This window comes from Nonomuraea recticatena (genome assembly GCF_039533245.1).
In the GTDB taxonomy this organism is placed as follows: domain Bacteria; phylum Actinomycetota; class Actinomycetes; order Streptosporangiales; family Streptosporangiaceae; genus Nonomuraea; species Nonomuraea roseola.
In genome coordinates this window covers 55,177-111,576 of the sequence record NZ_BAAATE010000032.1, presented here as the reverse complement: position 1 = coordinate 111,576, position 56,400 = coordinate 55,177, and the positions used below count along the sequence as shown (strand labels likewise).

The window sequence follows — 56,400 nt, the reverse complement described above, 5'->3', positions numbered from 1 at the left end:
CCAGCAGCCCGTCGGCCTGCAGGCCGCGGGCGAACTTGTGCGCGGCGGCCATCGGGCCGCCGGTGTGGGAGCTCGACGGGCCGATACCGATCTTGAACAGGTCGAAGACGCCGATGCTCATCGCAGGTGTTCCGTCGCCGCGTCGAGCAGCCATGCGGCGAGGTAGGCGGCGAAGGAGGAACGGACGAGCACGAGAAACCCGTCCTGCTGGGGAAGCAGCACGACCTGGGTGCGCGCCAGCGTGGTCTGCGCGCACCGGCCGGGCCCGAAGACGCTCGGGTGCAGGTCGAGGGCGCAGCCGTGGGCCAGCACGTCGCGCGCCCGTGGCCCCGCGACCAGCAGCGTGGTGCGTTGAGCGGACACGTCCACCACCGACCCGCGCCCGTCGGCCACGGCCTTGCGCAGGAGCTCGTGCCTGAACCCCTCAGGACCGATCACCAGCCACTCGTCGGGGCCGAGCCAGGCCACGGTCAGCTCGCCCGAGCGGACGGCGGTGCCGGGCTCGGTGGGAAGCGGCGCGCCCAGGACGCCCGCGACCTCGTCGGCGGCCGGGCTCGCCGGGTCCACGCGCACGTTGACCTGTGTGAGGAAGGGAAGCTCCGCGAGGCGGAGCGCTCCGCTCGCCGAGGCGGTCTCGAACCGGCCGGCGAAGGCGGCGGCCGGGCTCCTGCGTTCAGCCATCGCGGCGTGCTCCTTCCGGGTCGTACAGGACATGGGAGGTGACGGTGACGGGGACGAGCACCCCGCCGACAGGCGCGTAGAGCCGCTCGCCCGCCCGGCCCTGCCCGCCGCTGACCAGGGCGAGCGCGAACGTGCGGCCGAGGGCGGCGCTGCGGTAGCTGGAGGTCACGTGGCCGAGCGTGGGCACGGGCGGCTCGGGCAGCTCGGCGCCGGCCACCAGGTGCGCGCCCTCGGGCAGCAGGAACCCTGGGTCCTCGGGCAGCAATCCCACGAGCTGCTTGCGGTCGGCCCTGGCGGTGTCGGCGCGTGCGAAGGAGCGCTTGCCGACGAAGTCGGGCTTCTTCTTCGACACCACCCAGGCCATGCCCAGGTCCTGGGGGGTGACCGTGCCGTCGGTGTCCTGCCCGACGATCGGGTACCCCTTCTCGGCGCGAAGGACGTGCATGGTCTCGGTCCCGTACGGTGTGACGAGCCCGGTGTCCATGATCGCGGTCCACAGGCGGTAGCCGTCCCACGAGGTCACGTTGATCTCGTAGGCCAGCTCGCCGGAGAAGCTGATCCTGCACACCCGCGCGGGAAGGCCCGCGACCTCGGCCTCCCTCCAGGTCATGAAGGGGAAGTCGGCGGCGCTCACCGCCAGGTCGGGGGCGAGCCCGGCCAGCACCTCACGCGAGCCTGGCCCGACCAGCGCGACGGTGGCCCACTGCTCGGTGACCGACGTGCAGTGCACGCGCAGCGTGGGCCACTCGGTCTGCAGCCACTCCTCCATCCAGTCGAGGACGGCCGCCGCGTTGCCGGTCGTCGTGGTGACCAGGAAGTGGTCCTCGGCCAGCCTGATGACGGTGCCGTCGTCGAAGACCATCCCGTCGGGCCTGCACATCACGCCGTAGCGGATCGCGCCGACGGCCAGCGAGCTCATCAGGTTGGTGTAGAGCCTGTCGAGAAGCTCGGCCGCGTCGGGGCCGATCACGTCGATCTTGCCGAGCGTGGAGGCGTCCATGGCCGCGACTCCCTCGCGGGCGGCCGCGCACTCACGCAGGACGGCCGCCTCCATGTCCTCGCCCTCGCGCGGGTAGTACCACGGGCGCTTCCACTGTCCGACGTTCTCGAACAGCGCGCCGTTGGCGACGTGCCACTCGTGCAGCGCGGTCACCCTGACCGGGTCGTGCAGGCTGCCACGGTCCCTGCCCGCCAGTGCGGCGAAGCTCACCGGCGCGTACGGCGCGCGGAAGGTGGTGCTGCCGAGCTCGCCCACGGAGGCGCCGAGGGCGTGCGCCACGATGGCCGTGGTGAGCAGGCCCGAGGTCTTGCCCTGGTCGTGGGCGGTGCCGGCGGTCGTGTAGCGCTTGATGTGCTCGACGGAGCGCAGGCCCGCTCCTGTCGCCCTCAGCACGTCGGCCACCGTCACGTCTCGCTGCGGGTCGACGAAGTGGGCGCCGTAGTCGGTCGCGGGAACCAGCCAGAAGGCCGCGCCAGGTGCCGTCGGCGTCTCCGTGGTGGCGCGTGGCGGGGTGTACCGCTCGCTCACGGCCGTGCCGAGCGCCGTCTCCAGCGCGCGATGGCCCGCTTCGGCGCCGTCGGTCAGGCAGCCGGTCAGCGTGAACACGCCCTTCGCCGCTCCCGCCGCCTCGACGGCCTGGCGGCAGGCGACGGGCACGATCGTGCCGAGCGCCTCGTCGTAGCGGAGCGTGCCGCCCGCCTGGCTGAACAGGTGCACGACCGGGTTCCAGCCGCCCGACACGAGCAGAAGGTCGGCGGCGAGCTCGCGCTCCCCCACCGCGGCCTCGGCCTCCGGCCGGAGCCGGCCGGCCAGGACGGAGGAGAGCTGCCCGTCACCCTGCGCGGCGGTCACCACGTGTCCTGTCAGCACCTCGATGCCGCGCTCGCGCAGCTCGGCCGCGCATGCCGCTCCGGGCGCGGGCCTGACGTAGACGATGGCGGCGATCTCGTCGCCCGCGTCGGCGAGGTCGAACGCGGCGGCGTAGGCGCTGTCGTTGGCGGTGAAGACCACGGCGCGCTCGCCTGGCAGCACGCCGTACCTGTTGGCGTAGGCGCGGGCCGAGCCGGCCAGCATCACGCCGGGCAGGTCGTTGCCGGCGAAGGCGATCGACCGCTCGTGCGCGCCGGTGGCCAGCACGACGCGCTTGGCGCGGATCCGCCAGACACGTTCGCGAGCCACGTCGGCGGGCGCGGCAGCCCCCAGGTGGTTGGTTCGCCGCTCGACGGCGACGACGTAGTTGTCGTCGTAGTAGCCGATCACGGTGGTCCTGCGCAGCACCCTCACCTCCGGCAGGCCGTCCAGCAGGGCGGTGGTCGCCGCGGCCCACTCGGCGCCGGGGATCACCTCCTGCGGCCCCAGCACGTCGTCGGGTTCGGACTCCGTGATGGTCTCGCGGGTGCCGAGCAGGCTGCCGCCCGGCTCTGAGCGCTCGTCGGCGAGGATCACCCGCGCGCCCGTGCCGGCCGCCGCCCTGGCGGCGGCCAGGCCCGCGGGGCCCGCGCCGACGACCAGGACGTCGCAGTGCGCGTGGACGGCGTCGTAGCGGGCGGGGTCGGGCTCGGTGGCCAGCCTGCCCTGGCCTGGAAGGCTGGTGGCGACCAGTCCTTCGTACAGCTCGGCGGTGGTGGCGGGCAGCATCGGCTCGGGGAAGGGCGCCTCGATCTGCACGACCGCGCTGGGCTCCTCCCCTCCTGCCGAGACGATCCCGCGGGGACGGCCGAGCTTGACGCTGGTCGCGACCTGGCGCACGCCGTTGGCCAGCAGCGCCGAGGCGAGGGTGTCGCCGGGGTGGCCGGTGTACTCGCTGCCGTCGAAGGTGAACCGCAGCGTGGTGCCGCGGTCGATGCGCCCGCCGTTCTCGCGCCTCATGAGGTCACCGGCCTTGCTTCGCCCACCCGGTAGACCGCGTGGATCTCGTTGGTCGCGGTGTCGCGCACGGCGTTGAACCAGCGGCGGCAGCCCGCGGAGTGGCTCCAGCGCTCGGCGAAGCGACCCTTGGGGTTGTCCCTGAAGAAAAGGTAGCGGGCCCACTCCTCGTCGGACAGCGCCGACGGGTCGTCCGGATAGGCGACGTGCGCCTGCCCGCCGTAATGGAACTCGGCCTCTTCGCGTGGGCCGCACCATGGGCATGGGATCAGCAGCATCGTGAGGTCCTCAGTGCGCGACCGCGGCGGCGCCGTGCTCGTCGACGAGCGCCCCGGTGGTGAATCGGTCAAGGGAGAAGGGGGCGTTGAGCGGGTGCGGCTCGTCGTTGGCCACCGTGTGGGCGAAGCACCAGCCCACTCCGGGGGTCGCCTTGAAGCCGCCGGTGCCCCAGCCGCAGTTGAGATACAGGTTCTCCACCGGGGTCAGGCCGACGATCGGCGAGGCGTCCGGCGAGACGTCCACGACCCCGCCCCAGGTCCGCAGGACGTGGGCGCGGGCGAAGACGGGGAACAGCTCGAGCGCGGCGGCCATCTGCCGTTCGATGATGTGGAAGGCGCCGCGCTGGCGGTAGGAGTTGGCCGCGTCGATGCCCGCGCCCATGACCAGCTCGCCCTTGTGCGCCTGGCTGACGTAGACGTGCACGGCGTTGGACATGACGACCGTCGGATGCACCGGCTCCAGCAGCTCGGAGACCAGCGCCTGCAGCGGGTGGCTCTGGATCGGCAGGTCGATGCCCGCGGTGGCGGCCACGACCGAGGTGTGCCCCGCCGCGCACAGCGCGACCCTGCCCGCCGCGATCGTCCCGCGCGTGGTCTCCACGCCGGTCACCCTGCCGTCGCGCACCTGGAGACCGGTGACCTCGCAGTGCTCGATGAACTCGACGCCGAGCGCCGCGGCCGCCCTGGCCAGGCCCCATGCCACGTGGTCGTGCTTGGCGATGCCCGCCCTGGGCTGGAAGGTGGCGCCCAGCACCGGGTAGCGCACGTCGGGCGAGATGTTGACGATCGGGCAGACCTCCTTCACCTGCTCGGGGTCGAGCCACTCGGCGTCGACGCCGTTGAGGTTGTTGGCGTGCACCCGCCGTACGCTGTCGCGCACGTCCTGGAGGCTGTGGGCCAGGTTGAGCACGCCGCGCTGGCTGAACAGCAGCGGGTAGTCGAGCTCCTCCTCCAGCCCCTCCCACAGCTTGAGCGCGTGCTCGTAGATCCCCGCGCTCTCGTCCCACAGGTAGTTGGACCTGATGATGGTGGTGTTGCGGGCCATGTTGCCGCCGGCCAGCCACCCCCGCTCCAGGACCGCGACATTGGTGATGCCGTGGTTCTTGGCCAGGTAGTAGGCGGTGGCCAGGCCGTGCCCGCCGCCGCCGACGATCACGACGTCGTAGGAGGACTTCGGCTCGGCGGCGCTCCACAGCCGGTCGGGGTGCTCGGGCAGGTCGGCGCCGGGTGTGCGCGGGCTCATCGGGCCTCTCCGTAGAGCGGGTGCTTGCCGGCCAGGGTCTCGACCCTGCCGCGAAGGAACGAGAGGTCGGCTCGCGGCGACAGCGCGGTGGCGATGATGTCGGCCACCTCGGTGAAGTCGGCGGCACCGAAGCCGCGGGTGGCGAGGGCGGGGGTGCCGATGCGCAGCCCGGAGGTGACCATGGGGGGCCGTGGGTCGAACGGCACGGCGTTGCGGTTCACCGTGATGCCGACCTCGTGCAGCCGGTCCTCGGCCTGCCTGCCGTCCAGGTCGGACTCGCGCAGGTCGACCAGGACGAGGTGCACGTCGGTGCCGCCGGTCAGCACCCGCACGCCCGAGGCGACCGCGTCGGGGGCCAGCAGTCGCTCGGCGAGGATGCGCGCCCCTTCCAGCGTGCGCCGCTGCCGGTCGCGGAACGCCTCCTCCGAAGCGATCTTGAAGGCGACGGCCTTGGCCGCGATGACGTGCTCCAGCGGGCCGCCCTGCTGCCCGGGGAAGACCGCCGAGTTGATCTTCTTGCTGAGCTCCTCGGTGGACAGGATGACCCCGCCCCTCGGGCCGCCGAGCGTCTTGTGCGTGGTGGTGGTGACGACGTGCGCGTGGGGCACGGGCGAGGGGTGCAGGCCCGCGGCCACCAGTCCGGCGAAGTGCGCCATGTCGACCATGAGGTAGGCGCCCACCTCGTCGGCGATGCGCCGGAAGGCCGCGAAGTCCAGCCGGCGGGGGTAGGCCGACCACCCGGCGATGATGAGCCTGGGCCGATGCTCGCGAGCCAGGCGCCCGACCTCCTCCATGTCCACCAGACCGTCGCTCTCGCGCACGTGGTAGGCGGCCACCTTGTACAGGCGTCCGGAGAAGTTGATGCGCATGCCGTGGGTGAGATGGCCGCCGTGGGCCAGGTCGAGCCCGAGGATGGTGTCGCCCGGCTCGATCAGCGCGGCCATCACGGCGGCGTTGGCCTGGGCGCCCGAGTGCGGCTGCACGTTGGCCGCCTCAGCGCCGAACAGCGCCTTGACCCTGTCGATGGCCAGCTGCTCGATCACGTCGACGTGTTCGCAGCCGCCGTAGTAGCGCCTGCCGGGGTAGCCCTCGGCGTACTTGTTGGTGAGGACGGAGCCCTGGGCCGCCATGACGGCGGCCGGGGCGAAGTTCTCCGAGGCGATCATCTCCAGCGTCGAGCGCTGCCGGGCGAGCTCGTCGCCGATGGCGGCGTGCACCTCCGGGTCCACCACGTCCAGCGGGGTGTCGATCATCTGGGGTCCTTTCTAACCGCGCAGGCGCTGCATCGCCGGGTCGAACAGGGGTTCCTCGGCGACCACGGCCCCGACCCTGCGGTCGAAGTAGCCGATGTCCACCGGTTGGCCGGGGGTCGCGAGCGCGGCCGGAAGCCACGCGTAGGCGATGCCCCTGCCGATCGTGTATCCGTAGGCGGCGCTGGTGACGTAGCCGACGGCGCGCTCGCCGTCGTAGACCGGCTCCCTGCCCATGACCACCTCGTCGGTGAGCAGGCAGGTGAGCCTGCGCTTCACCGACTCCTTGCGGGCCAGCAGGGCGTCGCGGCCGACGAAGTCGCCCTTGTCCAGCTTCACGGCGAAGCCGAGGCCCGCCTCGTAGGGGTCGTGCTCGTAGGTCATGTCGGTGCCGAAGGAGCGGTAGCCCTTCTCCAGGCGCAGGCTGGTGAAGGCGCCTCTGCCGCCGGCGAGGACGCCGTGGTCCTGGCCCGCCTCCCACAGGGAGTCCCAGAGTTTGAGTCCCATGTCGGCGGTGGTGTAGATCTCCCAGCCGAGCTCGCCGACGTAGGACAGGCGCAGCATCGTGACGGGCACGTTGCCGATGTAGGCGCGGGTGCCGCGGAAGTAGCGCAGGGCGGTCAGGTCGGTGGTGGTGAGCGGCTGGACCAGGTCGCGGGCGCGCGGGCCCCAGACGCCGACGCAGCAGGTGCCGGCGGTGAGGTCGCGCACCTGCACCGAGCCGTCGCGGGGGCGGTGCCGGTCGAACCAGTCGAGGTCGAGGTTGCCGTTCGCGCCGACCTGGAACTCCTCGGGACCGAGGCGGGCGACGGTGACGTCGCTGCGGATGCCTCCGTCGGTGTCGAGCAGGAGGCAGTACGTCACGGAGCCGACCGACTTGTCCACGTCGCCTGTGGTGAGGGACTGCAGGAAGGCGACGGCGCCGGGGCCGCTGACCTCCAGGCGCTTGAGCGCGGTCATGTCGTACATCGCGACGGACTCGCGGGTGGCCTGGGCCTCGGCGCCGACGATCGGGGACCAGTACTGTGCGGCCCAGTCGCCCGGAGTCGGGATGTCCCTTCCCTTGAGCAGCCCGGCGTTGCCGCCGTACCACTGAGGGCGCTCCCATCCCGCGGCCTCGAGGAAGATCGCGCCGAGCTCCTGCTGGCGGGGGTGGAAGGGGCTGGTGCGCAGCGGCCTGGGCTCCTCCATGGGCTGGAGGGGGTGGATGATGTCGTAGACCTCGACGTAGTTCTGGCAGCCCCTGGCCCGCACGTAGTCGGGGGCGAGCTGGTGCGGCTCGAACCTGTTGACGTCGCACTCGTGCAGGTCGAAGGTGGAGCAGTGGCCGTCGACCAGCCACTCGGCCATCGCCAGGCCGACGCCCGCCGAGTGGGTGACCCAGACCGCCTCGGCCACCCAGAACCCCTTGACCTGGGGTGACTCCCCCATCAGCGGCAGGTGGTCGGTGGTGAAGGAGAACAGCCCGTTGATGCCCTCCTCGACCTTGGCCGACCGGGTCGAGGGAAGCAGCTCCTGGGTCGCCGACCACGCGTCGGCGAAGTCGTCGGGGGTGAAGGTGAGCACCGAGGGCATCACCTCGGCGGCGTCGACCGACAGGATGTCGTCGGCGCTGATCGGCATCGGCCGGTGACCGTAGTAGCCGATGCCCAGGGTGTCGAAGCGCTCGCGGTAGTAGAGGTCGGCGTCCTGGTGGCGCAGGATGGGCCTGGTGGCCTCCTCGGTCTGTCCCGCCAGCTCCTGCACCTGCCCTGTCCAGGCGAGCTGGTGGGCCAGCGGCGTGAGGGGAAGGTTCATGCCCACCATGCGGGCGACCTTCGGCCCCCAGATGCCGGCGCAGCAGACGACGATGTCGGCGGCGATCTCGCCCTGGTCGGTCACCACCGAGGTGACCCTGCCGCCCTCGCTCCTGATGTCCAGGACCTCATGCCTGGGCAGCACCCGCACTCCGCGCTCCCGCGCTCTGGCGAGCTGCGCGTCGACCGCCCTGACCGCCTTGGCGAGGCCGTCGGTGGGCAGGAACAGGCCGCCGAGCACCTTGGATCCGTCGAGGAGGGAGTGCTTGGCCACGCACTCCTCGGGCGAGAGCAGGTGCGCCTCGATCCCCCACGCGGCCGCCCAGCCGTGCCTGCGGTGCAGTTCGGCGAGCCGTTCGGGGGTGGTGGCCACCTCGAGGCCGCCCACCTGGAGGAAGCTGTCGAGGGCGACGAACTTCTCGACCGTGTAGCGGGCCATCTCGGTCATGGTCTTCGAGCCGTTGGTCTGGAACACCAGGCCGGGGGCGTGGGAGGAGGAGCCGCCGGTGGCGGGTACGTCTCCCTGGTCGACCACGGTGACCTCGGTCCAGCCGCGGGCGGACAACTCGTCGGCCAGGGCCGCGCCGACCACGCCCGCCCCGATGATGACGACGCTCGGGCCCGTCATTAGCCACCTCCGTTGTTGCGACATATGCAACCAAAAGCGTTTTCCGCAACAAGCGTCGCTCGCTGCCTTCCGGGTGTCAATAGGTGTTCTGTCTTATTCCGTACGGCTTTGCGGCGCTTTAGAACGTTCCAATAGCCATCGCAACCCGGCCCGATCGCAGGCAGGTGCGATCGGGCCGGGGGTGCGTCAGCTCGCCGGCGGCAGCCAGGGCTTGATCTTGGCGGGGTTGTCGGCCACCCACTTGGCGGCGGCCTCCTCGGCCGTCATCTTGTCCTCGGCGATGTACTTCGCCACGAGGTTCTGGTCGTCGTTCGTCCAGGTGAAGTTCTTGACCAGCGTGTAGGCGGGACTGCCGGAGTCGGCGAACTTCTTGCTCACGATCTTGTCGAGATCGTAGGGCGGGTAGTCGCAGGCCACCTTGGCCGCGTCCGCGTCGCAGCCTTCGGTGTAGGCGGGCAGATTCACCTTGACCAGCTTGAGCTCCGACAGGAACCACTGCGGCTCGTAGAAGTAGCCGAGGACGGGCTTCTGCTGCTTCTCCGACTGGCGGAAGGCGGTGATGAGCGCGGCCTCACTGCCTGCGTAGACCACCTTGTAGTCGAGCTTGAGGTTCTTCACCAGGGCCGCGTCGTTGGTGACGAACGAGGGATCGCCGTCGAGCAGCTGGCCCTTGCCCTCGGACTCGGAGGTCTTGAACAGCGGGGCGTACTTGTTGAGGTTGTTCCAGTCGGTGATGTCGGGATACTTCTTGGCCATCCACGGCGCCACGTACCAGCCGATGACGCCCTTGTTGCCGGTCAGGCCGGCCGATACAGCCACCTTCTGATCCTCGATGTACTTCTTCTTGAGGTCGTCGTGGGCCCAGTTCTCCACGATCGCGTCGACCTCGCCGGTGGCGAAGCCCTGCCACGCCACCTCCTCCTTGAGGTCCTTCTTCACCACCTTGCAGCCGAGGTTCTTCTCCGCCACGTGCGCGATGACGGCGGCGTTCGCCTCGTATCCCACCCACGGGTTGATGGCCAGGTTGAACGTCCCGCAGTTCTTCCCCTCGCCCCCTGCCGCAGGCTGCTGGGCCTCCCCCACCTTCGCTCCTCCGCACGCGGTGAGCAGGAGACCGGTGCCGGTCACGAGCACGATCGCCCTGACCCTTCCACTCCTTGACAACGCCACCTGGTCCTCCTGAGTTCTCACTGGCCGGCTTTTCCGTTACTTGTGGGTGACACCGGCACTTGCCGGGTCACACCGCTACTTGTGGGTCACACCGCCGTGCGCGGCCACGTCGGCCCGCTGCGTGGCGGCGCGCATGACGCGGTCGAGCACGATGCCGAGCACGACGATCGCGAGCCCGGCGGCCAGCCCCTTGCCGCGGAGCTGGTGCTGGGAGAAGCCGGCCACCACGTCGTAACCGAGGGCTCCGGCTCCAACCAGGCCGCCGACGACCACCATCGACAGCACGTAGATCAGTCCCTGGCTGGCCGCCAGCGTCACACCGCTGCGCGCCATCGGGAGCTGGACTTTGGAGATGAGCTGCCACGTCCCCGTACCCGCCGAGATGGCGGCCTCCACGGTGGTGGGCGAGACCCGCCTGATGCCCTCGGCCACCAGCTTGATGGCGATGGGCGCGGCGAAGACGACGGCCGCGATGATCGCGGTGAACCGCGTCGGGCCGAACAGTCCGAGGATCGGCACCAGGTAGACGAAGGCGGGCATGGTCTGGCCCGCGTCGAGCACCGGTCTGAGGACCGTGTCGACCCTGTCGCTGCGGCCCATCCACACGCCCAGCACCACGCCGAGCACCATGACGAGGATCGTCGCGACGAGCGTCGAGGCCAGCGTCACCATGCTGTCCTGCCAGAGGCCGAGCAGCACCAGCACCAGCAGCCCCGCGGCGGTCACGAGAGCCGCGCGGACGCTGCCCACCAGCAGTGCGACGGCGACGGCGACGGCGAGGACGAGCCACCACGGTGAGGCGGTGAGCAGTTTCTCGAACGGGTTGAGCAGCGTGTTGGTGAGCACGTTCTTGAGCGCGTCGGTGTAGGCGGCGAGGTTGTCCTGCACCCACAGGCTTCCCGCGTCCGCGGCCTGGCGCACGTAGGAGCCGAGGTTGGCCTGGATCGGGAAGTCCGCGGCCCAGACGTAGGTGTAGGACAGGTAGCCGAGCACGGCCACGACGCCGAACGCGCCCGCCAGCTCCAGCCTGCGCCTCCTGGTGCCGCGCAGCCGGCCTGCCCGCCGGTCGGCCTCCACCCTCCTGCTGGCGGCGGAGGTCACCCTGTCCAGGACGACGGCCATGATGACGATGGCCAGGCCCGCGTTGAACGCGGTGCCCACGTCGAGGGTCTGCAACGCCTTCAGCACCGTCTTGCCCAGGCCGGGCGCGTCGATGAGCGCCGCGATGGTCGCCATGGACAGTGCCGCCATGATGGTCTGGTTGACGCCGACGATGATCGTCTGCTTGGCCATCGGCAGCCGCACGTGGCGCAGTGACTGCACCCCCGTGGCGCCCAGCGACGCCCCGGCCTCGAGCGTGTCGTGCGAGACCTGCCTGATGCCGTGGGAGGTGATGCGGATCGCCGGGGGGATGGCGTAGATCATCGTGGCGACCGTGGCGCTGGCAGGTCCGATGAGGAAGAAGAGCGTCAGCGGCGCCAGGTAGACGAACGTCGGCATCGTCTGCATGAAGTCGAGCACCGGCGTCACCAGCCGGTTGAACCGGTCGTTCAGCCCGGCCCACACCCCGAGCGGGATGCCGACGGCCAGAGAGAGCACCACCGCGGTCAGCGTGAGAGCGAGGGTGTCCATGCTCTCCTGCCACAGCCCCAGCACGCCGAAGGAGATCAGGCCCGCCGCGGTGAGCAGCGCCACCTTGCCGTTGCCCCACAGCCACGCGATGGCCGTGGCCAGCGCGACGACGCCGAGCCAGCCCAGGACGGGCAGCGGACGGCCGAAGGAGGGCTGGCTGATCAGCGCCTGGACGAAGGTCACCGCCTCGTCGAGGAAAAGCCTGACGTAGTTGATGAAGTACAGGAAGAACGGGTTGCTGTTGCGGCTGTCGTCGATGGCGTCCATGCCCTCGTTGAGCGAGGTGTGCAGGGGCGTCAGCTCGGCGCCGCCGAGGCCGAGCGTGTCACGTCCTTCGAAGACCGCCCAGCCGAGCACCCACAGAGCGAGCACCGCGAGGAGCAGGTATCTGCGGGCAGGCAGCCTGGCGGCCACCACCGCCACGGTGGTCATCGTTCCTGCCCTCCCGCGATCACCTCGAGGATCTCGGCGCTGGTGACGACTCCGAGCAGGTCGTCGCCTTCGATCACGCGGACCGGCCTGTCGGCCGACAGCACGGTGTGCACCGCGTCGCGGATGACGACGTCGGGGCCGAGCACGGGGCCGTCGAGCGACTCGTCCATCAGGGGTGGGCGCATGATCCAGCGCAGCGTCAGGACGTGCGAGCGGGGGACGTCGCTGACGAAGTCCCTGACGTAGTCGTCCGCGGGCGCGCCCACCACCTGGTCGGGCGTGCCGACCTGGACGAGCTCGCCGTCGCGCATGATGAGGATCCTGTCGCCGAGCTTGAGCGCCTCGCTGAGGTCGTGGGTGATGAAGACCATCGTCTTGCCGACCTCGTGGTGCAGGCGGATGACCTCGTTCTGCATCTCCCGCCTGATCAGCGGGTCGAGCGCGGAGAACGGCTCGTCGAACAGCAGCACCTCGGGGTCGGCGGCCAGCGCGCGGGCCAGTCCGACGCGCTGCTGCATGCCGCCTGACAGCTGGTCGGGGTAGGAGTTCTCGAAGCCGTTGAGCCCGACCAGGTCCACCACCTCACGGGCGCGGGCGTAGCGCTCCTGCTTGGGCACGCCGCGGATCTCCAGGCCGAAGGCCACGTTGTCCAGCACGCAGCGGTGCGGCAGCAGCCCGAAGTGCTGGAACACCATGGCCATGCGGTGCCTGCGCAGCTCGCGCAGCCTGCGGTCGTCGGCCTTGCGGATGTCCTCGCCGTCCAGGACGATCTCGCCCGCCGTCGGCTCGATCAGCCTGGTCAGGCAGCGGACGAGGGTGGACTTGCCCGAGCCCGACAGGCCCATGACGACGAACACCTCGCCTCGCCTGACGTCGAAGGAGACGTCGCGCACGGCGGCGACACAGCCGGTCTGCTCCTTGAGTTCCTTACGGCTGAGCGTGGTGCCGACGACTCCGTCGGCCTTGGGACCGAACACCTTCCACAGTCCCCTGACGGCGAGGACAGGTGGGGTGTCGGTGTCGAGCTGACGTGGTTCGGTCAGTGACGGCACGGTCATGGCCACCTCTTGGTCGTCGGAGCGTCAGTTCGCGGGGAACCACCGCTGGGGGCGCGGGCGGGTGTTCTGCCACACATGCTTGATCTCGCGGTACTCGTCCAGTCCGGTCGGGCCGAGCTCGCGGCCGATGCCCGACTGCTTGAAGCCGCCCCATTCGGCCTGGGGCACGTAGGGGTGGTAGTCGTTGATCCACACCGTGCCGTGGCGGAGCCGTCCCGCGACGCGCTGGGCCCTGCCCGCGTCCTGGGTCCAGACGGCGCCGGCCAGGCCGTACTCGGTGTCGTTGGCCAGGCGGATGGCCTCCTCCTCGCCGGTGAAGCGCTCGACGGTCAGCACGGGGCCGAAGGACTCCTCCCGCACCACGCGCATGCCCTGCTTGCAGTCGTCGAGGACGGTCGGCGGGTAGAAGTGGCCAGCGCCGTCCAGGCGGCGGCCCCCGCAGCGGAGGGTCGCCCCCTCGGCGAGCCCCGCGGCCACGTACTCCTCGACCTTCGCCAGGTGCGCGGCGGAGATGAGCGGGCCCGCCTGGGCATCGGGGTCGAAGGGGCCGCCGAGGCGGATCCGCTCCGCCCTCCTGACCACCTCGTCGACGAAGGCGTCGTGCAGGGAGTCCTCCACCAGGAGACGCGCGCCTGCCGAGCAGACCTGTCCCGAGTGCAGGAACACGGCGGTGAGGGCGAAGTCGACCGCGCTCTCGAAGTCCGCGTCGGCGAAGACGATGTTGGGGTTCTTGCCCCCGAGTTCGAGCGCGACGCGCTTCACGGTGGCCGACGCCGCCGCCATGATGCGCCGTCCCGTCGCCAGGCCGCCGGTGAACGACACCATGTCGACGTCGGGGTGCTCGGCCAGCGGCGCGCCCACCTCGGGTCCCGCGCCGAGCACGAGGTTGGCCACCCCCGCGGGCAGCCCTGCCTCCTCCAGCGCTCGGACCAGCAGGATCGCCGTGCTCGGGGTGAGCTCGCTGGGCTTGAGGACGAAGGTGTTGCCCGCGGCGAGCGCCGGCGCCACCTTCCACGTGGTCTGCAGCAGCGGGTAGTTCCACGGCGTGATCAGGCCGCAGACGCCGACGGGCTCGTGGACGATCCGGCTGATCGCGTCGGGGCGGCCGGTGTCGACGACCCGTCCCGCGTCCGTGCCGGCCACCCCTGCGAAGTAGCGCAGGCAGGCGACGGAGTCGTCGACGTCGTACTCGCTCTCGACGAGCCGCTTGCCCGTGTCGCCCGACTCGGCTCGGGCGAAGGCGTCGCGGTCGCGCTCCACCAGGTCGGCGACCGTGGACAGCAGGGCGCCCCGTTCCCTGGCGGGAGTGCCAGGCCACGGACCGCGGTCGAAGGCGTGCCTCGCGGCCCTGATCGCGGCCGTGGTGTCGGCCGCTGATGCTTCGGCGACCGTGGCCACGAGACTGCCGTCGGCGGGCGAGAGGATACTCCGCTGTCCGCCGGCGACCGGCTTGGTCCACGTGCCGCCGATGTAGAGATCGGTCATCGGCACACCTCTGATCGTTGCGTATGACGCAAGGCCATGCTCAATGGGGAACACAATTGACCCGTTACCCTCCGTTCGTCAAGGGTTTGGGGGAATCACTGGGTGAATCCATACGTTGTGATTCCGTTTATCCCGAGTCACCCCTCTTGACGAGCGGACGCTCGCGCGTCCACGCTGTTGCGTATACATCACCATTTTGCGTAATACGCAACACAAGGAGGTGTGATGTCCCCTCGTCCAGGCCCAGGCCGCGAGTTCATCCTCACCGTCTCCTGCTCGGACAAGCCAGGCATCGTGTACGCGGTGAGCAGCTTCCTCGTCCAGCACCGCGGTGACATGTTGCAGAGCAAGCAGTTCAACGACCGGCGCGGCGGCGGTTTCTTCATGCGCGTGCACTTCGCCGCCCATGACGGCCTGGAGGAGCTGCGCGAGGGCTTCGCCTACGTCGCCGAGTCGTTCCAGATGACCTGGCAGCTCAACGACGCGGCGACGCCCACCAGGGCGCTCGTCATGGTGTCGAAGTTCGGCCACTGCGTGAACGACCTGCTCTTCCGCAGGCAGGTGGGGGGCCTCAACATCGATGTCCCCGCGATCGTCTCCAACCATCCCGATCTGGAGCCGCTCGCGACCTCCTACGGCGTGCCCTTCCACCACGTCCCGGTCACCGCTGACGGCAAGGCGGAGGCCGAGGCCAAGGTGCTCGACCTGGTGGCCGAGTACGACGCGGACCTGGTGGTGCTGGCCCGCTACATGCAGATCCTCTCCGACGACATGTGCAAGCGCCTGGAAGGCCGGGCCATCAACATCCACCACTCGTTCCTGCCGGGCTTCAAGGGCGCCAAGCCGTACCACCAGGCCCACGAGCGGGGGGTGAAGCTCATCGGCGCCACCGCCCACTACGTCACGGCCGACCTCGACGAGGGGCCCATCATCGAGCAGGACGTGGCGAGGGTGGACCACGAACTCGACCCCGAGGACCTGGTCGCGGCCGGCCGCGACGTCGAGGCCCAGGTGCTGGCCAGGGCCGTCAAGTGGCACAGCGAGCAACGCGTGCTGCTCAATGGGGACAGGACCGTCGTCTTCCGCTGAGCCCGCCGCGTGAGGAGGCGGTGGGGGTGCCGGCCCCCACCGCCTTTCCTCATGCCCTGTGGCGGTAGAACTCCGTCGGCTCGGGCGGCAGCGGCGTGTTGCCGAGGATCAGGTCGGCCGCCTTCTCCGCCAGCATCATCACCGGCGCGTAGATGTTGCCGTTGGTGACGTACGGCATGACCGAGGCGTCCACCACCCTCAGCCCGTCGACGCCGTGCACCCGCATCGTCTCCGGGTCGGTCACCGACAGGTCGTCCACGCCCATCCTGGCCGTGCAGGACGGATGCAGGGCCGTCTCGCCGTCCTTGGCGACCCAGTCGAGGATCTCCTCGTCGCTCTCCACCGAGGGGCCCGGCGAGATCTCGCCCGTGCTGTAGGCGCCGAGCGCGGGCCGGCCCAGGATGTCGCGGGCCACCCTGACGGCCTCCACCCACTCCCGCCTGTCCTGCTCGGTCGACAGGTAGTTGAAGCGCAGGGCGGGGTGCTGCCGAGGGTCGGCGCTCTTGATCTTGACTGAGCCGCGCGCGTCGGAGTACATCGGCCCCACGTGCACCTGGTAGCCGTGCCCACCCGAGGGCGCCGAGCCGTCGTAGCGCACGGCGATGGGCAGGAAGTGGAACATCAGGTTGGGATAGTCGACCTCGTCGTTGCTCCTGACGAAGCCGCCCGCCTCGAAGTGGTTGGTCGCGCCGGGTCCGCTCCGCAGGAACAGCCACTGCGCGCCGATCCACGGGTGGCGCCACTTCTGCAGGTTCGGCTGCATGGAGACGGGCCTGCTACAGCCGTGCTGGATGTAGACCTCGAGATGGTCCTGGAGGTTCTCCCCCACGCCCGGCAGGTCGTGCACCACGTCGATGCCAAGGGCGCCCAGTTCCCGCGCGTTGCCGACGCCGGACAGCTGCAGGAGCTGCGGCGAGTTGATCGCGCCTCCGCACAGGATGACCTCGCCCGCCCTGACGGCTCCGCCGTCGTACTCCACGCCGACGGCGCGCCTGCCCTCGAAGACGACCCGCGTCACCAGCGTCCGCGTCCTGACGGTGAGGTTGGGGCGCTTCATGACGGGGTGCAGGTAGGCGCGGGCCGCGCTGAGCCTGCGGCCGCGCCTGATGTTGCGGTCGAAGCGGGCGAAGCCCTCCTGACGGTAGCCGTTGACGTCGTCGGTGAGCGGGTAGCCCGCCTGCTGCACGGCCTCGAAGAAGGCGTCGTAGAGCGGCGTGCTCGCCGGCCCCCGCTCCAGCGCCAGCGGCCCGTCGTGGCCGCGGAAGGGCGTGCCTGGATCGGCCAGGCAGTTCTCCATCCGCTTGAAGTACGGCAGGCAGTGGGCGTAGTCCCACGTCTTCATCCCCGGGTCGGCGCCCCACCGCTCGTAGTCGAGGGGGTTGCCGCGCTGGAAGATCATCCCGTTGATGCTGCTGGAACCGCCGAGCACCTTGCCGCGCGCGTGGTAGATGCGCCTGCCGTGCATGTGCGGCTCGGGCTCCGACTCGTACTTCCAGTCGTAGAGGCGGTTGCCGATCGGGAAGGGCAGGGCCGCGGGCATGTGGATGAAGACGTCCCACGGATAGTCAGGACGGCCGGCCTCGAGGACCAGCACCCGCGTGGCGGGGTCCGCGGAGAGCCGGTTGGCCAGGGCGCTGCCCGCCGAGCCGCCTCCGACGATGACGAAGTCGTAGTGCTGTGACGTCATGTTGCCTCGTCTCGCTCGCGCGTTTCACCGAATCGTAGCGTCCTGCGCATTGTGTTGCACTAGTCGCAACAGGAGATCTTTTGGGGATGAGTTCGACTCGGTTGCCTTCAGCACTTACAGTTTCGCTATGAGCAACGACTCGAGCAGCGGGGGCGTGCAGTCGGTCGATCGGGCGATCAGCGTGCTGGAGATCCTCTCGCGCCGGGGCGAAGCCGGGGTCAGCGAGGTGGCCGCCGAGATCGACGTCCACAAGTCGACCGCCTTCAGGCTGCTCGGCGCGCTCGAGGCGCGCGGCCTCGTCGAGCAGGCCGAGGACCGGGGCAAGTATCGCCTCGGTTTCGGCATCATCAGGCTGGCCGGCGGGGTCAGCACGCAGATGGACATCACCCAGCGCGCGCGGGCCGTCTGCCAGCGGCTGGCGGAGGCGATCGGCGAGACGGTGAACATCGCCGTGCTCCGCTCCTCCTACGCGATCAACCTCGACCAGGTCAGGGGTCCGTCCGCGGTCACCGCCTACAACTGGGTGGGCCAGGTGACGCCGCTCCACGCCACCTCCAGCGGCAAGGTGCTGCTGGCCCACCAGGAGGACGGGCAGCGCGCCAAGCTGCTGTCCGACGGGAAGCTGGAGAGCTTCACGCCCAGGACGATCACGGCGGTCGACGCGCTGGAGCGGCAGCTGGACGAGGCCCGCTCGACCGGCTACGCCTTCTGCCTGGAGGAGCTGGAGGAGGGCCTCAACGCCATGGCCGCGCCCATCCGCTCCTACCACGGAGAGGTCGTCGCGGCCGTCAGCGCCTCGGGGCCCGCCTACCGCTTCAGCGCCGAGCGCATGCACGAGCTGGCCCCCGTCCTCATCGACGGCGCCGAGGAGATCAGCCGCCGCCTCGGCTACGCGGGCTAGCCGGCCCGCTCCAGCCGTACCACCACGCTCTTGGACGTCGGGGTGTTGGACGTCTCGGCCACCGAGTCCAGCGGCACCAGCACGTTGGTCTCGGGGAAGTAGGCCGCGCAGCAGCCGCGCGCCGTCGGATAGGCGATCACCCTGAACCCCTCGGCCTTGCGCTCGCCGTCCGGCCACTCGCTGATCAGGTCCACCAGGTCGCCGTCGGCCAGATCGCGCTCGGCCAGATCGTCCGGATGCACGAAGACGACCCTGCGTCCCGCCTTCACCCCTCGGTAGCGGTCGTCGAGCCCGTAGATCGTGGTGTTGTACTGGTCGTGGCTCCTGACCGTCTGCAGCAGCAGCCGGCCTGGCGGGACCCGCAGCACCTCGAGCGCGTTGACGGTGAAGTTGGCCTTCCCCGTGGCGGTGGGAAACCTGCGCTCGTCCCTCGGCGCGTTGGGCAGCGCGAAGCCGCCTGGCGCGCGGGCGTTGAAGTCCTCGAAGCCGGGGATCACCCGCGACACCCGGTCCCTGATCGCGCCGTAGTCGTGCTCGAAGCCGGCCCACGGCACGTGCGGGTCGTCGCCGAACAGCGCGCCCGCCAGCCGGCAGACGATGGCCACCTCGGACAGCAGCTCGGCCGAGGCCGGTCTGAGCCGGCCCGTGGAGGCGTGCACCAGGCCCATCGAGTCCTCGACGGTCACGTAGCCGGCGGGGTCCCGCTCGGTACGGCCGAGCGTGGGCAGGATGAGCGCCTCCCTGCCGCACACCGCGTGCGAGCGGTTCAGCTTGGTGGAGATCTGCACGGTCAACCGGGTACGGCGCAGCGCCGCCTCGGTGACGTCGCTGTCGGGAGTGGCCCTGACGAAGTTGCCGCCCATCCCGACGAACACCTTGGCCGAACCGTCGCGCATGGCCCTGATCGCCTCCACGGTGTCGAGCCCGTGGTGGCCTGGCGGCGAGAACCCGAACTCCTTGCCCAGCGCGTCGAGGAACGCCTGTGACGGCTTCTCGTAGATGCCCATGGTCCTGTCGCCCTGGACGTTGGAGTGCCCGCGCACCGGGCAGACCCCTGCGCCGCTCCTGCCCACGTTGCCGCGCAGCAGCAGGAAGTTCACGACCTCCCTGATCGTGGCCACCGAGTTGCGGTGCTGCGTCAGCCCCATGGCCCAGCACACGACGACCGAACCCGCCGCCCGCACGTCCTCGGCCGTCGCCTCGAGCTCGGCCATGGACAGGCCGGTGGCCTCCAGCACCCGCTCCCAGTCGAGCGCGCGCAGGTGGCGCTCCCAGTCCTCGAAGCCGTGGGTGTGACGCTCGATGAACTCCTGGTCGGCGGAGTCGAGCAGGAGGAGGGACAGCGCCTGGAACAACGCCATGTCCCCGTTGAGGCGGATCTGCAGGAAGCGGTCGGCGAGCGCGGTGCCCCTGCCGAGACCGGAGGGCTTCTGCGGGTTCTTGAAGCGCAGCAGGCCCGCCTCGGGCAGCGGGTTGACCGCGACGATGCGGGCCCCTCCGCGCTTGGCCCGCTCCAGCGCCGTGAGCATGCGGGGGTGGTTGGTGCCGGGGTTCTGCCCCACGACGAAGATGAGCTCCGCCCTGTGCAGGTCCTCCAGCGACACCGTGCCCTTCCCGATGCCGAGCGTCTGGTTGAGCGCCGAGCCGCTCGACTCGTGGCACATGTTGGAGCAGTCGGGCAGGTTGTTGGTGCCGAAGCGGCGCACGAGCAGCTGGTAGACGAACGCGGCCTCGTTGGAGGTGCGGCCCGAGGTGTAGAAGACCGCCTCGTCGGGGCCGCCGAGCGCGCGCAGCTCCCTGGCGATGATCTCGAAGGCGGCCTCCCACGCGATCGGCACGTAGTGGTCGGAGCCCGCCGGCTTGTGCATGGGCTCGGTGAGCCTGCCCTGCTGGCCGAGCCAGTGGTCGCTGCGGACGGCCAGCTCGCCCACGGGGTGAGCGGCGAAGAACTCCCGCCCGACCCTTCGCGTGGTGGCCTCCTCCGCGACGGCCTTGGCGCCGTTCTCGCAGAACTCGACGGGACTGCGATGCTCACCCTCGGGCCAGGCGCAGCCGGGGCAGTCGAAGCCGCGTTTCTGGTTGACCTGGAGCAGGGTCAGCGCGGTGCGACCCACCCCCATCTGGCGATAGGCCGTCTCCATCGCGTGGGCCACGGCCGGCAGGCCGCCCGCCCAGTCCTTGGGCGGGACGACCCGCATGCCCTCGTCGCCGGCATCGTCGCGCGGCGCCTTTCGAACCACTGTCAGCCGATCCTGTCCTGTACCCATTCGTGGAAAGCGCCGATGTGGTGCTCGCTCGGCACGAGCACTCCTCCCCTGGCGTACGTGCGCGAACCCATCGCGGGCTGGCAGCGCTCGCACGCCTCGAAGTCCTGCTCGTTGACGCGGTGGAAGAGCTCGACGGACTTGTCGAGGTCCTTTCCGCTCGCCACCACGCCGGGAAGATAGAGCCAGTCACATTCGACGACGGTCCTGTCGACCGCCAAAGGAAACATACGATGCACGATGACATGATCGGGAACCAGGTTGATGAAAACCTGCGGCTTGATCGTGATCGCGTAGTAGCGCCGGTCCTGGTCCTCGCTCACGCCGGGGATGCGGTCGAGCCCCTCGGAGCCGTCCACGGTGAAGCCGCGGATCTCGTCACCGAACTCCGCGCCGTGCCCGACGAAGTACTGCGCCGCGTAGCCGTCGGCGAACTCGGGCAGCACCTCTGTCAGCTCCGGGTGGATCGTGGCGCAGTGGTAGCACTCCATGAAGTTCTCGATGATGAGCTTCCAGTTGGCCTTCACGTCGTAGACGATCCTGCGGCCGACCTCGAGCCCCGCCACGTCGTAGTTGTCGATCAGCTCCAGGGCGCCGAGCCGCTCGGTCACGGCGCCGAGCACGTCCTCCTCGAAGGAGGGCGGCTCGTCGGCCAGGCAGACCCACACGTAGCCGAGCCATTCACGGACGTGCACCTTGACCAGGCCGTACTCGACGCGGTCGAGATCGGCCATCTTGGTGAGGTTGGGCGCGGCGATCAGCTTGCCGTCGAGGTCGTAGGTCCATGCGTGGTACATGCACTGGAAGGCCCGCTTGACCTCGCCTGACTCCTCGGCGCACAACTGCGCGCCGCGGTGCCTGCAGACGTTGAAGAAGGCGCGTACCGTCTTGTCGCGCGCCCTGGTGACCAGGATGCTCTCGCCGCCCACCTGGACCGTTTTGAACGAGCCCGGCTTCGGCAGGTCGGACGAGCGCACCACGCAGAACCACATCGCCTCGAAGATGTTCTTCTGCTCCCGCGCGAACAGCTCCTGATCGGTGTAGTAGTGGCCGGGCAGGGTGGGGATCACGCTGGAGGTGGTGGCGGGGCTTGAGGTCGTCACGGGAGTACTCCTCTGGTACGGGCCGGGTCAGTGCCCTCGGCGGATCCAGTCCTCGAGCTGCGGAGCCTCGGCTCCGATGCTGGTGTCGTCGCCGTGGCCGGTGTGGACCACGGTCTCGGCCGGCAGCGTGAGCAGCCGGCTGATGGACGAGATGATCGTCGGGAAGTCGCTGTACGACCTGCCCGTCGCCCCGGGTCCGCCGCGGAAGAGCGTGTCGCCGGAGAACAGGACGCCCAGCTCGGGCACGTACAGGCAGACGGCGCCCGGAGCGTGCCCTGGAGTGTGAAGGACATGGACGGCGCTGTCGCCGATCCTGATGATCTGCCCGTCGGCCAGCGCGCGATCGGGTGTCGCGGCCGGGTGCGTGAGCTTCCACAGCACCGAGTCGTCAGGGTGCAGGTGGACCGGCGCGCCGGTGCGCGCGGCCAGCCTTGGTGCGGCGTTCACGTGGTCGTCGTGGGCGTGGGTGCACACGATGCCCACGAGCCTGCGCTCGCCGACGGCCGCCGCGATCGCATCCGCGTCGTGAGCCGCGTCGATGACCAGCACCTGGTCGTCGTCGCCGAGGAGCCACACGTTGTTGTCGACGTCCCACGTCTGGCCGTCCAGACTGAACGTCCCCGAGGTGACCAACCGCTCGACCCTCATCACAGTGCTCCCTGACCGGGCTCCGCCCGGCCAATGCCATGACGGATGTCCTCGCTACGCTGCGGATCCATCACAGTGCTCCCTTCACCGGGCACCGCCCGGCCAATGCTGTGACGGATGTCCTCGCTACGCTGCGGATCCATCACAGTGCTCCCTTCACCGGGCACCGCCCGGCCAATGCCATGACGGATGTCCTCGCTACGCTGCGGATCCATCACAGCACCACCACCGAGCGCAGGACGTCGCCGTGGTGCATCTTGGTGAAGGCGGCCTCGACGTCGTCGAGGGCGATGGTCTCGGTGACGAAGGCGTCCAGGTCGAAGCGGCCCTGCAGGTAGAGCGAGATCAGCAGGGGGAAGTCACGGCTCGGCAGGCAGTCGCCGTACCAGCTGGACTTCAGCGCGCCGCCGCGGCCGAAGACGTCGAGGAGCGGCAGCTCCAGCGTCATCTCCGGGGTGGGCACGCCCACGAGCACGGCGGTCCCCGCCAGGTCGCGGGCGTAGAAGGCCTGCTTGAAGGTCTCGGGACGCCCGACGGCGTCGATCACCACGTCGGCGCCGAACCCGCCGGTGAGCTCCCTCACGGCCTCGACGGGATCGCTCTCCTTCGCGTTCACCGTGTGGGTCGCGCCGAACCCGCGGGCCCAGTCGAGCTTCCGGTCGTCGACGTCCACCGCGATGATCGTGGTGGCTCCGACCAGCCGCGATCCCGCGATGGCCGCGTTGCCCACGCCGCCGCAGCCGATCACCGCGACCGAGTCGCCGCGGCTGACCGCGCCGGTGTTCACGGCGGCGCCGAGGCCGGCCATCACGCCGCAGCCGAGCAGCCCCGCCGCGGCGGGCGCGGCCGCGGGATCGACCTTGGTGCACTGCCCCGCGGCCACCAGCGTCTTCTCGGCGAAGGCGCCGATCCCGAGCGCGGGGCTGAGCGGCGTGCCGTCCTTCAGCGTCATCTTCTGCGTGGCGTTGTGGGTGGCGAAGCAGTACTGCGGGCGGCCCCGCAGGCAGGCGCGGCAGGAGCCGCACACCGCGCGCCAGTTGAGGATGACGAAGTCGCCGACGGCGACGTCCTTGACGTCGGGGCCGACGGCCTCCACCACGCCCGCCGCCTCGTGGCCGAGCAGGAAGGGGAAGTCGTCGCTGATGCCGCCCTCGCGGTAGTGCAGGTCGGTGTGGCAGACGCCGCACGCCTGCACCTTCACCAGCGCCTCGCCCGGTCCTGGGTCGGGGACCAGGATCGTCTCCAGGCTTACCGGCCTGCCCTTGCCCGTCGCGACCACGCCGCGTACTTCATGAGCCATGATTCACTCCTGTGTCAGCCGGCCTGGACCGGCGCGGTCTCCAAGTGGCGGCGCCATCGGGTGAACAGCCTGACCTGGTTGACTCCCAGCACCGCGACAGGACGCTCACCCTGCCGGTAGACGGCGAGGAAGCTGTGGCCGGCGAGGTCGCCCTCCTCCACGGTCACCGAGTCGGCGTGCTCGGCGTGCCCGATGAACTGGATCTTGATGTCGAACTGGTCGGACCAGAAGTAGGCGGGGCGGGCGGGCTCGGGGCGAGCCGTGCCGCCCGACAGCAGCGTCGCCGCCGCGACGGCGGCCCGCTGCCTGGCGCCGGTCCAGTGCTCGATCCTGTGGTGGCCGCCCTGCGCGGGATCGAACCAGGCCGCGCAGTCGCCGACCGCGACGACGCCGGGCACGCGGGTGCCGCCGCCCTCGTCGCAGAGCACGCCGTCGCCGAGCTCGAGGCCGCTTCCCTCCAGCCACGAGATGTTGGGGATCGCGCCGATCCCCACGACGACGACGTCGGCGGGCAGGTGGGCGCCGTCGGCCAGCCGCACGCCGTCCACCCTGCCTGCTCCTGTCAGCTCCGTGACGTAGGCGCCGCGCACCAGGCGTACGCCGCGCCTCTCGTGCAGGGTGGCGATCGCCTCCGCCATCGGGGCGCCGAGGACGCCGGCCAGCGGCGCGGGCCCCGACTCCACGAGCGTGACCTCCAGGCCGAGCTCACACGCCGTGGCGGCCACCTCGGCGCCGATGAAGCCGCCGCCGATCACGACCAGCCGCCTGCCTTCGCCCAGCTCGCGGCGGAGCGCGCGGGCGTCGTCGAGCGTGCGCAGCGTGTGGACACCCGCCAGCCCCCGTGAGCCCCGCAGGGTGCGGGCGGAGGCCCCGGTGGCGATCACGATGCCGTCGGCTCTGATGGAGGTGGCGTCGCTCAGCGTCACGCGGCGGGCGACGGCGTCGAACCCGGTCGCGGCCACGCCGAGCCGCCATTCGGCGTCGAGCTCTTCTCCCTCGCCCTCCAGCGCGAGATCGGCCTCGCCGACGGCGCCCCTGAGGAAGTCCTTGGACAGAGGCGGCCGGTCGTAGGGGCGGTGCCTCTCCTCCCCGACGAGCACGAGGCGGCCCGTGTACCCCTGGCCGCGCAGCGCGCGGGCCGTCAGGAGCCCTGCCAGCGAGGCGCCCACGACGCAGACGGTGTTCACGCCTGCCCCTTCAGCGTGACGCCGGGCGGCAGGTTCGGCTCCTCTTCGGACGGCACGACGTAGATGACGTCGTCCTCGATCACCACCTGATGGGTGCGGACCGGGCGCTTGGCAGGAGGGGCGTCCACCCGGCCGGTACGGAGGTCGAACCGCGAGGCGTGCAGCGGGCATTCGATCTCGCACCCCTCGAGCCAGCCGTCGGCCAACGAGGCATCCTGGTGCGTACAGGTGTCGTCGATGGCCAGGATCTCGCCCTCCTCGGTGTGGAAGACGGCGATGGGCGGATCGGCTTCGAGGCGGAGGGCCTCGCCTCTCGGCAGTGATGCAAGTGGGCACGCTGGGATCATCGTGTCACACCTCGGTTTCACAAAGAGAAACATCTCGCGCTATACGCAACAGGGTGCGGGTGTGGGGTTGCGGATGTCAAGACCGGTTTGCCCGAGAAGTGCGCGTTTTGATGTCGAAGCCGCTCCGGCGATCACCAACGGGGTGGCAGCTCGCTGATCAGGGCGTTGACGGAGACGCGCCGAGACAGGCGGGAGCCGATCGACGCCGTCCGTCGCCGGGTCCTGCGTGGCGGGGCCGCCACGGCGGGCACCCGGCGCCTGCGGTCACTCGTCGTTCGGACGCCGGGACAGGGTCGCCCCGATCAGGGCTCCTCGTCGAGAGGCCGTACCCTTCCTGTGGTTCGGTCTGAGTGTCGTTCGGAAGGGGTGCCCGTGGGCCGCGATCTTGAGTCGATCGTCCAGGAGGCGGCCGGCGGCCTGGCGGCCGGACGGTCCGCGGCGGGCTCCGCTCGACGGCGGCGGACCTGCTCACCTTTCTCCAGGCCCAGATCGAGTGCCGCGAGGAGGCCATCGGCCTCAGCCGCAGGACCGAGCACCGCGTCAACCCGTTGCAGGCCGTCCAGTTGGGCTGGATGGAGACCCGCCTGCATCCGAAGATCGGTGGCGGCCGCCGGATCTGGCACAACGGGCGCACCGGCGGTTTCGCCTCCTACGTCGGCTTCGATCCGGAGCGGCGAATCGGTGTCGTCGTGCTGAGCGGCACCGCCCGATCCGTGGACGGCACAGCCGCCACCCAGTTCCGGACCTTGGCCACATGAGTAGATGATCTGTATATATTGATCACATGAGGCAGATGCAGGAGCCAACCTTCCTGATCCTGACCGCGCTCGCCGCCGGTCCACAGCACGGGTACGGCGTCATCACCGACGTGGAACGCATCTCCGACGGTCAGGTCCGCCTGCGCGCCGGCACCCTCTACGCCGCTTTCGACCGCCTCCAGGCGGAGGGCCTCATCACCGAGGACCGGGAGGAGATCGTCGACGGCAGGGTGCGGCGCTACTACAGGTTGACCGGCGACGGTGCGACCAGGCTGGCGGCGGAGGCCGAGCGGATGCGCAGGCACGCGCGAGCGGCCACCGTGCGTCTGCGCGCCGCCGGCTCGGGAGGCGCGGCATGAGCCCGCTCGAAGCCCGCTACCGGCGCCTTCTGGCCTGCTACCCACGCGACCATCGGGCACGGCACGAGGAAGAGATGATCAGCGTCCTGCTGGCGGGGGCGCGACAGGGCCAGATCCGCCCGGATCCGGCCGACGTGGCGGACCTGCTGCGAGGCGCGCTGCGCGTGCACGGCCGGCGGGCCTTCGGCCCGGTCTCCGCACCCGCCTGGCGGGACGGGCTGGCCCTCGCTGTCGCGCTGTGGCCGTCCCTGATGCTGATCGGCGCACTGGCGCTCCGTCTGCTGCAGGCCGCCGAGACCCTGAACAACGGCCACGGCACCGCTTGGGAGCGACTGACCTGGACACTGCTCCCGACCGAGCCTGTCGTCGTCGCGGCCCTGCCTGTGCTGGCCCTTCTGCTCCGCCGCCGGTGGATCGCCGTGCTCGGCGCGGTCGTTTTCGTGCTGTACCACATCGGCCATCCGCGTCTGCTGAATCTGGACACGCTGCTGTTCCCGAACCACGGCCCCGTCCTGCTGGCCCAGGTGGCCGCGGTTGTCATCGCCTTCGTCCCCGCGGCGCACCGAGCGATCATGCTCATCCCCTGGCGCGCCTTCCTGCTGTGGGGGCCGCTCGCGCTGGCAGGGCTGACCGCCAGCAAGGCCATCGTGCGGTGGGTGGACGTTCCGGTCGACCTCGACATCGTGAGGTGGAAGCCCTTGCCGTGGCTCGTCGTGGTCGCGCTGGCGGCCGGGTACGCGTGCCGATCGGCTGTGGGGCGGCGGGCGGCGCTGCTGCTGTTCGTACCCGCAGCGGCCCTCGGCGACCTCGGGGACCTGCCGTTCGTGCCCACCTCCACGGCCCTCGCCCAGCTCGGCTGCGCGGCACTGGCCTTCGCCGTCGCGGCCGCCCTGGCCTGGCGCAGGAACGGTCCGGTCGCTTCGGCGACTGATCGCTGAACGTCGCTGTGGAGATCTGGCACGGCACGGGTTCCCACCGCGCGGTCAGGCGTTGGCGAGACGCCGGGCGAGGGTGTGGCAGCGCTGCTTCAGCTCGTTCGGCTCGAGGACCGTGAAGGCCTCGTCCACGAGGGTCGCGAGCATGGCCGCCCACTCCAGCGAGTCGACGCGAGCGGTCAGGATCACGTGCCGCGGGCCGTCCTTGATGACGTCGGGCTCTTCGTTGCGGAAGCGGTCGATGACGGCGGCGGAGTCGGCCTCGAACCTGATGCGTACCCGGATCCGCCGGTCGGGCAGGAGGCGCTCGAGCTCCTCCGCTTCTCGGCCGGGGGCGAGGGGGTGAGGGGCGAAGGACGTCCGCGTCAGGGTGCAGGACCGGATCCCGTCCAACCGGTGGACTGCCCAGGTGTCGTGAGCCCGCGCGAGCAGGTACCACCGCCTGCGCCGAAGGAGCAGCCGGTGGGGCTGCACCTCTGGCGTGGTGCCGTCGCTCAGCTCCAGCATCGCGGTCCTGCCCTGCTCGGCCCCCTGTGCCAGGGTGGCGAGGAGTCCCGCGTCGACGGGGACCGTGACCTCGGGCGAGGTGGTCAGGGCCTCGGTGACGCGCCGGCACGTCGCCGCCAGCGGGCGCGGCAGCACCCGCGTCAGCTTGCCCAGCGCGCTCTGGGCTGGGTCTTCGTCCCCCGCGCTCCTCGCCGTGCCGGTCAGGCCTGACCTGGCCGTGGCCAGGGCCATGCCCACAACGAGCGCCACGGCCTCTTCGTCCGAGAGCACCAAGGGCGGCATGGCCGCGCTGGCGCGCAGCTCGTACGCCCCGTGCGGACCGGGTCCTGCGTCGACGCGGTAACCCATGTCCCTGAGCCTGGCGATGTCCCTTCGAACCGTCCGGACATCGACGTCCAGCCGAGCGGCGAGTTCGCGTCCGGACATCGGGCGACCTGACTGCAGACAGGAGAGCAGCGAGAAGAGGCGTTCGGTCGAATGAGCCATGCTCCATCTCACCCCGAGATGAGGACAGGATCCGTCCGCGACCGTCCGTAGCGTGTCAGCATGACCACGAACACCCCCATCCTCGTCCTGGGCGGCACCGGCACGGTCGGGAGCCGGGTCGCCGACCGGCTACGCGACGCCGGTCACAACGTCAGGGTCGCCGCCAGGCACGCTGAGTGCCGGTTCGACTGGTCGGTCCAGGACACCTGGAGCCGCCGCCCTCGACGGCGTCCACACCATGTACGCCCTGCTGCCGGACCAGACCGGCATGCCGGAGGCGTTCATGCGGGAGGCCTACCGAACCGGGGTGCGGAGGGTCGTCCTTCACTCGGACCGCGGCGTCGACGTCATGAACGTCACCCACCTCCAGGAGGCGGAGCGGCAGGTACGCGAGTCCGGATGCGCGTGGACGATCGTCCGCCCCGACTGGTTCAACCAGAACTTCGAGACCTTCTTTCGCCAAGCCGTCCTCGATGGGCGCCTGTGCGTGCCCGTGGGCTCGACCCGCCAGGGCTTCGTGGACGCCGACGACATCGCCGCCGTCACGGCCCAGGTCCTGATCAGTGAGGATCACATCGGCCAGGTCCTGCCTCTGACCGGTCCGAGGGCGTTGTCATTCCCAGAGGCCCTCGCCCACATCCAGCGCGCGACCGGGCTCGCGGTTCACTTCGACGGCACCCCCGGCGCGTACCGCGAGTCCCTGCGCGCCGAGGGCACACCGGACGAGGTGATCGACACCCTGATCGAGAACTTCTCCGCCGCCGCGGCGCAGGGTGACGCCGAACCCACCGGGGTCGTGGAGAAGATCCTCGAACGCCCGGGAAAGGACTTCGGCACCTACGCCGCCGAAGCGGCGGCCAGGGGCGTGTGGCAACAGCCCTGAGCACACGCCCGCGATCTCCTGCGAAGGCGGGCGCGCGGGTCTCGGTCCGTCACGGCGGGCACGATCCGATCTCCCGGAGCGCTCGTCGCCGTCACGGCCGGTACGGCAGGACCCGGTCGTACTCGACGAGGAGGTGGCGCGGCCCGCGCAGCGTCGAGTTCGGGCGGTAGGGCGGCGGGTCGGTGACCAGGCGCGGGTTCACCAGCCGCTTCGCCAGCTCGCGCAGCGCGATCTGGGCCTCCAGGCGGGCCAGCGGCGCGCCGAAGCAGTGATGGATCCCCCCGCCGAACCCGAGGTGCTGGATGTAGGGACGGTCGGGGTCGAACCTCTCGGGATCATGCACGTGCGCGGGGTCGCGGCTGCCGGACGCGAGTGCCAGGACGATGCTCGACCCCTTGGGGATGGTGACGCCCGCGATCGTGATGTCGTCGAGGGCGACGCGTTGCGGCAGGAAGTGCACCGGAGGCTCGAAACGCAGCAGCTCCTCGACGGTGTGGATGATCAGGTCGGGTTCGTCGCGGATCCGTTCCATCAGCCCGGGGTTGCGCAGCAGGGTCAGCATGCCGTTGGTGATGAGGTTGACGGTGGTCTCGTGCCCGGCGACCAGCAGCAGCGCGGCGGTCGAGATCAGCTCGGTATCCGACATCGGGCCGTCGGGGCCCTCGTAGGTCGCCAGTCCGGACAGGACGTCGTCGCCGGGGTTCCTGCGGTGGGCCTGGGCGAGCTCCTCCAGGTAGGTCGCCAGCGCGAGCACGGCGGCCGTGCGGCGCTTGGCCCGCTCGTCCTGGTCGCCCTCGCCGGGGCCGAGGTTCTCGACGATCTCCTCGGCCCACCCGTGGAACCTGGGCTCGTCCTCGCGCGGCACCCCGAGCAGGCGGCAGATGACCGTGACGGGGAACGGGTAGGCGATGTCGTCGACGATGTCGGCCTGCGTCCTGCCGGCGACGCCGTCGATCAGATCCTTGACGACCTCGTGCAGCTCGCCGCGCATGTTCTCCACCACGCGCGGCGAGTGGGGCGGTCCGAAGTGCCGCATCGCCAGCCGCCTGAGCCGGTCGTGCTCGGGCGGATCGGTGCCGATGAAGGAGGGTGGCAGCGGCTCGCCGGGCGGTGGGTGAGCCAGCTTCCGCCTGTCCGAGCTGACGCGCGGGTCGTGCAGCAGCGCGACGATCTCCTCGTAGGTGCTGACGACGTAGCCGCCGTCCTCCAGCCGCGCCACGGGGGTCTCGCGGAGCTCGGCGTACAGCGGGTACGGGTTCGCCCGGTTGGTGAACTGGTGGATCTGCTCGTAGATGCTTGCCGGCTCCACGCAGGTGCCTCCCCTGTCCGGTGGTTCGTGAGTCCTACGGCTGCTGCCGTACGAGAGAGACGCGACGTTCGGCCGGGTCATGACCCGTCACCACCACGGTCGCGCCCGCCGCGGGCGCCATCCGCTGTGGCACCTCGGCAGGGACGGGCCGCATCTCGTCGGGCCTGCCGACCATGCGGTAGTCGGGCGGGAACGGTGTGGCCCGCTCGATGAGGTCCCGGTAGAAGTCCAGCCACATCGCCTGGTCGAAGGTGACCGCGGCGGTGATCCTGCCCTTGTATCCGTACACGGCGACGAACCGGCGCTCTTCCACCGAGCCCTGTGCGATCACGACCTCGTCGGCGATGCTCGTCACGCCGACCGACTTGATGTTGACGCCGAACTGGTTGGACCAGAAGACCGGCAGCGACAGGTGCGGCCAGCGATGAGCCTGGTCGCTGAGCATGTTGTGGGCGGCGATCTCCGCCTGGGCGACGGCGTTGCCCCAGTGCTCCAGCGACATGAACTGGTAGTGGTAGACCGGGTGCGGGAACCTGGCCACGTCACCGGCGACGAAGATGTCATCGGTGACCAGGCCGTTGATGTCGACGGCGCGGCAGCCCGCGTCGGTGGCCACCCCCCAGGGCCCTGCCGCGAGGCCCGAGCCTTCCAGCCATTCGACGTTGCGGACCGCGCCGAGCGCGACCACCGCCATGTCGGCCTCGACCGTGCCTCCGTCGGACAGCCGCGCGCCGGTCAGCCGTCCCTGCTCGTCCCCCACCAGTTCGGTGACCGTGACCCCGCAGCGCAGATCCACGCCCGCGTCACGTTGCATGCCGGCGGCGATGTCGCCGATCACCCTGCCGAGCGCGCCGACCAGCGGGGCGGGCCCCGCCTCGACGACGGTCACCTCCAGGTCCAGGCCGCGGCAGACCGACGCCACCTCCGAGCCGGTGAACCCGGCCCCGATGATCAGCACCCGGTTGACGCCTGCGGCCAGCCTCCTGCGCATCCGGTCCGCCTCGTCGAGCGTGCGCAGCACGTACACGCCGTCGAGCGCCGCCTCGGCCTCGTTGGGCCACGGCCTGGCGCGCGCGCCGGTGGCGATCAGCACCTTGTCGAAGCCGATCTGCCGGCCGTCGGCGAGGGTCACCTGCTTGGCGCCGATGTCGAGCCCTGTCGCGGGGGTTCCCGCCAGCCATTCGACCTCGATCTCCCGCAGGTGGGGAAGCATGGTGTGCTCGGCGTCCACCCTGCCGGTCAGCACCTGCTTGGACAGCGGCGGCCGGTCGTACGGCTGGTGCTTCTCGTCGCCGATGAGGGTCACCTTGCCCTTGAAGCCGTCCCTGCGCAGGACGCCCGCGGCCCTGCCTCCGGCGAGCGAGGCGCCGACGATGACGACGTGGCCGTTGCGCTTGAACTCCCCGTCGACGTCGCTGGTCGGATGGCGCAGCTCGGGCTCCACGGTTCTGTGCTGGGTGGCCATCCTGTCGACGTGGAGCGCCTGGACAGGGCAGGCCGCGGCGGCCCTCAGGACGTGCTCGCGCTGGGCGTCGTCAGGGTCGGTGTCGTACATGAGCGCCTCCTGGCCGTGCATCGTGAACACGTCCGGTGCCAGGAAGACGCACTGTCCGTAGCCCTGACAGCGCGTGAGATCAACGACAACCCTCACAGCCACTCCCCCGTCGATCCGGGCCGGCATACGCCACCGGGCCGATCTGTCACCCCCTTACCCGACTCCTTCTCGGCGATAAGCGACGAAGAGCCATGGAGTGGGTATTTTCGCGGTCAAGCGGACGCGCTCCGCCGCCGGTGGGAGGCGAGCAGGAAGCAGCCGACGACCAGGACCCAGACGGGGAACAGCAGCTCCGACCAGGTGACCGTGCTGACGACCAGCAGGAGCATCGCCCCGACGACGTAGCCGAGCGCGAGGAGCCAGCGGGGGAAGAGGCCCAGGCGGGCCGCGATGGTCGTGGTGATCAGTGTGAACACCGCGGCCATGCGCGGCGCGTACTCGGTGAGGAGGCTGATCGTGAGGTAGCGCCCGTAGTGGTGGAAGTCGCCCTGCCGGCCGGTGTCCTTCATCGCGTCGATCGCGTCCAGGTAGGCGCGTGCCGTCGCGCCGAAGACGAGCAGCAGCGCCACGTACAGCAGGCCCGCGCCGAGGAAGACGGTCGCGAAGAACCGGTCCTCGCGTTCGCCGATGAAGTCCCGCAGGGCGCCGGTGAACCACAGGAAGAAGATGCCGCCGTACGGCAGGAGCTCCAGCGCCACCCGGAGGGCCTGGCGGCTCGAGGTCCTGGCGAGATAGGCGGTCAGGTCGAGCGGGTGCTCGGGTATGGCCAGCCGCACCAGGACCATGGCGCCGCCCAGCAGCAGGGCGGCGAGGATCCCCGCCACCCCTGCGGCGCGAGGCGTCCTGAGCCGCTTCACCGGCGGCTCGACACTGCCCATGTGATCCTTCTTCCGGCGGCGGCACGTTCCGTCGGACGCTACGTATCCACTCACTACGGTGTGTAATCGCGACGCTCGCCGCGGTCATGCGAGGGCCGGGGCCCTGCCGCTCCGATGAACGCCAGGGCCAGGGGATGATCAGAACTCCTGCATGGTCTCGCAGCCGACCGGCCGGGGATCGACGGCCTTGTCGACGACGATCTCGTCGATGCCGAGCCCGCAGTTCAGGTCGCCGTCGGCGGCCAGGTCCTTGGCGAAGAGCCGGTCGTTGCCGCCCAGGCCGAACAGCTTGTCGCCGGCGCCGCCGCCGTCGTCGATGCGGTTGTTCGCGAAGTCGGCGCCGATCAGGACGTCGCCGCCGAGGGTGGAGCCGACGATGTTCTCCACGTCGTCCCTGACGTTGTCGGAGTCGATGTTGCGGCCGTCGTTGGCCTGGTTGTCCAGGCTCACCCGCACCGAGGAGTCGCTGCTCTTGTAGGAGACGGAGTCGAGGCCGGCGCCGCCGCTCCAGGTGATGGCTCTGCCGGTGGACGAGCCGGTGCCGGCGATGAGGCTGTCGTTGCCGTCCTGGCCGTTGACGACGCCCCTGAAGGAGACGCCGACGCTGAAGGAGTCGTCCATGTCGCCGAGGTTGGCGGTGAACTCCGTGGCGCCGGTGCCGCAGGTGACCGCGCGGGGGGTGAGCTGACGGCACCCGCCCTTGGGGGTGAGCGGCTCGGTGTCGAAGACGGCGATCTGGCCGTTGAAGACGGTGATGGACGCGCTGTTGATCCCTCCGGCCCCCGCCGTGTAGGTGATCTTCCCAGCCGTCAGGTCGACGGTCCCCGCCGAGGCCGCGTGGACGGGCCCGGCGACAGCGCCGATCAGCGCCGTGGAGACGGCGGCCAGCAGCGACAGCCGGGTCAGGTGCTTGGTGGTACGCATGGATCCTTGTCCTTGATCGTGATGGAGTCCCCCGATGGGACCTTCCGTCTGCGGACGGTCTCTCCATCGGCTTGCGCTCACATCAAAACGCCCCGGCTCTCCACGAAACACGCCAAAGGACACAGAGTTGATCATGTGCGTAGAAGGACACACAACGTCGCCCACGCGTCCGGCCGGACGACCGCCGGGACGGCCGAGACGGACACCTCGTCATCACCGCACGCGAGGACAACCCCGACGGCCGCTGTCGCATTAGCGACATGGCAGACAAACGGCAGGTCCTGAGGCTGGCGGGCAGAGCCCGCCATCGCCCACTCTCGTGATCACTAGTTGTTGATACGAGAGGTTCACCCCCCATGCACTGGTCCGCACATGTGGCGGCGGTGGGAGTATCCGCCGCCGCCCTGCTGAGCCCCCCGTCGCCAGCGGCGGCGCAGCCTGCCGCCTCCGGCGTCCACCGCGTCACCTTGATCACCGGCGATGTGGTGACTGTGAGGGAGTCGGAGCAGGGCAGGCGCGCGGTGGAGGTGAAGCCGGGGCCCGGCCGTGACCGGATGGGCTTCCACACCACCGAGGAGGACGGCGAGCTGCGGGTCCTCCCCGCCGACATGGTGCCCTACCTGGCGGCCAAGCGGCTGGACCCGAGCCTGTTCTCCGTCACCGGCCTGATCGAGCAGGGCTACGACGACGCGAAGACGGACAAGCTGCCGCTGCTGTTCGTCTACGACGGCATGGCCACCAGGACCGCGACTCCGCTGGAGAGCGTCAACGGGCGGGCCGTCTCGGCCGACAAGCGCACGATCGGCCAGTTGTGGAAGTCTCTGGACGAGGAGCGGGCGAGCCTGTCCCAGGGCGTGGCGAAGATCTGGCTCGACGCCAAGGTCAAGGTCTCGCTCGATCACAGCGTGCCGCAGGTGGGCGCGCCTGAGGCGTGGCAGGCCGGGTTCGACGGCAAGGGCGTCAAGGTCGCCGTCCTCGACACCGGAGTCGACGCCGCCCACCGGGATCTCGCGGGCCGGGTGAAGCAGACCAAGGTGTTCACCGGCGACGAGAGCGTGAACGACGCCCACGGGCATGGCACCCACGTGGCCGCCACCATCGCGGGCGGGGTCGGCAAGAAGGGCGTCGCCCCCGGCGCGGAGCTGATCATCGGCAAGGTGCTCGGCGACGACGGGTCAGGCACCCTGTCCGGCGTCATCGAGGGCATGGAGTGGGCCGCCGCCGAAGGAGCGTCGGTAATCAACATGAGTCTCGGCGGTGACGTCACCGACGGCACCGACCCGCTCAGCGTCGCCGTCGACAATCTCACCGAGCGGACCGGTGCGCTCTTCGTGGTCGCGGCGGGCAACGACGGCTCGGCCTACTCCGTGGGCAGCCCGGGAGCGGCCACCTCCGCGCTGACCGTCGGCGCGGTGGACGGCAAGGACGCCATCGCCGACTTCTCCAGCAGGGGTCCGCGTCTGGACGACGCGCCCAAGCCGGACCTCACGGCGCCGGGCGTCGGCATCGTCGCGGCCAGGGCGACAGGCACCGGCATGGGTCAGCCCGTCGACGAGCACTACACGGCCGCGTCGGGCACCTCCATGGCCACTCCGCACGTGGCGGGGGCCGCCGCCATCCTCAAGCAGCGCCATCCGGAGTGGAAGGCGGGGCAGATCAAGGACGCCCTGGTGGGCTCGGCCAGGACGGTGGCCGGTCAGCAGGTCGACGACGCGGGCGCGGGCAGGCTCGACGTGGCGCGCGCCCTGCGGCAGGGCGTGACGGCCACGGGCGTGGTCAACCTGGGCAAGCACCAGAAGGGTGAGGGGACGGGCACGGCCGAGGACACGATCACCTACACCAACGCCACGGCGGCGCCGGTCACGCTCGCGCTCTCCAGCACCCTCGAGGGCGCCGTGCTCAGCGCGCAGAGCGTCACGGTCGAGGCCGGCGGCACCGCCGAGGTCCAGGTCCGCGTGGACCTGGCCAAGCTGTCCTTCGGCAGGTACGGCGGGCACGTCACGGCGACCGCGGGAGCCGAGACGGTGCACACCACGCTGGCACTGACCTGGAAGGGACCGCAGCACACCGTCCGCTTCACCGCCGTGGACGCGGCGGGCAGGCCCACGAGCACCGACACCCTGTCGATGTTCGGCGCGTCGCAGCAGGACGACGTCTTCACCTGGGTGCCCGAGCAGGGCCTGACCGTGGAGGTCTCCGAGGGCACCTACATGACGCAGGCGATCAACCTGGCGAGCGGCTGGGGCCGCATGCACCCGCGCGACGGGCTCGTCGTCATCCCGGAGCTCAAGGTCGACCGCGACCTGGAGGTGGTCCTCGACTACCGCAGGACCAGCCCCGTCACCGTCAAGGTGAGCGAGCCGGTGGAGCAGGTGGGCATCTTCACCTACTTCACCCACCGCGCCTTCGGCTCGCGCAGAATCTCCCAGGGCGTCATGAACTTCGACGTCGTCGAGGGCCTCAACGTCTCACCGACCCAGCCGGTCAGCCAGGGCACGTTCGAGTTCGCCTCCCGCTGGCAGCTGATCGCTCCGAAGATCACCGCCCGGGTGGCGGGTTCCACCTACCCGATGGGCTTCCTGGGCGGCTCGCCCGGCCTGGAGGGCCGCCACCTGTGGCGGCTGGCCGAGGGAGCCGACGGCGCGCGCGGCAAGGTCGCCGTGATGGACTCTCCGGACTGGGAAGCCGGCGCCGAGGCCGCGGTGAAGGCGGGGGCGGTCGCCGCGATCATCGTGATGACCCCCGACGACGCGCTCGCACGTGGATGGAGCCCGGCCAACGTGAGGCTGCCCATCCCCGTCATGCTGATCGCCAACGACCACGGGCAGCGGCTGTTCGAACGGGTCAGGAAGGGGCACGCCCTGCTGGACATCAGCGGGACGATGGCCTCGCCGTACCTCTATGACGTCATGCAGGTCTCGGCCGGGCACGTGCCGGACACGATCGTGCACGAGGTGAGCGACCGCAACACCGCCCGCATCGACACGAAATATCAGGACGCGGGCGGGTTCGGGTGGGCCAAGGAGCAGCGGTTCGGCTGGCGGCCCTGGCAGGCCTACTCCCTGGGCAGCCAGATGGAGAAGCAGCGGATCGTGAAGGCGCCGTCGCGACGGGCCGAGTACGTCAGCGCGGACGGCTCGTTCTGGCAGCACCTGGTCAACCACCAGTACACCTGGGACGACATGAACCGGTTGCAGGACGGGCTGACCGAGCCGCCCCGCACCTACCAGCCCGGTCAGCGGGTCAGCGAGAGCTGGCACGCCCCCGTCGTACGGCCCGCCATCCCGGACTGGCTGGCTCCCTCCACCCGCACGGGCGACACCATGGAGATCCGCGTCCCCGAGTTCGTCGACGCCTCCGGCCACGTCTCCCGCGCGGGGGTCGACAATGACAGCGCCTCGGCCAGGTTCCTGAGGGACGGCAAGCTCGTGGAGGAACGCGACGCCGCCTGGGGCGCCTTCCCCGCCGTGCCGCAGGAGGCCGAGTACCGCCTGGAGCTGTCCACCAGGCGCACCTCCGAGGAGTGGACGACGGCGGTCGCGACCGAGACGGCCTGGACGTTCAGGTCGAAGCAGGGCCAGCAGGTGCTGCCGCTGCTGCAGGTCGACTACGACGTGCGGCCCGGACTGCTCGGCTTCGCCGTACGGCACCAGAAGGGAGTGAGTGGGCTGACCGCCAAGGACCTGCGGCTGGAGGTGTCCTATGACGACGGGGCGACCTGGCGCAGGCAGCCGGTCCTTCCGCTCGGCCATGGCCGCTACAGCGCGGTCGTCCTTCGCCCGCATCCGTCGCTGCGCGTCACCGCCACCGATTCCGGCGGCAACCAGGTCAGGCAGACGGTGATCAGGGCCTACTGACCGTCACAGCCAGTTCTCACGGGCGGCGTGCCAGGCCAGCTGCATCCTGGTCTGGGCGCCCGCCTGCTCCATCAGGTGGGTGATCCGGCGCTGGACGGTCCGCTGCGACACCTTCAGCTGCGTGGCGATCGACTTGTCGGGCACGCCCGCCACCAGCAGCGACAGCAGGTAGAGGTGGTCGGAGTCGAGCGGGCTGCCCGGTGTGGTGAGACTGACCGGGGTGGCCCGCTCCCAGAGGCTCTCGAACAGCGCCTCGAGCGCGTCGAGCAGGCTGCTCGGCCTGATCAGCGCCGCGGTGAGCTGGGTGAGCCCGCCGGTGTGCTGGATCAGCGGGAGCACGCCCAGCTCGCCGTCCGCGATCATCATCCGCACCGGCAGGGTGGGCAGGGCGCGCGCCTGCTCACCCAGCTTGATCCCGTCGGCGAGGTTGACCAGCATGCCGGGCTCCTCCAGCAGCGTCCCTTCGTAGATGACGCGGTAGCCGACCCCACGTCCCAGCGCGGCCAGCTCCTCGGTGTTCTCCTGTGAGGTCATCGCCACGTGCCCGGCCCTGCAGAGGCTGACGACCTCGTGCCGCGCGTTGTCCTGCAGCAGGCGCAACTGCTCGCGCAGCGCCGTCCTGCTGGTGATCACCTCGATCAGCTGGGCGGCCTCGCGGCGCCGCGAGTGGGCCAGGTACTCCCCCGTGAGCTGCTCCACGGCCTGCCTGGCCCGGTCCACCTCCTCCTGCCGCCTGTGCAGCCGGGCCGCGAGCGCAACGTCGGGCGCGACGGCGGTGAACCTGTCGGGCTCTCCTGGTACGGCTCGCGCCAGGCCCTTGGCGAGCAGGGAGCCGAGCGCCCGCCGCGCCGCCTCCCTCTCGACGCCGAGCTCCGCCGCCAGCTCGGCGGGCTCCACCCCGGCGGTTCTGACCAGCAGCCGGTAGGCGGCTTCCTCCTCGGCGCTCAGCCCCGCGGCGCTCAGCACGTCATCCGGGAGATCCGGTCGAGGATCTCCGGCGCGGGCGGGGCCTGGGCGGCGACGTCACGCCGCACGCGGCTCTCGCCGTCCTGGGTGGACGCTCCGGCGGCCGAGGGCACGCCCGCAGCGTGACGTGGCGCTTCGAGGTCATCTACCAGGACGGTGTGGTTCACCCGGCCATTGTAGGGATGCCGGTGCCGGTCCAGAGAGGTGCCTCAACCAGAGCCGCACCTCACGACCGGCCGGGCCTGCGGGCCGGAAAGGTGGCGGCAGTCCGCTTGGCTCCCGGACGGCGGCGAGGTAGGAGAGATCGGTCACCCCGGCGACTCTGGAGGAGCTCTCGAGACCTCCGTGACGTGAATCGTTTGTACGATCCCCACAACTCCGGCCGCGAAGCACGCTCAGTACCCCGCATGGCCGTATCCGAGGGCACCCGAGAGTATGGATACCGGTTGGGGCGGGACGGCCGCCGTGTTCATCGTCTTCGAAAGGCCCTCAGTGTTCAGTCGTGTCGCCATCGTCAACCGCGGTGAAGCCGCCATGCGGCTCATCCACGCCGTTCGGGACCTAGCCGCGGAGACCGGAACACGGATCGAGACCGTCGCCCTGTACACGGACTCCGACAGAACGGCCACGTTCGTCCGCGAGGCTGACATCGCCTACGACTTGGGTCTCGCCGCGAACCGGCCCTATCTCGACCACGCGGTCCTCAGGAAGGCCCTGGTCGAGACCGGCGCGGACGCGGCCTGGGTCGGTTGGGGCTTCGTGGCGGAGGACCCGGCGTTCGCCGAGCTGTGCGCCGAGATCGGCGTGACGTTCGTCGGCCCGAGCGCCGAGGCGATGCGCAAGCTCGGTGACAAGATCGGCTCGAAGCTGATCGCCGAAGAGGTCGGCGTGCCCGTCGCGCCGTGGAGCCGCGGACCGGTGGAGACGCTGGAGGACGCCAAGGCGGCGGCCGACCGCATCGGCTACCCGTTGATGCTGAAGGCGACCGCGGGCGGCGGTGGTCGCGGCATCAGGAAGATCTCCAACGCCGACGAGCTGACCCAGGCCTACGAGCTGACGCGTCAGGAGGCCGCGCGCGCGTTCGGCAGTGGCGTCGTGTTCCTGGAGCGCCTGGTGACGGGCGCCAGGCATGTCGAGGTGCAGGTCATCGCGGACGGTCAGGGCACCGCGTGGGCGCTGGGGGTGCGCGACTGCTCCGTGCAGCGACGCAACCAGAAGATCATCGAGGAGTCCGCCTCCCCTGTCCTCGACGCCGGGCAGGTCGCCGAGCTGAAGGCGTCGGCCGAGCGGCTCGTGCTCGCGGTGGGCTACCGGGGCGCCGGCACCATCGAGTTCCTCTACCACCCCGGCGAGCGGCTGTTCGCCTTCCTCGAGGTCAACACGCGGCTTCAGGTCGAGCACCCGATCACGGAAATCACCACCGGCGTCGACCTGGTGAAGGCCCAGCTGCACGTGGCGGCGGGCGGCAAGCTCGAGGGTGACGCGCCCGAGGAGTGGGGTCACGCCGTCGAGGCGCGCCTCAACGCCGAGGACCCCGACCGCGACTTCGCGCCCTCGCCCGGCCGGATCGCGCGGCTGGCGCTGCCCAGCGGCCCTGGCATCCGGGTCGACACCGGGTTCAGCGAGGGCGACGTGATCCCCGCCGACTTCGACTCGATGATCGCCAAGATCATCGCGCACGGCCGTGACCGCACGGAGGCGTTGGCCCGCCTGCGCCGCGCGATGGCGCAGACGACCGTCATCATCGAAGGCGGCGTGACGAACAAGAGCTTCGTCCGCCTGCTGCTCGACGAACCCGCGGTGATCGACGGCTCCGCCGACACCGGCTGGATCGACCGTGTGCGCGCCCAGGGTGCTCTCGTGTCGCACCAGCACTCCGCGATAGCCCTGATCGCCGCCGCCATCGAGGCCTACGAGGACGAGGAGGCGGTGACGCGCCAGCGCTTCCTGTCCACCGCGCACGGCGGCCGTCCGCAGGCCCAGCACGAGAGCGGTCGTGCGCTGGAGCTCAAGCTCCGCGACGTCGGCTACCGCGTCCAGGTCGCCCGCACCGGCGGCCACCGCTTCCGCATCGGCATCTCGGCGGGCGGCCCCGAGCACGCGGCCGACGTCGACATCGAGCGCTTCGACGAGCACAGCGGCCAGCTCACCGTGAACGGCGTTCGTTTCAAGGTCGTCACGAGCACTCACGGCCCGATCCATCTGGTCGAGGTCGACGGCATCACGCACCGCATCAGCCGCGACGAGGGCGGCATCGTCCGCTCGCCCGTGCCCGCGCTCGTGGTGGCCACGCCGCTGCAGGCGGGCGACGAGGTCGAGGCCGGCGCGCCGCTGCTCGTGGTCGAGAGCATGAAGATGGAGACCGTGCTGCGCGCGCCGTTCCGCGGACGTGTGCGGGAGGTCGCGGTGTCGGTGGGCAGCCAAGTGGAGGCGGGCGCCCGCCTGCTGCGCCTGGAGCCGCTGGGTGACGGCGACGAGGCGGCCGGTCCCGGGGAGGCGGCGGAGGAGGTCGAGCTGGACCTGCCGTCCGAGCCGGTGGACGTGCCCGCGGCCGCGCGGGCCGCACGTGGTCTGCAGGACCTGCGCAGCCTCCTGCTGGGCTTCGACATCGACTCGCAGGACGAGGGACGCCTGCTCGCCAACTACCTGGCCGCGCGCGCCGAGCTCGTCGCCGGGGGCGACCACGAGCTGGCCGGCGAGGTCGAGCTGCTGCGCCTGTTCGCCGACCTGAGCGAACTGAGCCGCAACAGGCCTGCGGGAGAGGAGTCGAAGTCCGACTCCTCGGTGCACAGCCCCCGCGAGTACTTCCACATCTACCTGCAGTACCTCGACCCTGAGCGGTCCGCGCTGTCGGAGAGCTTCCAGCAGCGCCTCACGCACGTGCTGTCCCGCTACGGCGTCGAAGGCCTGGACCGCACGCCGGAGCTGGAGGACGCGGTCTTCCGGATCTTCCTGGCCCAGCAGCGCGCCTCCGCCGACGTCGCCGTGGTGACGAGCCTGCTGCGCCAGTGGGTGAAGGAGGCCCCGCCCGCCGAGGCGGACCGCGTCACCGTCGGCCTGGCGCTGGAGCACCTGGTCTCCGCCACCCAGGTTCGCTTCCCCGCCGTCGCGGACCTGGCGCGCGGCGTCGTGTTCGCCTGGTTCGCACAGCCGCTGCTGCGCCGTAGCCGCGCGAAGGTCTACACGGCCGTGCGCAAGCACCTGCGCCACCTCGACCAGCATCCTGACGCGCCCGACCGCGCCGAGCGGATCTCCGCGATGGTCGCCAGCGCCGAGCCGCTCGTCCGGCTGGTCGGCCAGCGGATCGGCCGCGAAGGCACCGATCCCGTGCCGCTGCTGGAGGTGCTGAGCCGCCGCTACTACGGCAACCGCGCGCTGAGCGACATCCGGGTGAGCAAGGTGGCCGGCTGCACGTTCGTCGTCGCCGATCACCGCTCCGCGACCGGCAACGGCCGCGTCGTCACCACCGCGGTCGACTTCCCCGCGCTGGCCGAGGCGCTCAAGGCGGTCGGTGAGCTCGCCGGTGACGGCCGGCTGGTGGCCGATGTCTACCTGGCCTGGTCGGACGCTCCGAGCGACCCCGACGAGATGGCCGAGCGCCTGCGCGAGGTCCTGGCCGGGCAGGAGCCGTCAAACCGCGTGGGCCGTATCACCACGACCGTGGCGGGCAACGGCGGCGCCGTGACGCATCACCACCACTTCACCTTCCGCCCGTCCGCTGACGGCTTCGTGGAGGAACGGCTGCTGCGCGGCCTGCACCCGCGCATCGCCGAGCGCATGCAGCTGGAGCGGTTGCGCGACTTCGACCTCACCCGGCTGCCCTCGCCTGACGAGGAGGTCTACCTCTTCAGGGCCGCCGCACGGCAGAACCCGTCCGACGAGCGCCTGGTCGCCCTGGGTCAGGTGCGCGACCTGACCCCGTTGCGCGACGACGAGGGCAGGATCGTGGCGCTGCCCGCGGCCGAGGACATCCTGGTCACGTGCCTCGACGCGATCCGCCGAGCCAAGAAGCCCGGCGCGAAGACCTCCGCCACGAACCGGATCGTCATCTACGTGTGGCCACCGACCGACCTCTCCTCGGACGACCTGAACACCGTGGCGAAGCGCGTGTTGCCGACGACGGCGGGCGCGGGCCTGGAGGAGGTGCTGTTCCTCGGCAGACGCCGCGACAGCGCCACCGGCGAGATCGTCGACATCGCCGTCCAGATCGGCTACGACGTGGGCTCCGGCGTGCGGCTGTCCATCGTCCCGCCGCCGACCGAGCCCATCGAGCCGCTGGACGACTACCGCCAGGAAGTGCTGCGCGCGCACAGCCGGGGCACGCCCTACCCCTACGAGCTGACCGGCATGCTCGCCGGTCCGTTCGGCTCGTTCACCGAGTACGACCTGGACGAGCACGGGAAGCTGGTGCCGGTGAACCGGCCCAAGGGGCGCAACACCGCCGCGATCGTCGCGGGGGTCGTCAGCACGCCCACGCCGCGCCACCCGGAGGGCATGACCCGCGTCGTGCTGCTGGGCGACCCGACGAAGGCGCTCGGCGCGCTGTCCGAGCCCGAGTGCGCCCGCGTGATCGCCGCGCTCGACCTGGCCGAGCAGATGCGGGTGCCGCTGGAGTGGTTCGCGCTCTCCGCGGGGGCCCGGATCTCGATGTCGTCCGGCACCGAGAACATGGACTGGGTCGCGGCCGCGCTCAAGCGGATCGTGACCTTCACCCAGGACGGCGGCGAGATCAACGTCGTGGTCGCGGGCATCAACGTCGGTGCTCAGCCGTACTGGAACGCCGAGGCCACGATGCTCATGCACACCAAGGGCATCCTGGTGATGACGCCCGACTCCGCGATGGTGCTGACGGGCAAGCAGTCGCTCGACTTCTCCGGCGGGGTGTCGGCCGAGGACAACCACGGCATCGGCGGGTACGACCGGATCATGGGCCCGAACGGCCAGGCGCAGTACTGGGCGCCGGACATCCGCGCTGCGCGGGACGTGCTGATGTCGCACTACGACCACAGCTACGTCGCGCCGGGCGAGAGCCGGCCGCGTAAGACGGTCACCAGCGACCCGGTGGACCGCGACGTGTCGACCTTCCCGCACGCCGCGCCGGACAGCGACTTCACGACGGTGGGTCAGATCTTCTCCGCCGAGTCCAACCCGGACCGCAAGAAGCCGTTCGACATTCGCACGGTCATGCGCGCGCTGTCGGATCAGGACCACCCGGTGCTGGAGCGGTGGGCGGGCATGGCCGACGCCGACACCGCGGTGGTCCAGGACGTCCATCTCGGTGGCCGGCCGGTGTGCCTACTGGGCATCGAGTCCCGCTCCGTGCCGCGTCGCGGATTCCCTCCCACCGACGGCCCCGACACCTACACCGCCGGCACCCTGTTCCCGCGGTCGTCCAAGAAGGCCGCCAGGGCGATCAACGCCGCCAGCGGGAACCGTCCGCTGGTCGTGCTGGCCAACCTGTCGGGGTTCGACGGCTCGCCCGAGTCGATGCGCAAGCTGCAGCTGGAGTACGGCGCGGAGATCGGCCGCGCGGTGGTGAACTTCAAGGGACCCATCGTGTTCTGCGTGATCTCGCGCTACCACGGCGGCGCGTTCGTGGTGTTCTCCAAGGCGCTCAACCCGAACATGACCGTGCTCGCGGTCGAGGGCTCGTTCGCCTCGGTACTCGGCGGTGCTCCGGCCGCCGCGGTGGTCTTCGCCCGCGACGTCGACAAGCGGACCGGCAACGACCCCCGCGTGCTCGCGCTCGCCGCCCGAGTCGCGGAGGCGCCTGCGGCCAGGCGGGCCGCGTTGGCCGCCGAGCTGGCCGAGCTGCGGGCGTCGGTGCGGGCCGAGAAGCTCACCGAGGTGGCCACCGAGTTCGACCGCGTGCACAGCATCCAGCGGGCGGTCGAGGTCGGCTCGGTGGACGCGATCATCAGCTGCGCCGAGCTGCGGCCGCGCATCATCGAGACGGTCGAGAAGAGCCTCACCCGACAGTCCTGACCCGGGCCTGAAGCCGGACGCCCGCTCCTTTTCGAGGCAGGCGTCCGGCTTCTCGCGTTCTGGCGAAGCGTCCGGGTCGCCGCCGCGGGCACGGCACGGATCACGGGGCCCGCCTGGCCGGCGACGGGGCGCCGGTGCTCCGGCGTCGAACGACGCCAAGCGGTCTTGAGCAAGCGCGTTGTGGTTGGTGCCACTGCCGTGGCTCGTCTCATCGCGCGTGTGCATGACGCCGACCTAGGTGGCTTAGCAAACGGGTCGACCCGTATGATAAATCGATATGAGCTCCTTTCCGTCCTCCAGGGGACGTCCCAGGGATCCCCGCTCGCACGAGGCGATCATCAGCGCGGCCACAGAGCTGGTGATCGAGGTCGGCTACGCCGCGACATCGATCGGAGCTGTGGCCGCCCGTGCCGGTGTCGGCAAGGACACGGTGTACCGGAGGTGGCGGGGCAAGCCGGAGTTGGTCTTCGAGGCCGTGTTCACGACCACCGACCATGTTCCTGCCCCGGACACCGGAACGCTGGCCGGCGACCTGACCGCGCTGCTGCGGAGCCTGGTCGAGGAGTTCCACGCACCTGCCGCCGCAGCGGCGCTCCCAGGGCTGCTCGCTGACTTCGCCGCCGATCCGGTGCTGAAGGCGCGCATCCGCAGCCAGTTCCTGGCCCCCTCGAAGGAGCGGCTGCTGATCGTCTTCGAGCGTGCCGTGGCGCGCGGGGAGATCGCGGCCGGCACACCCGTGGATCTGGTCCTGGACACGCTGGCAGGAGCCGTGTTCTTCCACGTCGGTCTGGTCGGCGAACACCTCGACCGTCAGCTGGCCGGCTGGCTGGCTGCTGCCATAGCCAAAGGAATCGAGATCCGATGAACGGCTGGCTTCTCGCAGCGGGCATCACCGCGTTCGGTGTGGCCGCAGCGCACATCGTCGGCGGGCACCGGGATGTGGTGCTCCCGCTGCTGTCCTGCGGACTCGCAGACGAACCCAAGCGCGTCCTTCATGCCGTGTGGCACATGGTGAGCGTCGATCTGGTGCTCTCCGCGGCCGCCTTGGTCTACCTCGCGCTGGCGGACGATACGTCAGCGACCGGCCTGATGGCGTGGTTCGTGGCTGTGCACTTCGTAGCGTACGCAGTCGCTTTCCTGGTCGTCACGCTGTCGGTCGGCTGGCCGAAGCCACTGCTCAGGCTGCCGCAGTGGATTCTTCTCCTGCCGGTCGCGGTCCTGACAGCGGTGGGTGCCGCGTAGCGACAGCCCGAGAGATACCGCCGCGGTGCCCGCGGGGCGGATCCGAGCCGCCGGCAGCCACCCCGCACACAAGCTGAGCGGTCTCGGTGATGCGGGCTGTGGTTCGGATATGAGGCCCAAGCGATCGGCACCGCAGTCGACCAAGCCCTGAACCGTCAAACGCGCACGCATCAATGGATCAGCAGCAAGTTTCAACAGAGCCGCTTAGTGGTCCTGCGGGAGGCGGTAGACCGACACGTGGGAACGCGATTCGGCGGTGAAGTCGGCTCCCGCCCAGTCGGCGTGCCTGGTCTCCAGCTCGAACCCGGCCAGCTGTCCCATGAGGTCGAGCTCCGCCGGCCAGATGTAGCGGTGCGGGCTGCGGAACAGCCGAGCCTGCCTGCTGTCGTCGAACCTGAAATGGTGGGACACGACGTGGTGGCGCAGGACGTCGTAGGTGTCCAGCCCGATGTAGCCTGGCTCGCAATGCCAGACCGTGGCCTGCTGACCCGGCGGTAGCCTGCGCAGCTCAGGAACCCAGAGCTCGATCACGAACCGGCCGCCGGGCGTGAGGTGGCGGGCGGCGTTGCGGAAGCAGGCGACCTGCTCGGCTTGGGTGAGCAGGTTGGAGATCGTGTTGTAGACGAGCCGGCGCTCCCGGGGAGTACACGCTCGTCCTCCTGCTCCATGCCGCCAACGATGGCCGTGGGGTGTGAGCGGTGTCCAACGAATTTCACGGCCGCGAGAGCGGCGACGATGCGACGACGCATGCCGCGGCTCCCGATCTGACGGCTTCGCGCGAGGTCCGGTGGCTCCCGCATGGGTCCAGGCCGGGGGCGCGGGGTGGCATGCTGGGAGGCCGGCGATCACGAGGAGATCAGCGATGAGCCACGCTTTCGGCACGCAGCCCGCGCCCCGGCGCACCCCTCTCAGCGCGGAGGAGAAGGCCAGGGGCGTGGCGAACTTCTCCACTCTCGTCGCCCAGGAGCTCCTCGGCAGCGGACGGTTCAGGGTGAGCGCCGACACGCCGGAGATGGTGGAGCTGTTCCAGGCGGTCGCCCGCCGGGTGGGCGAGATGCTGCAGCGGCCTGTGACCAGCTACGCCAACGGCAGGTACATCGTGATCACCTTCGCCCAGGAGGGAGCCTCGCTCTCACCGGCCGAGGAGCCCGCACAGCGTGACCGTCAGGCGTCGTCCACCTCCCTGTAGTGCTCACTCCAGGGAGGTGCGGGCGGTCGTCTGGAACGCTGAGCCCCAGCCGGGCAGGGAGCGTGCATCGACGAGGGCTTGCTCCGCCTGTATGTTTACGTAAACATACAGATGGGGCACGGCGCTCCGCCGACCTCGGGGACTTTCAGCACAGGAGCAGCAGCGCATGCCCGTTCTTCAGATCGACGACGGCGGATTCCGACTCGACGGTGAACCCTTCCGGCTCCTGTCCGGCGGGCTTCACTACTTCCGTGTCCATCCGGCGCAGTGGGCTGACCGGCTCCGCAAGGCGCGCCTCATGGGCCTCAACACCATTGAGACGTACGTCCCCTGGAACCTCCACCAACCCCGGCCGGACCGGTTCCGCATGGACGACGAGCTCGACCTGCCCGCCTATCTCGACCTCGCCGCCGCCGAGGGTCTCCACGTCCTGCTTCGCCCTGGCCCCTACATCTGCGCCGAATGGGAGGGTGGCGGGCTACCCTCATGGCTCCTGGCCGAACCCGACCTCCGGCTGCGCACCCGCGACCCCCGTTACCTTTCGGCGGTCGACGACTACTTCGCCCGGCTCCTCACCCCGCTCCAGCCCTACCTCTCCACGCGGGGCGGCCCGATCCTCGCCATCCAGGTGGAGAACGAGTACGGAGCCTACGGCGACGACACCGCCTACCTCGAGCATCTCGCCCACTCGCTCCGCCGGTGCGGCGTCGACGTCCCGCTCTTCACCTGCGACCAGCCCGCCGATCTGGCGCGCGGAGCCCTGCCGGGCATTCTCGCCACGGCGAACTTCGGCAGCCGCTCGGCCCAGAGCCTCGCCACGCTGCGCGCCCACCAGCCCACCGGCCCGCTGCTGTCGACGGAATTCTGGATCGGCTGGTTCGACCGCTGGGGCTCCCACCATGTGGTCCGCGACGCTGACCAGGCGGCGCAGGAGCTTGACGAACTGCTCGCCACCGGAGCTTCGCTCAACCTCTACATGTTCCACGGCGGCACGAACTTCGGGTTCACCAACGGCGCCAACGACAAGCACACCTACCGGCCGACCGTCACCTCCTACGACTACGACGCCCCTCTCGACGAAGCCGGTGACCCCACCGAGAAGTTCACCGCCTTCCGCAAGGTCATCGCCAAGTACGCGACAGTCCCCGACGAGCCCGTCCCCGCACCCGCGGCCAAGCTCGCCGTGCCTGCCGTAGCGCTGACGCAGAGCGCGGGCCTGCTGGAGAACGCCGAGTCGCTCGGCGAGGCCGTCGAATCCCGGCATCCGCTGACGATGGAAGAGCTTCGGCAGGACTTCGGCTTCGTTCTCTACGAGACCACGCTGCCGGCGGCCGGGCCTGTCCTGCTCGAACTGGAGCACGTCCGTGACCGCGCCCAGGTTTTCCTGGACGGACAGCCCGTCGGCGTCCTGGAGCGGGAGAACCACGAGCATGCCATCGCGTTCACCGTGCCGCGCGAGAACAGCGTCCTCAGTGTGCTCGTGGAGAACCAGGGTCGCGTCAACTACGGGGTGGGCATCCACGACCGCAAGGGACTGCTCGGAGAGGTCCTCCTCAACGGCTCGGAGCTCGCCGGGTGGACCAGCCGTCCGCTTCCGCTGACCTCCCTGGAAGGGCTCCCGTTCGCCGCCACCAGGACCGTGACGATCGGCCCGGCGTTCCACCGCGGCACGTTCGAGGTGGCCGAGGCGGCCGACACCTTCCTCCATCTCGACGGCTGGACGAAGGGTAACGCGTGGATCAACGGCTTCGCACTCGGCCGCTACTGGTCCCGGGGCCCCCAACGGTCCCTCTACGTCCCCGCCCCCGTGCTGCGCGAGGGCGCCAACGAGATCATCGTCCTCGAACTGCACGCCTCCCACCACGCCCGTACCGTCGACTTCAAGCAGACGCCCGATCTCGGCCCCACCGAGGAGTAGGACCGGCACGGGCACGCTGTGGCCGGGCACCGACCCTGCGGTACGGTGCCCGGCACACCGTCGGGAGCGGCGCTTCGACCGGCGACCCGGCGTTCCGGCCGTGGGCCTGGGACGGGAGAGCGCCCCCTCCTCCATGCTGTCGCTCACATGCACAGCCTCGCCAAGCCGAGCCCATAGAAACGCACGCGCCGAATAGCAGACTCAGGATCCTGGTTCCCCCGGATGATCGATTGCAGGGGGTTCAGCGGTCGTCTGAGATCAGAAAGCCAAGCGCCTGCCGGAGGTTGTACTCGGCGATCCCCCTCATCGCGTCGCGGTCGGGGAAGTCTCCATCCAGCAGCCGAAGCGGTCCGGAGACGAGTGAAAGTCTCATCGCCAGCGTGTAGAAGGCCAGACGCTGTTCATCGAGTCCACCGCCGTTCAGCAGCCGGTAGTGCTCGCCTAAACGGATGCGCAGGAACGCGTGCTCCCATTCGACGTCGAAGAACATCAGGCCCTCGATGTCGATGAGGACCGGCTGCCCCAGCCGGTCCACCAGTACGTGGTCCGGTCCCAGCTCCCCATGGATGAGCCCGTACTCCGAGCGCGGACGCACGGCGGCGGCCAGTCCGCGCACCACCTCCTCCAGACGGTCGCGGACACGTCCGATCCGTGCGTCGCGGAAAGCGGCTTCGGCGAGGTCGTTGAGCGCGCGGTCGAGGACGACCCGCTCGCATGATCGGCCCCGGGAGATGCCGCCGTCGTCGATCAGGGCGACCTTGCCGAAGCCCGGTCCTGTGTGCCGCCGCATGACGTCGAGCGCCTCGGCGAGCCGCGCCAAGGTCGCTTCCATGCGGTGCGGCTCGCGGCGAAGCAGCGCCTCGAGGTTCTCGCCGGGCACGTCCTCGACCACTGCGATATCCGCCGGGTAGTGGCTCCTGCTCCGGTCGGCCAGATGCACTCGGGGCGTGCGGACCCCGAGGGCGGCCAGGCGCCTGTTGGCGGCTTGGAACAGATCGATGCCAGAGGCGTGTGAGAACGGATCCGCATGATGCCCGGCGTCATCGGCACGCGTGGCGGGCCAGAAGTTCTCGGCGTCGTCCCAGATGTAGACGATCGTGGTGGAGCCATCGTCGAAGGTGAGGCGGTACACGCCTTTCTTGCTGCCGCCCTTGAGCCGTGACACGCCGGTGAGGCGATGTTCGGCTCCCAGAGCCGCGCGCGCGACCCCTTCCAGATGATCACGCGTGACAACCCTGCGCGCTTCGTCCACGTCCTGCTTCTCCCCCGTCTCGGCTGCGCGGTCCCTCTCTGCCGAGAGGGCAAAGGATCGGGTTCCTGGGCGCATCACCGCATAAGCGGCCGATCTTAGGCGATGCCTGCGCGCCTACGAGGAGGGAATCCGATGTCGGTGTGTGTTTTCCGGTACCGCACGCGTTGGCCCTGTCCGAGAAGTCCGACGTGGCCAGCGTACGGCCGGGCGGCACGACGAGCATCTCCTTGACGCGTACGAGGGCCTGCTGTGCCAGGTAGACGGTGCCGCCGACCGGGGTGGCGTCGAGCAGCTCCTCTCGACAGCCCGGCCGGTCTCCATGACGGACTGGTCGTCGGTCAGGAGGTGCCGTCCTCAGCGTTCGCATTGACGGCCGAACCAGCTCACCGATTCTCGTCTTCCCGGCTTGACCTTGCCCCTAGGTCAAGGTCCGAGGATGCTCTGCATGAGCAACAACGCACTGCACACCGTCGAAGCACAGATCCGCGAGCAGGCCGCCGCCCACTGCGAGTCCAACAACGTCCCCGGGTTCGTCACCGGTGTCTACCACGCCGGCGAGCAGATCATCGTCGCCCACGGCACCGCGAACCTCGCCACCGGCGCCCCGATGCTGCAGGTCACCGGATTCCTGTTCGGCTCCGTCACCAAGGTATTGACCACCACCCTGGTCCTCCAGCAGGTCGACCGCGGGTCGCTGGACCTCGACTCGCCGGTCGTGAAGTACCTTCCCGACTTCGCGCTGGCCGTGCCGGGTGCGGCGGACAAGATCCTGGTCCGGCACCTGATCGGGCACACCAACGGCATCGACGCGGACCTGTACTTCCCCGACGACAAGGGCCGCGACGCCCTGAAGGCCTACGTCAAGGGTCTGGCGAGCGGCTGCGGCAGCCTGTTCGAGCCCGGCGAGCAGCTCAGCTACTCCAACGGCGGCATGATCGTCGCTGGCCGCCTGCTGGAAGTGGTGACCGGCCTGCCCTTCCACGACCTGCTGGCGCGCGAGATCTACGCCCCGGTCGGCATGAAGGACTCCGGCACCTCCGCCGAGCAGGCCATCCTGCGCAGCACGGCGGTCGGCCACTTCCTCGACCTCGAGACCATGGCGCCCAAGCCCACGACCATGTTCACGCTGCCCGACACCTGGGGCCCGGCGGGCGGCACGCCGATCGGCACCATCGCCGATCTGCTCGCCTTCGGGCGCACCCACCTCGCGGGGGGCGTGTCCCCTTCCGGCACGCGCGTTCTGTCGGCCGAGTCGACCGCCCTGATGCAGCAGGTCTCCTACGACATGGGCAGTCCCAACACCCCACCGATCGGCCTTGGCTGGGTGCTGTACCCGTTCGGCGACACGACCGTGCTGGCCATGTCGGGCGCCTCGCCCGGCGGGGTCTCGCTCCTGTGCGTGCTCCCCGAGCACGACCTGGTCCTCGCCGCCTACGGCAACAACCCGGGGGCGATCATGCTGCAGGACCAGATCCTGCAGTGGCTCCTGAGCGAGCACCTCGGCGTCCAGATCCCCAAGCTGGTCACCGACATGGAGCAGGACGTCGATCTCGCCCCCTACGTGGGCACCTACCGTTCCAACCAGCTCCGCATCGACGTCAGCATCGTCGACGGCCAGCTCGAGGAGCGGATGACCTACGAGCCGGCGGACGAGTCTCAGGAGCGGATCTTCACCGAGTTCGCCGGCGGCGTGACCTCCGCCCCGCCGCAGCGCTACGTGCCGATCCGGCCGGGCCTCTTCGCGCCCGCCGGCTACCCGCTGGAGGCGTTCGACGGATACCTGCGGCTGCTGCTGCTCTCCTTCCACGACGTCCGTGACGGCCAGGCCCGCTTCCGCAACGGCGGTGGCCGCCTGACCCGCCGAGCCTGACCCTGCCGTTGGTGGAAGGATGTCGAGCATGCTCACGATTGGCCAGCTCGCGGACTACGCCGGAGTGACCATCAAGGCCATCCGCCACTATCACGAGCGCGGTCTGCTCACCGAGCCCGACCGCGACTCCTCCGGCTACCGGCGCTACACCGCCGAAGACGCCATCACCCTCGTCAAGATCAGGACCCTGGCCCATGCGGGCGTGCCCCTGGCCCGCATCAGGGACCTTCTCGACGCCGACCCGGAGACGCTCACGTCCGCCATCGCCGAGATCGATCAGGATCTTGAGGACCGCATCGCGCGGCTGGGACGAACCCGCGACCAGCTCGCCCAGCTGCGCGGCGGCGACCGGCTCTTCGTCTCCCCCGAGGTCGCCGACTATCTCGACGACCTGCGCGACCTCGGCGTCAGCGAGCGCCAGGTCCACCTGGAACGCGACGGCTGGATCCTCCTGCAGACAGCCTCACCCGAGGACACCTCCCTGTGGATCGCCGAGAAACGCGAGCTCATGACCGATCCCGAGTTCCGCGCCCTCTACCTCGACCACGACGCCGCCTACGACTGGTCGCCTGACGATCCCCGCCTCCTCGGCCTCGCCGACCGTACCCGGAACTGGTTCACCAATCACCACAGCCGATCCGAGACCCGCCCCGTCCAGAACCCGGCCATCGCCCGGTTGGCCGCGCAGTCCCAGCCCGGTGCCTCATCCCCGGCTTGGGACCGCCTGGCCCAACTCGTGACCGGCTGAGCCGCCATGGTGTGCCGCTCGGTGGGGAGTGTCTGATCGCCGGTGGACATGGTCGCGGCTGACCAGCCGAGCGTGATGATTCGACGGGAAGGATCTTCCGATGGCAGCAGTCCGGCTTCGTCAGGTCCCTTGGGTTATCGGCCCACATCGTCCAGCGGCTGCAGCGATCGTGCCCATCGGCGTTCCACGTGGCAGTTGGCCTACATTGGTCTGAATGATCCCTTCAGCACGCACGAGCGCGTCCAGGTCACGGCTCCGCTGGATCCCGACGGTCGCCCAGATCGGCAGTGTCTGGCTGATCGGCCTGGTGGTGACACCGTTCGTCTACGGCGCTCTGTTGATCGCCGCGCTGAGCGGCAACTACGCCGTGATGCTGATCCCCGCCGCCGCGATGATCCTTGGACTCTACGTGGTGGGCAGCCTGACCCCAGCCGCCTCGCCCATGACCGTTGCGAGAGGGCGCAGACTCCTGTGGTCGATCACCGTCTGCCTTGCGGGAAGCGCCGGATGGTGGGCCGGTCTCTGGGTTCTCGCCCAGCCTTCCGCGTCCATGCCGCAGAACTGGCCGGGGATACTCGGCGGCCTGCCGTACGCGCTGGTGGCAGGGGTCTTGATGGTGCGCTGGACCGGGCTGATCTCGCTCGTCCTGAGCGGGGTGCTGGTCATCGGCGGGGTGTTCCTGGTTCAGAAGGGCCGCGCCGAGCGGGAGGCCACCGCGCTCGCCGAACGTGTCGCGCCGGTGCGGGACCTGATCTACATGATCGACATCCCGGGCCACAGAGAGGCCGGGCGTGACAGCTCCTGGATCGTGGCGTCGTTCGAGCCGGTCGACACGACCGGCGTGAAGGTATGGCAGGAGCGCACGATCTCACTGGCCGCCACGCGCGGGACGCTGAGCGCCTGTGGCGGGCAGACTCTCGCGGTCGCCTTCGGCCGGGACGAAGAACCCGCCTGTCTTCGGGAGGGGCCAGGGCTGTGGTATCTCACCGGCAAGATTCCGAAGCCGAAGTGGGGGTGCCCCTGCGGGCTGCATCAGTATCTGCGCCAGGACGGCGGAGTCCTGGTCTCCGGCGGTGCGTCTGACGCGGTGCCGCGGGAGGTGCTCCGCCGCGCCGTCCTTCAGGCGCGGCACGCGACTGAAGCAGACCTGCGAAGGCTGGCGACCCCCGGTGGACAGTGATCCGCGGCCGCGTGTCGCGAAAGCGTGGCTTCCGTTGGGATCCGCAGCTCCGCGGACATCGCCGACCACATGCTCAGGGCTCCCCGCGTAGACCTGCAGCGGAACGAGGAACCATCGAACCGGAAAGTGGCGGCTCAGTCGTCGTGGGCGATGTGCATGAGCTGCCGCCACACCAGTACCACGAACACCGCGGAGCCGGCGAAGGCGAACCAGAACGGCGCCGCGACACCGAAGCGGGTGGCCAGAACTCCGCCGATCAGCGAGCCGACCACCAGACCGGCGTAGACGCAGATGGCGTTGACGCTGCCCACCCTGCCCTGCAGCTCGCGCGGGACCGCGCGCTGGCGGACGGTGACCGAGGTCGTGCCCCAGATGAACGCGTGCGCGCCGAAGACCAGGAAGATGCCCCCGGCCACCCACGGCGAATGGGTCAGGGCCAGACCCAGGTGGGTGAACGTTTCGATGATGAGCCCGATCCGCATCAGGGCGCCGAGGCTCACCTTGCGGGTGATGGCCCCGTACAGGCCGGTGCCGATCAGTCCGCCGATCCCGCCGATGGTGGTCATCAGGCCGAAGCCGATGGCGCCGAGGCCGAGCTGCTCCTGGGTGTAGAGGACGAGAACCGACCAGGCCGCGCCGAACGTGAAGTTGAAGATCAGGATCGTGAGCGCCAGCGTGCGGACCGCCGCGTGCCGGATGGTCCAGCTGAACCCGGCGATCAGTTCCCGTACGGTGTCAGGTCTGGGATCGTCGCTCTGTCGGCCGTGCGGTGGCAACGTGATCCGGGAGACCAGGACGATCCCCGCCATCACCAGGAGTAGCTGGCCCGCGAACGGCCAGGTGAAGCCCAGGCCGAACAGCGCCGCGCCGATCGGCGGCCCGGCGAGCTGATTGAGCGTGATGAACCCCGTGCCCAGGCGGGCGTTGGCGATGACCAGATCGTCCTTGCTGACCATCATGGGCGTCAGCGTGGCCGTCGCGTTGTCGGCGAACACCTCGGCGATGGACCTGAGCGTGAGCGCCACCAGCGCCGTCACCACGGTCACCGTGCCGGTCACCATGAGCACGACGAGCGCCGCCAGCACCAGAGCCCGCGCCGCGTTCGCGACGAGCACGATATTGCGCCGGTTGTGCCGATCCGACAGCACGCCGGCGTACAGGCTGAACAGCAGCGGCGGCGCCCAGCTCACCAGGGCCGACAGCGAGATCATCAACGGATCGCGGGTCAACGTCGCGATCAGCAGCGGGCCCGCGGCGGCCGCGACCCCGTCACCGAGATTCGTCAGCCAGCTCGAGGCCAGCAACCATCGGAATCCTGTTCCCAGCCGGGCAGGCAGGACCCTCTCCACCACTGTGATCACGAGCGCAAGACCATACGTTTCGGAGCGAGCTGCGGCAACACGTTTTCGCGTCTCCCGAGTTCGTTTACCTCGGCCCCCTGGTCGGGCGAGTTGCCGCCCTTTCCCCGAGTCGCCCTTGCGAGGGCCGGCCACCTCTCACGATGAGTTTTCGCCACCTCCCGGATCCATACAGGTATTGCGGCAGATGCCGTAGCAGGTGGACACGGGAGAAGAAGCCAATGAGCAGGATGTTCGTGGTCCGTTACGAGACGGGGGCCGAGGCGGCCGAGGAGAACCAGCGCCTGGTGCGGCAGGTGTTCGCCCAGCTGAACGAGGACCGCCCTGACGGCCTGCGTTACGCGACTTTCCGGCTGGCCGACGGCGTGAGCTTCGTCCATGTCGGGATCGTCGAGGGCGAGACGAACCCGCTGACGGAGTCGGCCGCGTTCGAGGAGTTCCAGAAAGGGATCGGCGAGCGGCTGGTCGCTCCCCTGGACCGGTCCGACGCCACCCTGGTCGGCTCGTACCGCCTCCTCGCTGACTGAGGTCCGCGACCGGCCGCTCATGGGCGCGTGGCGCGCTTGTGAGCGGCCGCCCATGATGGGGACGACCGACACGACGGGGGCGTCCGCAGGCGATGAGAGGAGCAGCAGTGTCATCAGCCGGCCCGCCACGGGTGGCGACAGCGAGCCCGGGCGAAGAGGATTTCGGCAGGCTCACCCAACCGTTCAGGCGGGAGCTGCTGGCGCACTGCTACCGGATGCTCGGCTCGGTCCACGAGGCCGAGGACCTGGTCCAGGAGACCTATCTGCTGGCCTGGCGCGGCTACGGGAACTTCGAGGGACGGTCGTCGCTGCGCACCTGGCTGTACAAGATCGCGACCAGGGCGTGTCTCAAGGCGCTGGAGCGCGGAGCCCGGCGCCCGCTGCCGTCCGGACTGGGCGCCCCCAGCGACGACCCGGAGGGCCCGCTGGATCCGCGGCGGCCCGAGACACCGTGGCTGCAGCCCATCCCCGACACGTTGTTCGGCTCCGCACCGGCCGATCCGGCCGCCATTGTGGAATCTCGGCACACCATGCGGCTGGCCTTCATCGCCGCCTTGCAGCATCTGCCACCGAGACAGCGCGCCGTGCTGCTGCTGCGTGATGTCCTCGCGTGGCGAGCGTCCGAGGTCGCCGAACTGCTCGGTTCCACGACGGCCTCCGTCAACAGTT

At 70.2% G+C, this 56,400-nt stretch carries 45 protein-coding genes and 2 pseudogenes (1 of these 47 only partly in view); 18 read left to right on the top strand and 29 right to left on the bottom strand.

Features of this window, described 5'->3' with window-relative positions:
- The 11 genes from ABFX50_RS40320 to ABFX50_RS40270 all read right to left on the bottom strand — a co-directional run.
- On the bottom strand, positions 1–121 hold a 121-nt coding region (locus tag ABFX50_RS40320), incomplete at its 3' end, for a serine dehydratase beta chain (protein WP_346154214.1).
- Positions 118–681 (bottom strand): sarcosine oxidase subunit gamma, encoded by a 564-nt coding sequence (locus ABFX50_RS40315; protein WP_346154210.1) that lies wholly within the window; start codon positions 679–681, stop codon positions 118–120. The genes ABFX50_RS40320 and ABFX50_RS40315, both read right to left, overlap by 4 nt.
- Positions 674–3,550 (bottom strand): 2Fe-2S iron-sulfur cluster-binding protein, encoded by a 2,877-nt coding sequence (locus ABFX50_RS40310; protein ID WP_346154208.1) that lies wholly within the window; start codon positions 3,548–3,550, stop codon positions 674–676. Before ABFX50_RS40310 ends, ABFX50_RS40315 begins: the two co-directional genes overlap by 8 nt.
- Positions 3,547–3,825, bottom strand: a complete 279-nt coding sequence (locus tag ABFX50_RS40305) for a sarcosine oxidase subunit delta (RefSeq protein WP_183642107.1) — start codon at positions 3,823–3,825, stop codon at positions 3,547–3,549. Before ABFX50_RS40305 ends, ABFX50_RS40310 begins: the two co-directional genes overlap by 4 nt.
- 10 nt (positions 3,826–3,835) lie before the next feature.
- The gene (locus ABFX50_RS40300) at positions 3,836–5,068 is read right to left on the bottom strand and encodes a sarcosine oxidase subunit beta family protein (protein ID WP_346154206.1); all 1,233 of its coding nucleotides are present in this window, start codon (positions 5,066–5,068) and stop codon (positions 3,836–3,838) included.
- Positions 5,065–6,321 carry a serine hydroxymethyltransferase gene (gene glyA, locus ABFX50_RS40295; RefSeq protein ID WP_346154204.1) on the bottom strand — a complete coding sequence of 419 codons (1,257 nt, stop codon included), beginning with the start codon at positions 6,319–6,321 and terminating at the stop codon, positions 5,065–5,067. Before glyA ends, ABFX50_RS40300 begins: the two co-directional genes overlap by 4 nt.
- A 12-nt stretch (positions 6,322–6,333) precedes the next feature.
- Positions 6,334–8,742 (bottom strand): GcvT family protein, encoded by a 2,409-nt coding sequence (locus tag ABFX50_RS40290; protein ID WP_346154202.1) that lies wholly within the window; start codon positions 8,740–8,742, stop codon positions 6,334–6,336.
- 186 nt (positions 8,743–8,928) lie between these two features.
- Positions 8,929–9,912: an ABC transporter substrate-binding protein gene (locus ABFX50_RS40285; RefSeq protein WP_312895293.1), complete on the bottom strand. Its 984-nt coding sequence runs from the start codon at positions 9,910–9,912 to the stop codon at positions 8,929–8,931.
- Between the two features lie 75 nt (positions 9,913–9,987).
- The gene (locus ABFX50_RS40280; RefSeq protein WP_183642093.1) at positions 9,988–11,976 is read right to left on the bottom strand and encodes an ABC transporter permease subunit; all 1,989 of its coding nucleotides are present in this window, start codon (positions 11,974–11,976) and stop codon (positions 9,988–9,990) included.
- Positions 11,973–13,034 (bottom strand): quaternary amine ABC transporter ATP-binding protein, encoded by a 1,062-nt coding sequence (locus tag ABFX50_RS40275; protein ID WP_346154200.1) that lies wholly within the window; start codon positions 13,032–13,034, stop codon positions 11,973–11,975. The genes ABFX50_RS40280 and ABFX50_RS40275 overlap by 4 nt, the downstream gene beginning before the upstream one ends.
- 24 nt (positions 13,035–13,058) lie before the next feature.
- A complete protein-coding gene (locus ABFX50_RS40270) occupies positions 13,059–14,519 on the bottom strand; it encodes an aldehyde dehydrogenase family protein (protein WP_346154198.1) in 1,461 nt (486 codons plus the stop codon).
- Between the two features lie 225 nt (positions 14,520–14,744).
- Here ABFX50_RS40270 and purU point away from each other — a divergent pair, with 225 nt between their 5' ends.
- Positions 14,745–15,608, top strand: coding sequence for a formyltetrahydrofolate deformylase (gene purU, locus ABFX50_RS40265; protein ID WP_346154196.1), 864 nt, complete (start codon positions 14,745–14,747; stop codon positions 15,606–15,608).
- A 49-nt stretch (positions 15,609–15,657) separates the two neighbouring features.
- Here purU and betA read toward each other — a convergent pair whose 3' ends face one another.
- Positions 15,658–17,295, bottom strand: a complete 1,638-nt coding sequence (betA, locus tag ABFX50_RS40260) for a choline dehydrogenase (protein ID WP_346154194.1) — start codon at positions 17,293–17,295, stop codon at positions 15,658–15,660.
- A 127-nt stretch (positions 17,296–17,422) separates the two neighbouring features.
- On the opposite strand from betA, the gene ABFX50_RS40255 reads away from it, so the two are divergent.
- On the top strand, positions 17,423–18,196 hold the full coding sequence (locus tag ABFX50_RS40255) for an IclR family transcriptional regulator (protein WP_221240853.1): 774 nt from the start codon (positions 17,423–17,425) through the stop codon (positions 18,194–18,196).
- Here the strand turns inward: ABFX50_RS40255 and ABFX50_RS40250 are convergent.
- The 7 genes from ABFX50_RS40250 to ABFX50_RS40220 are packed head-to-tail and all read right to left on the bottom strand — an operon-like array spanning position 18,193 to position 25,045.
- On the bottom strand, positions 18,193–20,463 hold the full coding sequence (locus ABFX50_RS40250; RefSeq protein ID WP_379506348.1) for an FdhF/YdeP family oxidoreductase: 2,271 nt from the start codon (positions 20,461–20,463) through the stop codon (positions 18,193–18,195). The genes ABFX50_RS40255 and ABFX50_RS40250 overlap by 4 nt on opposite strands.
- Positions 20,439–21,563, bottom strand: coding sequence for an aromatic ring-hydroxylating oxygenase subunit alpha (locus ABFX50_RS40245; protein WP_346154192.1), 1,125 nt, complete (start codon positions 21,561–21,563; stop codon positions 20,439–20,441). Before ABFX50_RS40245 ends, ABFX50_RS40250 begins: the two co-directional genes overlap by 25 nt.
- 27 nt (positions 21,564–21,590) lie before the next feature.
- Positions 21,591–22,211, bottom strand: coding sequence for an MBL fold metallo-hydrolase (locus ABFX50_RS40240; RefSeq protein ID WP_346154190.1), 621 nt, complete (start codon positions 22,209–22,211; stop codon positions 21,591–21,593).
- A complete protein-coding gene (locus ABFX50_RS40235; RefSeq protein WP_346154188.1) occupies positions 22,211–22,426 on the bottom strand; it encodes a hypothetical protein in 216 nt (71 codons plus the stop codon). Before ABFX50_RS40235 ends, ABFX50_RS40240 begins: the two co-directional genes overlap by 1 nt.
- Positions 22,426–23,511 carry an S-(hydroxymethyl)mycothiol dehydrogenase gene (locus ABFX50_RS40230; protein ID WP_346154186.1) on the bottom strand — a complete coding sequence of 362 codons (1,086 nt, stop codon included), beginning with the start codon at positions 23,509–23,511 and terminating at the stop codon, positions 22,426–22,428. The genes ABFX50_RS40235 and ABFX50_RS40230 overlap by 1 nt, the downstream gene beginning before the upstream one ends.
- Before the next feature lie 14 nt (positions 23,512–23,525).
- The gene (locus ABFX50_RS40225) at positions 23,526–24,698 is read right to left on the bottom strand and encodes an NAD(P)/FAD-dependent oxidoreductase (protein WP_346154185.1); all 1,173 of its coding nucleotides are present in this window, start codon (positions 24,696–24,698) and stop codon (positions 23,526–23,528) included.
- The gene (locus ABFX50_RS40220; RefSeq protein WP_183642058.1) at positions 24,695–25,045 is read right to left on the bottom strand and encodes a bifunctional 3-phenylpropionate/cinnamic acid dioxygenase ferredoxin subunit; all 351 of its coding nucleotides are present in this window, start codon (positions 25,043–25,045) and stop codon (positions 24,695–24,697) included. Before ABFX50_RS40220 ends, ABFX50_RS40225 begins: the two co-directional genes overlap by 4 nt.
- A gap of 431 nt (positions 25,046–25,476) precedes the next feature.
- On the opposite strand from ABFX50_RS40220, the pseudogene ABFX50_RS40215 reads away from it, so the two are divergent.
- The 3 genes and pseudogenes from ABFX50_RS40215 to ABFX50_RS40205 all read left to right on the top strand — a co-directional run.
- Positions 25,477–25,803, top strand: a pseudogene (locus ABFX50_RS40215) (serine hydrolase); the annotation flags it as partial.
- Between the two features lie 26 nt (positions 25,804–25,829).
- Positions 25,830–26,162, top strand: coding sequence for a PadR family transcriptional regulator (locus tag ABFX50_RS40210; protein ID WP_346154183.1), 333 nt, complete (start codon positions 25,830–25,832; stop codon positions 26,160–26,162).
- Positions 26,159–27,100 (top strand): hypothetical protein, encoded by a 942-nt coding sequence (locus tag ABFX50_RS40205; RefSeq protein WP_346154182.1) that lies wholly within the window; start codon positions 26,159–26,161, stop codon positions 27,098–27,100. Before ABFX50_RS40210 ends, ABFX50_RS40205 begins: the two co-directional genes overlap by 4 nt.
- A gap of 45 nt (positions 27,101–27,145) precedes the next feature.
- On the opposite strand, the gene ABFX50_RS40200 is transcribed toward ABFX50_RS40205, so the two are convergent.
- Complete coding sequence (locus ABFX50_RS40200; protein WP_346154180.1) at positions 27,146–28,090, bottom strand: helix-turn-helix transcriptional regulator; 945 nt, start codon at positions 28,088–28,090, stop codon at positions 27,146–27,148.
- Between the two features lie 60 nt (positions 28,091–28,150).
- On the opposite strand from ABFX50_RS40200, the pseudogene ABFX50_RS51540 reads away from it, so the two are divergent.
- Together ABFX50_RS51540 and ABFX50_RS40195 are read left to right on the top strand one after the other, a co-directional pair.
- Positions 28,151–28,282: pseudogene (locus ABFX50_RS51540) on the top strand (NAD-dependent epimerase/dehydratase family protein); the annotation flags it as partial.
- A gap of 46 nt (positions 28,283–28,328) precedes the next feature.
- Positions 28,329–28,973, top strand: a complete 645-nt coding sequence (locus ABFX50_RS40195) for an NmrA family NAD(P)-binding protein (protein WP_346154178.1) — start codon at positions 28,329–28,331, stop codon at positions 28,971–28,973.
- Positions 28,974–29,064: 91 nt separating this feature from the next.
- Here the strand turns inward: ABFX50_RS40195 and ABFX50_RS40190 are convergent, their stop codons facing one another.
- The 4 genes from ABFX50_RS40190 to ABFX50_RS40175 all read right to left on the bottom strand — a co-directional run bounded on the left by ABFX50_RS40190 (position 29,065) and on the right by ABFX50_RS40175 (position 33,639).
- On the bottom strand, positions 29,065–30,282 hold the full coding sequence (locus tag ABFX50_RS40190; RefSeq protein ID WP_346154176.1) for a cytochrome P450: 1,218 nt from the start codon (positions 30,280–30,282) through the stop codon (positions 29,065–29,067).
- 34 nt (positions 30,283–30,316) lie between these two features.
- Positions 30,317–31,933: an FAD-dependent oxidoreductase gene (locus ABFX50_RS40185; RefSeq protein ID WP_346154175.1), complete on the bottom strand. Its 1,617-nt coding sequence runs from the start codon at positions 31,931–31,933 to the stop codon at positions 30,317–30,319.
- A 116-nt stretch (positions 31,934–32,049) separates the two neighbouring features.
- Positions 32,050–32,715, bottom strand: coding sequence for a hypothetical protein (locus ABFX50_RS40180; RefSeq protein ID WP_346154173.1), 666 nt, complete (start codon positions 32,713–32,715; stop codon positions 32,050–32,052).
- A gap of 138 nt (positions 32,716–32,853) precedes the next feature.
- Positions 32,854–33,639 (bottom strand): hypothetical protein, encoded by a 786-nt coding sequence (locus ABFX50_RS40175; protein ID WP_346154172.1) that lies wholly within the window; start codon positions 33,637–33,639, stop codon positions 32,854–32,856.
- Positions 33,640–33,995: 356 nt separating this feature from the next.
- On the opposite strand from ABFX50_RS40175, the gene ABFX50_RS40170 reads away from it, so the two are divergent.
- Complete coding sequence (locus ABFX50_RS40170) at positions 33,996–37,496, top strand: S8 family peptidase (RefSeq protein ID WP_346154170.1); 3,501 nt, start codon at positions 33,996–33,998, stop codon at positions 37,494–37,496.
- A 3-nt stretch (positions 37,497–37,499) separates the two neighbouring features.
- Here the strand turns inward: ABFX50_RS40170 and ABFX50_RS40165 are convergent, their stop codons facing one another.
- Both ABFX50_RS40165 and ABFX50_RS40160 read right to left on the bottom strand, forming a co-directional pair.
- On the bottom strand, positions 37,500–38,462 hold the full coding sequence (locus ABFX50_RS40165; protein WP_346154168.1) for a helix-turn-helix domain-containing protein: 963 nt from the start codon (positions 38,460–38,462) through the stop codon (positions 37,500–37,502).
- Positions 38,456–38,629 carry a hypothetical protein gene (locus tag ABFX50_RS40160; protein WP_346154166.1) on the bottom strand — a complete coding sequence of 58 codons (174 nt, stop codon included), beginning with the start codon at positions 38,627–38,629 and terminating at the stop codon, positions 38,456–38,458. Before ABFX50_RS40160 ends, ABFX50_RS40165 begins: the two co-directional genes overlap by 7 nt.
- 325 nt (positions 38,630–38,954) lie before the next feature.
- Between ABFX50_RS40160 and ABFX50_RS40155 the strand changes: the two genes are divergently transcribed.
- The 3 genes from ABFX50_RS40155 to ABFX50_RS40145 all read left to right on the top strand — a co-directional run bounded on the left by ABFX50_RS40155 (position 38,955) and on the right by ABFX50_RS40145 (position 45,689).
- On the top strand, positions 38,955–44,447 hold the full coding sequence (locus ABFX50_RS40155; RefSeq protein ID WP_346154164.1) for an ATP-binding protein: 5,493 nt from the start codon (positions 38,955–38,957) through the stop codon (positions 44,445–44,447).
- 277 nt (positions 44,448–44,724) lie between these two features.
- Positions 44,725–45,312 carry a TetR/AcrR family transcriptional regulator gene (locus tag ABFX50_RS40150; protein WP_346154162.1) on the top strand — a complete coding sequence of 196 codons (588 nt, stop codon included), beginning with the start codon at positions 44,725–44,727 and terminating at the stop codon, positions 45,310–45,312.
- Positions 45,309–45,689, top strand: a complete 381-nt coding sequence (locus tag ABFX50_RS40145; RefSeq protein WP_346154160.1) for a hypothetical protein — start codon at positions 45,309–45,311, stop codon at positions 45,687–45,689. The genes ABFX50_RS40150 and ABFX50_RS40145 overlap by 4 nt, the downstream gene beginning before the upstream one ends.
- A 204-nt stretch (positions 45,690–45,893) precedes the next feature.
- Here ABFX50_RS40145 and ABFX50_RS40140 read toward each other — a convergent pair whose 3' ends face one another.
- Positions 45,894–46,220, bottom strand: coding sequence for a hypothetical protein (locus ABFX50_RS40140; protein ID WP_346154159.1), 327 nt, complete (start codon positions 46,218–46,220; stop codon positions 45,894–45,896).
- A gap of 331 nt (positions 46,221–46,551) precedes the next feature.
- Between ABFX50_RS40140 and ABFX50_RS40135 the strand changes: the two genes are divergently transcribed.
- Both ABFX50_RS40135 and ABFX50_RS40130 read left to right on the top strand, forming a co-directional pair.
- The gene (locus ABFX50_RS40135; RefSeq protein ID WP_346154157.1) at positions 46,552–46,878 is read left to right on the top strand and encodes a hypothetical protein; all 327 of its coding nucleotides are present in this window, start codon (positions 46,552–46,554) and stop codon (positions 46,876–46,878) included.
- A gap of 226 nt (positions 46,879–47,104) precedes the next feature.
- Positions 47,105–48,796: a glycoside hydrolase family 35 protein gene (locus ABFX50_RS40130; RefSeq protein WP_346154211.1), complete on the top strand. Its 1,692-nt coding sequence runs from the start codon at positions 47,105–47,107 to the stop codon at positions 48,794–48,796.
- 241 nt (positions 48,797–49,037) lie between these two features.
- Here the strand turns inward: ABFX50_RS40130 and ABFX50_RS40125 are convergent, their stop codons facing one another.
- A complete protein-coding gene (locus tag ABFX50_RS40125; RefSeq protein ID WP_346154155.1) occupies positions 49,038–50,048 on the bottom strand; it encodes a phosphotransferase family protein in 1,011 nt (336 codons plus the stop codon).
- Between the two features lie 445 nt (positions 50,049–50,493).
- Here ABFX50_RS40125 and ABFX50_RS40120 point away from each other — a divergent pair, with 445 nt between their 5' ends.
- From ABFX50_RS40120 to ABFX50_RS40110, 3 genes are all read left to right on the top strand, one after another.
- Entirely contained in the window at positions 50,494–51,918 is a 1,425-nt protein-coding gene (locus tag ABFX50_RS40120) for a serine hydrolase domain-containing protein (protein ID WP_346154153.1), read from the top strand.
- Between the two features lie 28 nt (positions 51,919–51,946).
- Entirely contained in the window at positions 51,947–52,666 is a 720-nt protein-coding gene (locus tag ABFX50_RS40115; protein WP_346154151.1) for a MerR family transcriptional regulator, read from the top strand.
- 214 nt (positions 52,667–52,880) lie between these two features.
- Positions 52,881–53,846, top strand: a complete 966-nt coding sequence (locus tag ABFX50_RS40110; RefSeq protein ID WP_346154149.1) for a hypothetical protein — start codon at positions 52,881–52,883, stop codon at positions 53,844–53,846.
- Between the two features lie 134 nt (positions 53,847–53,980).
- Here ABFX50_RS40110 and ABFX50_RS40105 read toward each other — a convergent pair whose 3' ends face one another.
- Entirely contained in the window at positions 53,981–55,207 is a 1,227-nt protein-coding gene (locus tag ABFX50_RS40105) for an MFS transporter (RefSeq protein WP_346154147.1), read from the bottom strand.
- A gap of 218 nt (positions 55,208–55,425) precedes the next feature.
- On the opposite strand from ABFX50_RS40105, the gene ABFX50_RS40100 reads away from it, so the two are divergent.
- Positions 55,426–55,731: a hypothetical protein gene (locus ABFX50_RS40100; RefSeq protein ID WP_346154145.1), complete on the top strand. Its 306-nt coding sequence runs from the start codon at positions 55,426–55,428 to the stop codon at positions 55,729–55,731.
- A gap of 107 nt (positions 55,732–55,838) precedes the next feature.
- Positions 55,839–56,400, top strand: the 5' portion of a protein-coding gene (locus ABFX50_RS40095; protein WP_346154143.1) for a sigma-70 family RNA polymerase sigma factor. The gene runs 446 nt beyond the window's last position; the window shows 562 of its 1,008 coding nt (coding positions 1–562); its start codon is at positions 55,839–55,841; its stop codon lies beyond the right edge, outside the window.

Excerpts from the sequence above, each read along its gene's own strand:
- ABFX50_RS40315 (WP_346154210.1), bottom strand. The coding sequence starts at position 681 with ATGGCTGAACGCAGGAGCCCGGCCGCCGCCTTCGCCGGCCGGTTCGAG.
- ABFX50_RS40310 (WP_346154208.1), bottom strand. The coding sequence starts at position 3,550 with ATGAGGCGCGAGAACGGCGGGCGCATCGACCGCGGCACCACGCTGCGG.
- ABFX50_RS40305 (WP_183642107.1), bottom strand. The coding sequence starts at position 3,825 with ATGCTGCTGATCCCATGCCCATGGTGCGGCCCACGCGAAGAGGCCGAG.
- ABFX50_RS40300 (WP_346154206.1), bottom strand. The coding sequence starts at position 5,068 with ATGAGCCCGCGCACACCCGGCGCCGACCTGCCCGAGCACCCCGACCGG.
- glyA (WP_346154204.1), bottom strand. The coding sequence starts at position 6,321 with ATGATCGACACCCCGCTGGACGTGGTGGACCCGGAGGTGCACGCCGCC.
- ABFX50_RS40290 (WP_346154202.1), bottom strand. The coding sequence starts at position 8,742 with ATGACGGGCCCGAGCGTCGTCATCATCGGGGCGGGCGTGGTCGGCGCG.
- ABFX50_RS40280 (WP_183642093.1), bottom strand. The coding sequence starts at position 11,976 with ATGACCACCGTGGCGGTGGTGGCCGCCAGGCTGCCTGCCCGCAGATAC.
- ABFX50_RS40275 (WP_346154200.1), bottom strand. The coding sequence starts at position 13,034 with ATGACCGTGCCGTCACTGACCGAACCACGTCAGCTCGACACCGACACC.
- ABFX50_RS40270 (WP_346154198.1), bottom strand. The coding sequence starts at position 14,519 with ATGACCGATCTCTACATCGGCGGCACGTGGACCAAGCCGGTCGCCGGC.
- purU (WP_346154196.1), top strand. The coding sequence starts at position 14,745 with ATGTCCCCTCGTCCAGGCCCAGGCCGCGAGTTCATCCTCACCGTCTCC.
- betA (WP_346154194.1), bottom strand. The coding sequence starts at position 17,295 with ATGACGTCACAGCACTACGACTTCGTCATCGTCGGAGGCGGCTCGGCG.
- ABFX50_RS40255 (WP_221240853.1), top strand. The coding sequence starts at position 17,423 with ATGAGCAACGACTCGAGCAGCGGGGGCGTGCAGTCGGTCGATCGGGCG.
- ABFX50_RS40250 (WP_379506348.1), bottom strand. The coding sequence starts at position 20,463 with ATGGGTACAGGACAGGATCGGCTGACAGTGGTTCGAAAGGCGCCGCGC.
- ABFX50_RS40240 (WP_346154190.1), bottom strand. The coding sequence starts at position 22,211 with ATGAGGGTCGAGCGGTTGGTCACCTCGGGGACGTTCAGTCTGGACGGC.
- ABFX50_RS40235 (WP_346154188.1), bottom strand. The coding sequence starts at position 22,426 with ATGGATCCGCAGCGTAGCGAGGACATCCGTCATGGCATTGGCCGGGCG.
- ABFX50_RS40230 (WP_346154186.1), bottom strand. The coding sequence starts at position 23,511 with ATGGCTCATGAAGTACGCGGCGTGGTCGCGACGGGCAAGGGCAGGCCG.
- ABFX50_RS40220 (WP_183642058.1), bottom strand. The coding sequence starts at position 25,045 with ATGATCCCAGCGTGCCCACTTGCATCACTGCCGAGAGGCGAGGCCCTC.
- ABFX50_RS40210 (WP_346154183.1), top strand. The coding sequence starts at position 25,830 with ATGAGGCAGATGCAGGAGCCAACCTTCCTGATCCTGACCGCGCTCGCC.
- ABFX50_RS40205 (WP_346154182.1), top strand. The coding sequence starts at position 26,159 with ATGAGCCCGCTCGAAGCCCGCTACCGGCGCCTTCTGGCCTGCTACCCA.
- ABFX50_RS40200 (WP_346154180.1), bottom strand. The coding sequence starts at position 28,090 with ATGGCTCATTCGACCGAACGCCTCTTCTCGCTGCTCTCCTGTCTGCAG.
- ABFX50_RS40195 (WP_346154178.1), top strand. The coding sequence starts at position 28,329 with ATGTACGCCCTGCTGCCGGACCAGACCGGCATGCCGGAGGCGTTCATG.
- ABFX50_RS40180 (WP_346154173.1), bottom strand. The coding sequence starts at position 32,715 with ATGGGCAGTGTCGAGCCGCCGGTGAAGCGGCTCAGGACGCCTCGCGCC.
- ABFX50_RS40175 (WP_346154172.1), bottom strand. The coding sequence starts at position 33,639 with ATGCGTACCACCAAGCACCTGACCCGGCTGTCGCTGCTGGCCGCCGTC.
- ABFX50_RS40170 (WP_346154170.1), top strand. The coding sequence starts at position 33,996 with ATGCACTGGTCCGCACATGTGGCGGCGGTGGGAGTATCCGCCGCCGCC.
- ABFX50_RS40150 (WP_346154162.1), top strand. The coding sequence starts at position 44,725 with ATGAGCTCCTTTCCGTCCTCCAGGGGACGTCCCAGGGATCCCCGCTCG.
- ABFX50_RS40145 (WP_346154160.1), top strand. The coding sequence starts at position 45,309 with ATGAACGGCTGGCTTCTCGCAGCGGGCATCACCGCGTTCGGTGTGGCC.
- ABFX50_RS40135 (WP_346154157.1), top strand. The coding sequence starts at position 46,552 with ATGAGCCACGCTTTCGGCACGCAGCCCGCGCCCCGGCGCACCCCTCTC.
- ABFX50_RS40120 (WP_346154153.1), top strand. The coding sequence starts at position 50,494 with ATGAGCAACAACGCACTGCACACCGTCGAAGCACAGATCCGCGAGCAG.
- ABFX50_RS40115 (WP_346154151.1), top strand. The coding sequence starts at position 51,947 with ATGCTCACGATTGGCCAGCTCGCGGACTACGCCGGAGTGACCATCAAG.
- ABFX50_RS40110 (WP_346154149.1), top strand. The coding sequence starts at position 52,881 with ATGATCCCTTCAGCACGCACGAGCGCGTCCAGGTCACGGCTCCGCTGG.
- ABFX50_RS40100 (WP_346154145.1), top strand. The coding sequence starts at position 55,426 with ATGAGCAGGATGTTCGTGGTCCGTTACGAGACGGGGGCCGAGGCGGCC.